Source organism: Vibrio sp. 1CM2L (assembly GCF_023161695.1).
Lineage (GTDB): Bacteria > Pseudomonadota > Gammaproteobacteria > Enterobacterales > Vibrionaceae > Vibrio > Vibrio coralliirubri.
In genome coordinates, this window is sequence record NZ_JALNTT010000008.1 from 1 (window position 1) to 57,671 (window position 57,671).

The 57,671-nt window shown below is 45.6% G+C and carries 47 protein-coding genes and 1 tRNA gene (1 of these 48 running past the window's edge); 30 read left to right on the forward strand and 18 right to left on the reverse strand.

Annotated features, from left to right (window positions below):
- The 7 genes from MSG34_RS20575 (at nucleotide 1) to MSG34_RS20605 (ending at nucleotide 9,090) form a co-directional block, all read left to right on the forward strand.
- A tRNA-Pro gene (locus MSG34_RS20575) sits at nucleotides 1–77 on the forward strand.
- A gap of 950 nt (nucleotides 78–1,027) precedes the next feature.
- Entirely contained in the window at nucleotides 1,028–2,755 is a 1,728-nt protein-coding gene (locus tag MSG34_RS20580) for an ABC transporter ATP-binding protein (protein WP_019826573.1), read from the forward strand.
- Between the two features lie 94 nt (nucleotides 2,756–2,849).
- Entirely contained in the window at nucleotides 2,850–4,403 is a 1,554-nt protein-coding gene (locus MSG34_RS20585) for an ABC transporter substrate-binding protein (protein WP_050633914.1), read from the forward strand.
- A 178-nt stretch (nucleotides 4,404–4,581) separates the two neighbouring features.
- Nucleotides 4,582–5,559 (forward strand): ABC transporter permease, encoded by a 978-nt coding sequence (locus MSG34_RS20590; protein ID WP_048612413.1) that lies wholly within the window; start codon nucleotides 4,582–4,584, stop codon nucleotides 5,557–5,559.
- Nucleotides 5,560–5,561: 2 nt separating this feature from the next.
- The gene (locus MSG34_RS20595) at nucleotides 5,562–6,500 is read left to right on the forward strand and encodes an ABC transporter permease (protein WP_048607511.1); all 939 of its coding nucleotides are present in this window, start codon (nucleotides 5,562–5,564) and stop codon (nucleotides 6,498–6,500) included.
- Between the two features lie 187 nt (nucleotides 6,501–6,687).
- Nucleotides 6,688–7,650, forward strand: coding sequence for an SPOR domain-containing protein (locus MSG34_RS20600; RefSeq protein ID WP_248339214.1), 963 nt, complete (start codon nucleotides 6,688–6,690; stop codon nucleotides 7,648–7,650).
- Between the two features lie 198 nt (nucleotides 7,651–7,848).
- The gene (locus MSG34_RS20605; protein WP_248339217.1) at nucleotides 7,849–9,090 is read left to right on the forward strand and encodes an NADH:ubiquinone reductase (Na(+)-transporting) subunit B; all 1,242 of its coding nucleotides are present in this window, start codon (nucleotides 7,849–7,851) and stop codon (nucleotides 9,088–9,090) included.
- A gap of 92 nt (nucleotides 9,091–9,182) precedes the next feature.
- On the opposite strand, the gene MSG34_RS20610 is transcribed toward MSG34_RS20605, so the two are convergent.
- From MSG34_RS20610 to MSG34_RS20625, 4 genes are all read right to left on the reverse strand, one after another.
- Nucleotides 9,183–9,536 (reverse strand): DUF6482 family protein, encoded by a 354-nt coding sequence (locus MSG34_RS20610; RefSeq protein WP_348983371.1) that lies wholly within the window; start codon nucleotides 9,534–9,536, stop codon nucleotides 9,183–9,185.
- Between the two features lie 41 nt (nucleotides 9,537–9,577).
- Nucleotides 9,578–11,275: a hypothetical protein gene (locus MSG34_RS20615; protein ID WP_248339221.1), complete on the reverse strand. Its 1,698-nt coding sequence runs from the start codon at nucleotides 11,273–11,275 to the stop codon at nucleotides 9,578–9,580.
- Between the two features lie 202 nt (nucleotides 11,276–11,477).
- A complete protein-coding gene (gorA, locus tag MSG34_RS20620; protein WP_048612423.1) occupies nucleotides 11,478–12,833 on the reverse strand; it encodes a glutathione-disulfide reductase in 1,356 nt (451 codons plus the stop codon).
- Between the two features lie 188 nt (nucleotides 12,834–13,021).
- Nucleotides 13,022–13,861: a 23S rRNA (adenine(2030)-N(6))-methyltransferase RlmJ gene (locus MSG34_RS20625; RefSeq protein WP_017065664.1), complete on the reverse strand. Its 840-nt coding sequence runs from the start codon at nucleotides 13,859–13,861 to the stop codon at nucleotides 13,022–13,024.
- A gap of 279 nt (nucleotides 13,862–14,140) precedes the next feature.
- On the opposite strand from MSG34_RS20625, the gene prlC reads away from it, so the two are divergent.
- Nucleotides 14,141–16,183 carry an oligopeptidase A gene (gene prlC / locus MSG34_RS20630; protein WP_248339223.1) on the forward strand — a complete coding sequence of 681 codons (2,043 nt, stop codon included), beginning with the start codon at nucleotides 14,141–14,143 and terminating at the stop codon, nucleotides 16,181–16,183.
- Nucleotides 16,184–16,285: 102 nt separating this feature from the next.
- On the opposite strand, the gene asnC is transcribed toward prlC, so the two are convergent.
- The gene (gene asnC / locus MSG34_RS20635) at nucleotides 16,286–16,750 is read right to left on the reverse strand and encodes a transcriptional regulator AsnC (protein ID WP_008218581.1); all 465 of its coding nucleotides are present in this window, start codon (nucleotides 16,748–16,750) and stop codon (nucleotides 16,286–16,288) included.
- Between the two features lie 126 nt (nucleotides 16,751–16,876).
- Here asnC and MSG34_RS20640 point away from each other — a divergent pair, with 126 nt between their 5' ends.
- From MSG34_RS20640 to MSG34_RS20650, 3 genes are all read left to right on the forward strand, one after another.
- The gene (locus MSG34_RS20640; protein ID WP_248339341.1) at nucleotides 16,877–19,999 is read left to right on the forward strand and encodes an EAL domain-containing protein; all 3,123 of its coding nucleotides are present in this window, start codon (nucleotides 16,877–16,879) and stop codon (nucleotides 19,997–19,999) included.
- A 112-nt stretch (nucleotides 20,000–20,111) separates the two neighbouring features.
- Complete coding sequence (locus tag MSG34_RS20645) at nucleotides 20,112–20,891, forward strand: class I SAM-dependent methyltransferase (protein ID WP_248339225.1); 780 nt, start codon at nucleotides 20,112–20,114, stop codon at nucleotides 20,889–20,891.
- Nucleotides 20,892–21,032: 141 nt separating this feature from the next.
- The gene (locus MSG34_RS20650; RefSeq protein ID WP_248339227.1) at nucleotides 21,033–21,623 is read left to right on the forward strand and encodes a hypothetical protein; all 591 of its coding nucleotides are present in this window, start codon (nucleotides 21,033–21,035) and stop codon (nucleotides 21,621–21,623) included.
- Between the two features lie 112 nt (nucleotides 21,624–21,735).
- Here the strand turns inward: MSG34_RS20650 and MSG34_RS20655 are convergent, their stop codons facing one another.
- The gene (locus MSG34_RS20655; RefSeq protein ID WP_017060148.1) at nucleotides 21,736–22,614 is read right to left on the reverse strand and encodes a carboxylate/amino acid/amine transporter; all 879 of its coding nucleotides are present in this window, start codon (nucleotides 22,612–22,614) and stop codon (nucleotides 21,736–21,738) included.
- Nucleotides 22,615–22,666: 52 nt separating this feature from the next.
- On the reverse strand, nucleotides 22,667–23,101 hold the full coding sequence (gene uspA / locus MSG34_RS20660; protein ID WP_017060149.1) for a universal stress protein UspA: 435 nt from the start codon (nucleotides 23,099–23,101) through the stop codon (nucleotides 22,667–22,669).
- 189 nt (nucleotides 23,102–23,290) lie between these two features.
- Here uspA and ftnA point away from each other — a divergent pair, with 189 nt between their 5' ends.
- From ftnA to MSG34_RS20675, 3 genes are all read left to right on the forward strand, one after another.
- Entirely contained in the window at nucleotides 23,291–23,818 is a 528-nt protein-coding gene (ftnA, locus tag MSG34_RS20665; protein ID WP_017066029.1) for a non-heme ferritin, read from the forward strand.
- Between the two features lie 68 nt (nucleotides 23,819–23,886).
- Nucleotides 23,887–24,210 (forward strand): universal stress protein UspB, encoded by a 324-nt coding sequence (gene uspB / locus MSG34_RS20670; protein WP_009848060.1) that lies wholly within the window; start codon nucleotides 23,887–23,889, stop codon nucleotides 24,208–24,210.
- A 248-nt stretch (nucleotides 24,211–24,458) separates the two neighbouring features.
- Nucleotides 24,459–25,652 (forward strand): NAD(P)/FAD-dependent oxidoreductase, encoded by a 1,194-nt coding sequence (locus MSG34_RS20675; RefSeq protein ID WP_050053166.1) that lies wholly within the window; start codon nucleotides 24,459–24,461, stop codon nucleotides 25,650–25,652.
- 138 nt (nucleotides 25,653–25,790) lie between these two features.
- Here the strand turns inward: MSG34_RS20675 and MSG34_RS20680 are convergent, their stop codons facing one another.
- Nucleotides 25,791–26,684 (reverse strand): DMT family transporter, encoded by an 894-nt coding sequence (locus MSG34_RS20680; RefSeq protein WP_052880273.1) that lies wholly within the window; start codon nucleotides 26,682–26,684, stop codon nucleotides 25,791–25,793.
- 138 nt (nucleotides 26,685–26,822) lie between these two features.
- On the opposite strand from MSG34_RS20680, the gene rmuC reads away from it, so the two are divergent.
- From rmuC to tatC, 7 genes are all read left to right on the forward strand, one after another.
- Nucleotides 26,823–28,355 (forward strand): DNA recombination protein RmuC, encoded by a 1,533-nt coding sequence (gene rmuC, locus MSG34_RS20685; protein WP_248339228.1) that lies wholly within the window; start codon nucleotides 26,823–26,825, stop codon nucleotides 28,353–28,355.
- A 65-nt stretch (nucleotides 28,356–28,420) separates the two neighbouring features.
- Nucleotides 28,421–29,200, forward strand: coding sequence for a bifunctional demethylmenaquinone methyltransferase/2-methoxy-6-polyprenyl-1,4-benzoquinol methylase UbiE (gene ubiE / locus MSG34_RS20690; RefSeq protein ID WP_026012235.1), 780 nt, complete (start codon nucleotides 28,421–28,423; stop codon nucleotides 29,198–29,200).
- Nucleotides 29,201–29,298: 98 nt separating this feature from the next.
- Nucleotides 29,299–29,904 carry an SCP2 domain-containing protein gene (locus MSG34_RS20695; RefSeq protein ID WP_050652702.1) on the forward strand — a complete coding sequence of 202 codons (606 nt, stop codon included), beginning with the start codon at nucleotides 29,299–29,301 and terminating at the stop codon, nucleotides 29,902–29,904.
- Nucleotides 29,901–31,535: a ubiquinone biosynthesis regulatory protein kinase UbiB gene (gene ubiB / locus MSG34_RS20700; protein ID WP_017065813.1), complete on the forward strand. Its 1,635-nt coding sequence runs from the start codon at nucleotides 29,901–29,903 to the stop codon at nucleotides 31,533–31,535. Before MSG34_RS20695 ends, ubiB begins: the two co-directional genes overlap by 4 nt.
- 53 nt (nucleotides 31,536–31,588) lie before the next feature.
- Complete coding sequence (gene tatA / locus MSG34_RS20705) at nucleotides 31,589–31,843, forward strand: Sec-independent protein translocase subunit TatA (protein WP_017060154.1); 255 nt, start codon at nucleotides 31,589–31,591, stop codon at nucleotides 31,841–31,843.
- Between the two features lie 3 nt (nucleotides 31,844–31,846).
- Nucleotides 31,847–32,254, forward strand: a complete 408-nt coding sequence (gene tatB, locus MSG34_RS20710; RefSeq protein ID WP_048612432.1) for a Sec-independent protein translocase protein TatB — start codon at nucleotides 31,847–31,849, stop codon at nucleotides 32,252–32,254.
- 148 nt (nucleotides 32,255–32,402) lie between these two features.
- A complete protein-coding gene (gene tatC / locus MSG34_RS20715; RefSeq protein WP_050644468.1) occupies nucleotides 32,403–33,158 on the forward strand; it encodes a twin-arginine translocase subunit TatC in 756 nt (251 codons plus the stop codon).
- A 288-nt stretch (nucleotides 33,159–33,446) separates the two neighbouring features.
- On the opposite strand, the gene MSG34_RS20720 is transcribed toward tatC, so the two are convergent.
- On the reverse strand, nucleotides 33,447–34,208 hold the full coding sequence (locus MSG34_RS20720; RefSeq protein WP_248339229.1) for a TatD family hydrolase: 762 nt from the start codon (nucleotides 34,206–34,208) through the stop codon (nucleotides 33,447–33,449).
- A 208-nt stretch (nucleotides 34,209–34,416) separates the two neighbouring features.
- On the opposite strand from MSG34_RS20720, the gene hemB reads away from it, so the two are divergent.
- The 3 genes from hemB to polA all read left to right on the forward strand — a co-directional run bounded on the left by hemB (nucleotide 34,417) and on the right by polA (nucleotide 39,449).
- Nucleotides 34,417–35,460 carry a porphobilinogen synthase gene (gene hemB / locus MSG34_RS20725; protein WP_017060158.1) on the forward strand — a complete coding sequence of 348 codons (1,044 nt, stop codon included), beginning with the start codon at nucleotides 34,417–34,419 and terminating at the stop codon, nucleotides 35,458–35,460.
- 76 nt (nucleotides 35,461–35,536) lie between these two features.
- Nucleotides 35,537–35,971 (forward strand): GNAT family N-acetyltransferase, encoded by a 435-nt coding sequence (locus tag MSG34_RS20730; protein ID WP_048617757.1) that lies wholly within the window; start codon nucleotides 35,537–35,539, stop codon nucleotides 35,969–35,971.
- 679 nt (nucleotides 35,972–36,650) lie between these two features.
- The gene (gene polA / locus MSG34_RS20735) at nucleotides 36,651–39,449 is read left to right on the forward strand and encodes a DNA polymerase I (RefSeq protein WP_248339230.1); all 2,799 of its coding nucleotides are present in this window, start codon (nucleotides 36,651–36,653) and stop codon (nucleotides 39,447–39,449) included.
- A gap of 507 nt (nucleotides 39,450–39,956) precedes the next feature.
- Here the strand turns inward: polA and MSG34_RS20740 are convergent.
- Both MSG34_RS20740 and yihA read right to left on the reverse strand, forming a co-directional pair.
- The gene (locus MSG34_RS20740; RefSeq protein WP_248339231.1) at nucleotides 39,957–40,556 is read right to left on the reverse strand and encodes a GTP-binding protein; all 600 of its coding nucleotides are present in this window, start codon (nucleotides 40,554–40,556) and stop codon (nucleotides 39,957–39,959) included.
- 218 nt (nucleotides 40,557–40,774) lie between these two features.
- On the reverse strand, nucleotides 40,775–41,434 hold the full coding sequence (gene yihA, locus MSG34_RS20745; RefSeq protein ID WP_017060162.1) for a ribosome biogenesis GTP-binding protein YihA/YsxC: 660 nt from the start codon (nucleotides 41,432–41,434) through the stop codon (nucleotides 40,775–40,777).
- Between the two features lie 148 nt (nucleotides 41,435–41,582).
- Between yihA and MSG34_RS20750 the strand changes: the two genes are divergently transcribed.
- The 5 genes from MSG34_RS20750 to hemN all read left to right on the forward strand — a co-directional run bounded on the left by MSG34_RS20750 (nucleotide 41,583) and on the right by hemN (nucleotide 46,123).
- A complete protein-coding gene (locus MSG34_RS20750) occupies nucleotides 41,583–42,200 on the forward strand; it encodes a c-type cytochrome (RefSeq protein WP_012602993.1) in 618 nt (205 codons plus the stop codon).
- A gap of 557 nt (nucleotides 42,201–42,757) precedes the next feature.
- Nucleotides 42,758–43,396, forward strand: coding sequence for a class I SAM-dependent methyltransferase (locus MSG34_RS20755; RefSeq protein ID WP_048612436.1), 639 nt, complete (start codon nucleotides 42,758–42,760; stop codon nucleotides 43,394–43,396).
- Nucleotides 43,396–43,953, forward strand: coding sequence for a Der GTPase-activating protein YihI (gene yihI, locus MSG34_RS20760; protein WP_017060163.1), 558 nt, complete (start codon nucleotides 43,396–43,398; stop codon nucleotides 43,951–43,953). Before MSG34_RS20755 ends, yihI begins: the two co-directional genes overlap by 1 nt.
- Nucleotides 43,954–43,959: 6 nt before the next feature.
- On the forward strand, nucleotides 43,960–44,448 hold the full coding sequence (locus MSG34_RS20765; protein ID WP_017060164.1) for a DUF2489 domain-containing protein: 489 nt from the start codon (nucleotides 43,960–43,962) through the stop codon (nucleotides 44,446–44,448).
- Nucleotides 44,449–44,731: 283 nt separating this feature from the next.
- On the forward strand, nucleotides 44,732–46,123 hold the full coding sequence (gene hemN, locus MSG34_RS20770; protein WP_050648426.1) for an oxygen-independent coproporphyrinogen III oxidase: 1,392 nt from the start codon (nucleotides 44,732–44,734) through the stop codon (nucleotides 46,121–46,123).
- Nucleotides 46,124–46,206: 83 nt separating this feature from the next.
- Here hemN and MSG34_RS20775 read toward each other — a convergent pair whose 3' ends face one another.
- The 5 genes from MSG34_RS20775 to glnA form a co-directional block, all read right to left on the reverse strand.
- Nucleotides 46,207–48,789, reverse strand: coding sequence for a GGDEF and EAL domain-containing protein (locus MSG34_RS20775; RefSeq protein WP_248339233.1), 2,583 nt, complete (start codon nucleotides 48,787–48,789; stop codon nucleotides 46,207–46,209).
- Between the two features lie 108 nt (nucleotides 48,790–48,897).
- The gene (glnG, locus tag MSG34_RS20780) at nucleotides 48,898–50,301 is read right to left on the reverse strand and encodes a nitrogen regulation protein NR(I) (protein ID WP_017059224.1); all 1,404 of its coding nucleotides are present in this window, start codon (nucleotides 50,299–50,301) and stop codon (nucleotides 48,898–48,900) included.
- Between the two features lie 119 nt (nucleotides 50,302–50,420).
- The gene (gene glnL, locus MSG34_RS20785; RefSeq protein WP_019826501.1) at nucleotides 50,421–51,497 is read right to left on the reverse strand and encodes a nitrogen regulation protein NR(II); all 1,077 of its coding nucleotides are present in this window, start codon (nucleotides 51,495–51,497) and stop codon (nucleotides 50,421–50,423) included.
- Between the two features lie 168 nt (nucleotides 51,498–51,665).
- Complete coding sequence (locus tag MSG34_RS20790; protein ID WP_248339235.1) at nucleotides 51,666–52,235, reverse strand: DUF4124 domain-containing protein; 570 nt, start codon at nucleotides 52,233–52,235, stop codon at nucleotides 51,666–51,668.
- A gap of 213 nt (nucleotides 52,236–52,448) precedes the next feature.
- On the reverse strand, nucleotides 52,449–53,858 hold the full coding sequence (glnA, locus tag MSG34_RS20795; RefSeq protein WP_017059221.1) for a glutamate--ammonia ligase: 1,410 nt from the start codon (nucleotides 53,856–53,858) through the stop codon (nucleotides 52,449–52,451).
- 562 nt (nucleotides 53,859–54,420) lie between these two features.
- Between glnA and typA the strand changes: the two genes are divergently transcribed.
- Nucleotides 54,421–56,256 (forward strand): translational GTPase TypA, encoded by a 1,836-nt coding sequence (gene typA / locus MSG34_RS20800; protein ID WP_017059220.1) that lies wholly within the window; start codon nucleotides 54,421–54,423, stop codon nucleotides 56,254–56,256.
- Between the two features lie 455 nt (nucleotides 56,257–56,711).
- On the opposite strand, the gene MSG34_RS20805 is transcribed toward typA, so the two are convergent.
- Both MSG34_RS20805 and MSG34_RS20810 read right to left on the reverse strand, forming a co-directional pair.
- Complete coding sequence (locus tag MSG34_RS20805; protein ID WP_248339237.1) at nucleotides 56,712–57,248, reverse strand: AAA family ATPase; 537 nt, start codon at nucleotides 57,246–57,248, stop codon at nucleotides 56,712–56,714.
- Between the two features lie 31 nt (nucleotides 57,249–57,279).
- Nucleotides 57,280–57,671 carry the 3' portion of a DUF2959 domain-containing protein gene (locus tag MSG34_RS20810; protein WP_248339238.1) on the reverse strand. The gene runs 250 nt beyond the window's last position, so only the last 392 of its 642 coding nucleotides appear in the window; the start codon falls outside the window, past its right edge — the gene reads right to left on this strand; the stop codon is at nucleotides 57,280–57,282.

Here is a 57,671-nt window from a genome sequence, read left to right on the forward strand (position 1 = left end):
CGGTGAATAGCGCAGCTTGGTAGCGCATCTGGTTTGGGACCAGAGGGTCGGGGGTTCGAATCCCTCTTCACCGACCACCTTAAGAAGCCCTAGTCGAAAGACTAGGGCTTTTTTACATCTGAAATTTAGATAACTTGAACAGAGTGGGGTTCGCCTGATGTTCAAAGAATGTCTCTTCACCGATCACTTAAGAAGCCTCAGTCGAAAGATTGGGGCTTTTTTACATCTGTCGTTTTAGTTTTTATCGATTTTGAATGCTGAGATCTTACCTGCTTCGGCACCTTGTCTGGTGTCGCCTCTGTATCCCCCTTCTTATATAAGACAGATTCTTATCGATCTGCTTGATTATGGTACTGATACGGAGTTGCTTTCTTTATCAAATGTGTAGATCTATATCTAATTTTATATAAGTGACGCACTCAATAATTAGACATATTAATGGGTTTGGTCTAAAGACTTTTATGAAAAATGAAATCTAACCCTAAATTTGCTCACTAAGGCCTGAATTTGACAGCTTTCTACGCATTTGGTCGTTCAAAAACTCCTCTGATTTATTAGGCCTTTCGTTTATCTGTTTTGTATTTACCAAAATAATACAAATGGTTAAATGTATGGTTAATTAACGTGTATCTGGTTGTTTTATTTGTTCAAATTAACAAAATCAGCGTTTGTTTCTATAGTGTTAATTGTTTTTTAGAATAATTATTTGTTTTTAGTGACTGGTAGTGAGATCTGCTTTGAAGCACGGCTTTAACTCTACAAGTAAGTAGTGGTAAGGAGTTTGTGAGTATTTCTTGCCGATAATATAATGTTGATTTTTCTTACTATATGCTCTTTAGGTGAATAGTTATGTGGTACTTTTGCTTGCTAAGCGTTTAATGTCGACTTTTTATCCTATTTTTGTTGCTTTTCTGTGAATTATTTGCCAAATTGTCAACCGTATAAAATATCAGAACAATATTCTGGTAAGAATGGATTCAATTTTGCAGACAGGGCAGAAAGCTGCCAAAGCAGTAGAGGTCTGGTAATGTCACTTTTAGAAGTAAAAAATCTTCGTATCGAATACCCATCTCGTCATGGAGTTCACGCCGCAGTTAAATCACTTTCGTTCAACATTGAACGTGGTGAGATTGTTGGTGTTGTAGGCGAGTCTGGTGCAGGTAAATCAACAGTAGGTAATGCTGTGATCGATTTGCTGAGCCCTCCAGGCCGCATTGCTAGCGGCGAGGTATTTCTGGACGGCGAAAAAGTCTCTGGTTTATCTCCTGAACAGATGCGTTCTGTTCGCGGCTCAAAGATTGGTTTTATCTTCCAAGATCCAATGACGTCTCTTAACCCTCTATTCACAGTAGAACAGCAGTTAAAAGAGACGATTCATGCCAACATGAAGGTTTCGGATCAAGAAGCCTACCAGCGCTCATTAGACTTGATGAACCAAGTGGGTATCCCACAACCTGAAAACCGTTTAAAGCAGTACCCACACCAGTTCTCTGGCGGTATGCGTCAGCGTGTGGTTATCGCGATCGCATTGGCTGGTGAACCTGACCTTATCATCGCAGATGAACCAACGACGGCACTGGATGTGTCTATTCAAGATCAAATCTTGGGGTTGATTCGCGACCTATGTATCAAGAAGAACGTAGGTTGTATGTTGGTCACGCACGACATGGGCGTGGTATCAAACGTTACCGACCGCGTAGCCGTTATGTATCGTGGTGACTTAGTTGAGTTTGGCCCGACGGCGAAAGTCCTTGGTACTCCTGAACACCCATACACACACAGTCTTATCTCAGCGGTTCCACGTTCAGACCGTAAACTTGATCGTTTCCCTCTTGTGAGCTACATCGAAGAAGCGCACGAGATGGAGCCTCTAGATGTGAAAAACCACTGGTTAGGCCAAAGCCAAGATCACCGTGATTACACTGGCCCATTGTTGAATGTTGAAAACGTGCACTTACGCTTTACCACCAAAGATTCTTTCTTTGAGAGTCGTCGTGAGTACGTTCAAGCATCAAACAACGTGAGCTTTGAAGTGCATGAAGGCGAAACGTTTGGTTTAGTAGGTGAGTCAGGCTCAGGTAAATCAACGATTGCTCGTGTGATTGCTGGCTTGTACGCACCCAACTCAGGCAAGGTAACGTTTGAAGGCGTTGACCTGACTGGGCTTAAATCTGAAAAAGAGCGTCGCCCAATGCGTCGCCAAATGCAGATGGTTTTCCAAAACCCTTACACATCAATGAACCCTCGAATGAAGATATTCGACATCATTGCTGAGCCTATCCGATTCCATAAACTTACGCGTAACGAGAATGAAACTCGTCAGATCGTGAACGATCTACTAGAGCACGTTGGTTTGGGCGTAATGGCCGGGGTTAAGTACCCACACGAATTCTCAGGTGGCCAACGTCAGCGTATTTCTATCGCTCGCGCCTTGGCAACTCGCCCTCGTCTTTTGATTTGTGATGAACCTACGTCGGCACTGGATGTGTCGGTACAGGCTCAGATCCTCAACCTATTAAAAGACTTACAAGACGAGCTAAACCTAACCATGCTGTTCATCAGTCACGATTTACCGGTTATTCGCCAAATGTGTGATCGTGTTGGTGTGATGCAAATGGGAGAGCTATTGGAAGTCGCGCCAACCGAGCAGCTATTCCAATCGCCTCAGCATGAATACAGCAAACACCTAATTTCTTTAATGCCTGAATTTACAGGTTTAAGAGAAGAAAAAGCAGTGGCACAAGCCGCGGTATAAAAATCAGCAGGCTGGAGTTTAGCTTGCTAAAAACAATAAACAGACGCAAATACAACAACTAGGGATCTGGATTCCCGCATGAAGGAGTTATGCAATGAAAACCATGAAAAGCAAATTAGCAGTAGCTTTAATGGCAGCTGGCCTAAGCTTTAGTGCAGCAGCAGCAGATATTACCGTTGGCTACGCAGCTGACCCGGTATCACTTGACCCGCACGAGCAGCTGTCTGGTGGCACACTGCAAATGTCTCACATGGTGTTTGACCCTCTAGTACGCTTCACAAAAGAGATGGATTTTGAAGGCCGCCTAGCATCGAGCTGGGAGCGTGTTGATGAAACGACTTTCCGCTTTAACCTACGTAAAGGTGTGAAATTCCACTCTGGTAACGAACTGACTGCTGATGATGTTGTGTGGACTTTTGAACGTCTACAAGCATCTCCAGACTTTAAGTCTATCTTCACGCCATACGAAAAAATGGTAAAAGTGGATGACTACACAGTTGAGCTTGTTTCTAAAGCGGCTTACCCACTAGTACTACAAACAGCAACGTACATCTTCCCAATGGACAGCAAGTTCTACTCTGGCCAAACAGCAGAAGGTAAAGACAAGTCTGAGCTAGTTAAGCACGGTAACTCGTTCGCTTCGACTAACGTTTCAGGTACTGGTCCATTCATCGTAACGCAGCGTGAGCAAGGCGTTAAAGTAACGTTCGAGCGTTTCAACGATTACTGGGACACAGAAACTGAAGGCAACGTAGACAAGCTAACACTTGTGCCAATCAAAGAAGACGCAACACGTGTTGCAGCACTTCTTTCTGGTGACGTAGATATGATTCACCCAGTAGCACCAAACGATCACAAGCGTGTTAAAAACGCTAAGAATATCGATCTAGTAACGCTACCTGGTACTCGTATTATCACGTTCCAAATGAACCAAAACAGCAACGAAGCTCTTAAAGATGTTCGCGTTCGTCAGGCGATTGTTCACGCAATCAACAACGAAGGTATCGTTAAGAAGATCATGAAAGGCTTCGCAACAGCCGCTGGTCAGCAAAGCCCAACAGGCTACGCGGGTCACAACGAAGACCTAGTTCCTCGTTACGATCTGAAAAAAGCGAAAGAGCTGATGAAAGAAGCGGGCTACGAAGATGGCTTTACGCTAACTATGATGGCACCAAACAACCGTTACGTGAACGATGCGAAAGTAGCGCAAGCGTCTGCGGCAATGCTATCTAAGATTGGTATCAAAGTTGATCTTAAAACTATGCCTAAAGCACAGTACTGGCCTGAATTTGACCTATGTTCAGCAGACATGATGATGATCGGCTGGCACTCAGATACAGAAGATTCAGCTAACTTCAACGAGTTCCTAACTATGACTCGTAACGAAGAAACTGGCCGTGGTCAATACAACTGTTCTGGTTACTCAAACCCAGAAATGGATGCGATTGTAGAAGCTTCTAACACTGAAACTGACCCAGTTAAGCGTGCTGAAATGCTGAAAGGCGTTGAAGCAACACTTTACAACGACGCAGCATTCGTACCGCTACACTGGCAAAGTGAAGCGTGGGGCGCGAAGTCTAACGTAGGTGCAGCAGACGTAGTAAACCCAATGGTTATGCCTTACTTCGGCGACCTAGTTGTAAAATAATCTAGCTTGCTAGAATCGAGAGCCTGAAGCTTTTCAGGCTCTCAAATTATTAAGAAATAGATTTAAGTTTCGGTATTTGGTCTTCCTTCAGTCTGGCTAAATACCTTTTTTAAGACTGAATTTTGTTATCTAGTCGCGGATTTCGATTAGATAGTCATGGATAGATAAGGGGCAAGGAATGGTTACGTTTCTGGTCAAGCGCCTGTTTCAGGCACTGATAGTGATGTTTGTGATCAGTTTGGTGGCGTTTGCCATTCAGGATAACCTGGGCGACCCGTTGCGTGAGTTAGTCGGTCAATCTGTTTCAGAATCGGAGCGTCAAGCGCTGCGTGATGAACTCGGCTTAAATGATCCCTTCATTACAAAATACACTCGCTTTGTGGGCGCAGCTCTACAAGGTGATCTTGGTACTTCATATTTCTTTAAACGCCCTGCTGTGGACGTAATCTTAGATAAATTGGTCGCGACGCTTGAACTTGTGTTTGGCGCTTCTCTGATCATTGTTTGTCTGTCGATTCCACTCGGCGTTTATTCTGCAATACACCCAAAAAGCTTCTTCACTAAGTTGGTGATGGCGGGCAGTAGTATCGGTATCTCGGTACCTGTTTTCTTAACCGCAATCATGCTGATGTATGTGTTCTCTATTGAACTCGGTTGGCTGCCGTCATTCGGACGTGGTGATACCGCAAACTGGTTTGGTTGGGAGTCTGGCTTCTTAACGCTAGATGGCCTTGCTCACTTAGTGCTGCCGAGTATTGCTCTGGCATCTATCATGCTGCCGCTATTCATTCGTCTAGTACGTTCTGAAATGCTCGAGGTTCTTAGCTCTGAATACATTAAGTTTGGTAAAGCAAAAGGCTTAGCGCTGAACAAGATTTACTACCAACACGCTTTGAAGAACACAATGCTACCTGTACTAACGGTAGGTGGTGTTCAAATCGGTACGATGGTGGCATACACCATTCTGACTGAAACTGTATTCCAGTGGCCGGGTACCGGCTTCCTATTCCTTGAAGCGATTAACCGAGTGGATACTCCACTGATTACCGCATACGTTATCTTCGTTGGCCTGATCTTCGTAGTAACGAACACCATTGTTGACCTGCTTTACGGCATCATTAACCCAACAGTGAACATTACAGGGAAAGGAGCATAATCATGGAACACACAACAACAGCTCCATCTCGTTGGGAGCGATTCAAGCAGTCAGACATTCTGTACTACTTCTTACGCGATAAAGTGGCAATGGTGAGCTTCGCTATCTTTGCAGCTTTCCTTGTGATGGCATTAGCGGCACCGATTCTAGCGCCAACAGACCCATATGACGTGACGTCTATCGACATCATGGATTCTGAGTTGCCACCATCTTGGATGGAAGACGGCGAAGAACGCTTCCTACTGGGTACTGATGAGCAAGGCCGTGACATCTTATCTACGATGCTTTACGGCTCGCGTCTGTCACTGACGATCGGTTTCCTAGCGGTAGGTCTTCAGCTGACACTCGGTATCATCATTGGTCTGTCTGCGGGTTACTTTGGTGGTCGTATTGATAGCTTCCTGATGCGTTTTGCCGATGTTCAGCTTTCATTCTCAACCATGATGGTTGCGATCATTGTCTCGGCCATCTTTAAGGCGAGTTTCGGTAGTGACTTCTATGCGCAATATGCCGTTGTCATGCTGGTGGTGATCATCGGTATTGCTGAATGGCCGCAGTATGCTCGTACGATTCGTGCATCGGTATTGGCAGAGAAGAAGAAAGAGTACGTAGAAGCGGCACGTGTGATGGGCTTTAGAGCGCCTCGCATCATGTTCCGTCATATTCTGCCTAACTGTTTATCACCGATTCTGGTTATCTCTACGGTACAGGTGGCAAATGCCATCATGTCAGAAGCGGCACTTTCTTTCCTAGGTTTAGGCCTTCCGGTAGACCAACCGTCACTCGGTGCCCTGATCAGTACTGGTTTTAACTACATTTTCTCAGGAGCATGGTGGATCACAGCATTCCCAGGTGTGCTTTTGGTAACATTGGTTCTAGTTATTAACCTATTAGGCGACTGGTTACGTGACGTGTTTAACCCGAAAATTTATAAAGGGTGATAGCCCGGTTTGATTTTTAGTAAAAAAAGTCACTAAATTAAGAGCCGTAAGCAATTACGGCTCTTTTTTTGCTTAATGGATCTGGAACTTAGTATTATTGACAGTGTCAATAATACTTAAAATGGAATTCATGTTTTATCGACATAGATTCGGTAATAATTAGCCCGCAAGGGTTTAAGTGGTGGTTATGAAATTGACAATGAATGCTGTATGTCGTGCTGTGACGAGAAATTATCGTATGGGGCTTATAGCTGCATCTCTTTTGGTATCGAGCCAAGTGAATGCAGAGTCGGTTCTATGTGATGCAACTCAGGCAAGCACCAATCAATTACCACAGCTAGAGCAATCATGTCCGATCGGTAAGGGCGTGTGGGGCAGTAAAGCACCTAAACGTCATTCAGATAACGAGCTGTTTTGGGTTCAATGTGGCTTGTTGAATAAGCCTTTGTCACTGAACCGAGCAAAACCTCTGTATGAGAAGATCTCGACCAACGTTTGGATGAAGCCGGAAGGCGGAGACTACCGTTGCTTAATCGGACCTTATTCTACCTTCTCTGATGCGAGAAAAGACCTAACTCAGGTACGTAAGGTTGCTGGCTACGGTGAGGCCTTTATTCGCATGGTCGATAAGTCGAAAACCTCATCACAGCCTATCGTTGCAAAAGCGGCAGAACCAAAAGTGATGACGCCCAAGGCTCCTGCAAAAGTAGAAGCTAAGCCTGCACCGAAACCTGTGGCTGCTAAGCAAGCGGCGGCGGTAACGAGTGCTGCTGCTATTCAGGCGCTACCAAGCGGTAATTCGAGCTCAGACAATGATCTAGAGATCGAGATTCGCGTGAAAGCAGACGTTGCGGGTAGCCAATATGCGATTCCTTACCTTCTAGACCATCAACAACAGTTCTACATGGAGCAAGGTAAGCCTTGGAGCCGCCTAGATTACGATAGCGCTGAATTGGTATGTAATCAGGTCAACATGAAGCTGATGAGTGAAAAGCAATGGCAGAGCATCTTGAACTCAAAGGTTATGGAAAAACAGAACTGGCCAATGCATCTCCCTTATTGGGGCGCAGATAAGAAAGGTCTGTTTACCAACGGGAACGTAAACCAATTGAAAGGTTCTTCATTGCTCAACGTGATGTGCGTTAAGTAGCGACGACCGTTGTTATACCAAATAAGCCTCAGCCATTGCTGGGGCTTTGTTGTTTATACACCCTTCTTTTTCAACATCGGTTCGACTTTTAGACACTCGTTCTTCAAGACGAATTTTATTAAAAATCGCTAAAAATTGTTCAAATAGCACGGTTGATGCGTAGAAAACCATAACTCAAGCAATAAGGTGATTGAGATTATGAGTTTAAAAAAACGATTAGAAGACGTGGCTCCACGCTTTGAAGCCGGAGGGAAGTACGAAAAGCTCTACCCAGTGTATGAAGCTTTCGCGACAATATTCTATACACCCGGAAACGTAAATCGCGGCATAACCCATGTCCGTGACAGCATTGATCTAAAGCGCATCATGATTCTGGTGTGGTTAGCGACCTTCCCGGCAATGTTCTGGGGGATGTATAACGTCGGACATCAAAGCGTCCTCGCATTAACCTCCAGCTATCAACTTAACGAACTTGCCTCTGTTATTGAAAGCAGCTGGCGTCTGTCGTGGGCATTTGGTGATGTGCAGTCATTGATGGCAAGTGGCTGGGCAAGTCAGATGTTGCTTGGTGCACTCTATTTTCTACCCGTTTATGCCACGGTGTTTGTGGTAGGTGGCTTCTGGGAGGTACTGTTTGCTGTCGTGCGTAAGCACGAAGTTAATGAAGGCTTCTTTGTTAGCTCGGTGCTGTTTGCACTCATCCTCCCGCCAACCATCCCGCTTTGGCAAGCCGCATTAGGTATCACCTTTGGTATCGTTGTCGCCAAAGAGCTGTTCGGTGGTACAGGGCGAAACTTCTTGAACCCAGCCCTTGCAGGCCGCGCGTTTCTTTATTTCGCGTATCCAGCCAACATGTCGGGTGGGCTTGTGTGGGTTGCCGCTGATGGCTATTCAGGCGCGACACCACTGAGTCAATGGTATGAAGGTGGCAGCACGTCACTCATCAATAACATGACTGGCGAAGCGATCACTTGGATGGATGCTTTTGTCGGTAACATACCGGGCTCGATGGGCGAAGTGTCGTCACTGCTTATCATGTTGACGGGGTTGATTCTGATAGCGATGAAGATAGCTTCTTGGCGCATTGTCGCCGGTGTGATTATTGGTCTCGTTGTGACATCTAGCTTGATGAATTGGATAGGGTCAGAAACCAACTCGATGTTTTCGATGCCGTTCTACTGGCACTTTGTGTTGGGTGGTGTAGCGTTTGGTACCTTCTTCATGGCAACAGACCCGGTATCTGCCGCGTTTACCAATCAGAGTAAATGGGCCTATGGGATTTTGATCGGAGTGATGACGGTCGGTATTCGAGTGCTTAATCCCGCCTACCCAGAGGGCATTATGCTGGCTATCTTGTTCGCCAACCTGTTCGCTCCGCTATTCGACTTTGTAGTGAAAGAGCAGAACATTAAACGAAGACTGAAACGGACATCGCGCTGATCTAAGTGATTAAAAGGGAAAGTGAATGCCATAAGAAAGGCTTGCATTGATGCAAGCCTTTCAATTTTTATCGCGATTGATTTGAGGTTGATTTAACTCCACTTCAAATCAATCTCGAAAGGTTGTGTGCTACCACAGTGTTCACCGCACATCTCGTCGTAAGCACTGTTATGAACCAGCATAGCTGATGCTACACCTTGGTCGCTAAAGTGATCGCGTGCTTGGTTAACACTCAAAAACTTCATAGGATGCTGGTGGTTGTCTTTAATTAACCGCTTTTGCTCTCCAACGACTTGGTAAGCTAAGTAAATCCCGCCTTCAAATGATTCAATTAGTAGATTCATAACAAACTCCATTGCTGTTCTAGATAAGTCTTTGTTTTGGTATCTACGTAAATAGTTGTTTGAAGGTTCATGTAGCTTAGAAATGAAAAAAACCAGGAGCACGGCTTCTGGTTTTTGATTAAGTCATCAAACTAACTCAGTGATTAGTTGATTTTCTGCATGATGCTAACACGACCATCGGTGTTACCTGTGTTATCCATCTTACGACGGATAAGTAGGCCTTCATCCCAGTTGGTGCCCGCAGGTTGGTATTCCCACTTAACGAAATATTCATCGTTTGAGTCACAAGGCGAGCCGGCAACGTAATTGTCGCCCTCTGGGTCACAGAAGCGAACTACAGTGTTCAGTTCTGTTAGTGTCGCTTTAGAAGCTCGGTCTGTTTGACCAAACCACCAGTAATCGATAGCGCCCAACTCTGCGTAGGTCGCATCAAACTGGCCCATATCTTCAGGCGAAGATTGGCCGCCGTTTTCGCTGCCACACTCAGAACCTGATGTCGTTACTTTTGTTGCGCCGAACACCATAGTACTCACTGCAACTTCGCCATTGTCACAGTACTCTTTCGTTTCCCATGTACCAGTGAAATCTACGTAACGTTCAGAATCTTTGGTTGGGATCTCGTAGTAGTAAGCAACACGCTTTGTTTTTCTGTCGACTGAACAGTTTGTAGAACTGCAATCAGTGTTATCTTCTAACTCTTCTTTTTCAGTGATTTCAGTATAAATCTTAGTGACAGGATCGTAGGAGCCAGAAATATTTTGGTTGACCCATGAATGACCACCATCGTCGTTATCGTTGAACTTTTCATCTGCGGTAAAGTGATTGAGTTCGTTAACAGTGGCTACTGAGAATGGACGGAAGTTGCCTACAGTTTCCCAGTCCATTGATTCATCAGCATCTTCTTCACCATCAGGATCAACGAGCAAGTATTTAAAGTTGCCTCCCAAAGCGTAATGAGAAGCAGGGACACCACTACATGTGTTTGGAGCTGTGAAAGTATTACTAGGGTCGCCAGCCAAGCAGTTCAGGTAATCCTGGGCAAAGCCTTCCGTTAACTGAGCGTCATTAGACCCTTTTAAATAAGCTAAACTCGCGGTGTTTACTTGATAGTCCATTTGAACCATGCCACGTGTCGCTTCAAACAAGTCATTTGGTAGAGTTTTATCAGCATGAACAAAAGTGAAATTGCCATCTAAACGCTCTTGGGTTACGTCAATGTAACGAACAAATTGGCCGTTTTTCTCTGCAAATGGGTTTACTGAACCATCACCACGCTTCATTGAGCCAAACGCAGACTGCATATGCGTTAGAGCGTCGCTTTCTGAAGTGATATTTGCAGCTTCTACACCAACCGCTTTTAGGAAATCCGTTACGCTTGTACTATCGTCTAGGCTTAGATCTTTCATCTTCGCTAACGTAGCAGCATCAGGTTCGCGCAGCGCATCTGGAATTGTCAGTACTTCATCAGAAGTGCTACCAAATTGGTTATCCAGAGACTGAAGTAAAATTGCTAGGTTCAGAGAGCGGTCGTATTTACCTGCCGCTTCGAATGGAGTCAGTACATCACGGTTTGATGCTGCACCTACTTTTAAGCCGTTTTCACCACCAATGAAGAAGGTCACTGTGTCGTTAGTTTTAGCGGTAAATTCGCCTTCGCTATTTGTAACACCGCTTAAGCCAGAACTGGTGTTGTAGTAGATACCTTCAACAGCGGCATCGATAAATTTGTTGGTTGTTGTTGATGGTTCTGTCGGTGTAGTGACACCTGAATTAGAACTGTCGCTACCACAACCTGTTAAAGCCACTGCAATCGCCGCTGCGAGAATACTCACTTTTTTCATTACTCGTACATCCTTTATGTAATAGAGCTATTTGTTATTTTTATGCGTGTAATTTTATAGCGCGCGATTGTAGTGTGATCTTTCTTCCAAGTTAAGTGTGTAAAATGCTGTTCGGTTAATAAATATTCAAACCATACGGTAAAAAACACAAAAAGCCGACAGATGTCGGCTTTTTCATAATATTTCTTTGACTTACAAAGGTTTAACGCATGGTTACAAACTCTTCGCTGCCCGTTGGGTGAATCGCCACAACAGAGTCGAAGTCTGCTTTGGTTGCGCCCATCTTCATTGCAACGCCGAAGCCTTGAATCATTTCATCAACAGTGAAACCGATGCCGTGTAGGCCAACTACAGTCTCTTCTTCGCCAGCACATACTAGCTTCATCTTACAAGGTTGACGGTGCTTGGTTACTGCTGTGTACATAGCAGTGAAGCCAGACGTGTATACCTTGATGTTGTCTTTGCCGTATTGCTCTTCAGCTTCTTGAGTCGTTAGACCAATTGTGCCGATAGGTGGGTGGCTGAATACAACAGTAGGCACTAGCTTGTAGTCCATTTTCGCGTTGGTTTGACCGTTGAATAGACGCTCAGAAAGCTGGCGACCTGCTTTAACAGCAACAGGAGTTAGCTCGATACCGCCTTCCATAATGTCGCCAACACAGTAGATGCCAGGCACGTTGGTTGCTTGGAACTCGTCTACTTTGATGTAGCCACGGTCGTTAGTTGCAACGCCAGTTGATGCTAGGTTAATAGCGTCAGTTGCTGGGTGACGACCGATAGCCCAGATTAGGTGGTCAACGTTTTGAGTGTTGCCGTTCTCTAGGTGTAGAGTTAATGTGCCGTCTGCTTCTTTCACTACTTCTTTTGGAACAGAGTGCGTATGCAGTGTTGGGCCTTCCGCTTCCATTACTTCAACCAGTGTCTCGATGATCATTGGGTCGAAGCTGCGAAGTGGTGACTCTTTACGGCAGAATAGATGTGTTTCTGTGCCAAGTGCACTTAGTACGCCTGCGATTTCTACTGCGATGTAGCCTGCGCCGATAACAGCAACACGTTTAGGTTGCTCCATTAGGTCGAAGAAACCGTTTGAATCGATGCCGTATTCAGCGCCTGGGATGTTTGGAATGGTTGGACGACCACCTACTGCGATCAGGATGTGATCTGCGGTGTAGTGTTCACCGTTAACTTCAACAGTTTTCTCGTCAACGAACTTAGCAAAGCCTTTGATTACGTTTACTTTGTTGTTACCAAGAACGCGATCGTAAGATTGGTGGATACGGCCAATGTACGCTTGGCGGTTCTCCACTAATTTGCTCCAGTTGAAGCCTTTTACGTCAACGTCGAAGCCGTAATCTTCAGAGTATAGGTTGATAGCTTCAGCAACTTGAGCGCCGTGCCACATTACCTTTTTAGGAACACAACCAACGTTTACACAAGTACCACCAAGGTCTTGAGCTTCGATAAGTGCAACCTTTGCACCGTGCATTGCTGCGCGGTTTGCTGATGCGATGCCGCCTGAACCGCCGCCGATACAGATGTAATCAAAATGAGTCGCCATTACTTTCTCCATTTATTGAAGGCTGTGGGTACAGTGAGCGCACTGAACACCTACGTCCTATAGATTCTTAAATTGTCTAATTATTATATTGAGGGCAGATCGGTTGAACTCAATCTCCCTGTTTAAAATTTATTCGTGTACGTCACAATCTGCTGAATATTCGTCAGAGCATGACGTTAAGTTCGAGATTACTCGGGTACGATCCACTCTACTTTGAAGTGACCGGTCGCCGGAGCAATTGCTTCCTTCAAGAATGGAAGAATCTCTTTCATTTGGCTTTCTAACTTCCAAGGCGGGTTAATCACGATCATGCCTGATGCTGTCATGCCACGCTCATTGGTGTCTGGTGATACGCCAAGTTCGATTTGTAGAATCTTGTTGATGCCTAAGCCTTCGAGACCTTCGATCATATCTTCGATATCACAGCGGTTTACTACCGGGTACCAAATTGCGTAGATACCAGTTGCCCAGCGCTTGTGGCTTTGAGCGATTGCTGTCACGACATCACGATACTCTTTTGCTAGCTCGTAAGGTGGATCGATCAGTACTAAACCACGACGTTCTTTTGGTGGCAAGCTGCCCTTTAAGCGCTTAAACCCATCTTCTTTGTAGATAGATACCTGACGATCGCGGTGGAACTCTTGCTCAAGCAGAGGGTGATCGGCTGGGTGAAGCTCAGTCAGAACCATGCGGTCTTGGTCACGCAGGTGTGCACGTGCAACACGTGGAGAGCCTGGGTAGTAACGCAGTTTCTCGCCATTATTGAGAATGGAAATAGACTCAAGGTAGCTTTGAATGTCTTCAGGAAGATTTTGCTGTTCCCAAACGCGCGCAATACCTTGTTTGTATTCACCGGTTTTTTCAGACCATTCATGCGTTAAGTCGTAACGACCTACACCAGAGTGAGTGTCATGATAAACAAAAGGCTTATCCTTCTGTTTCAAAGAATTAAGAATAAGGCTCTGTACGATATGCTTTACTACGTCGGCATGGTTACCTGCGTGGAAGCTGTGGCGATAACTTAACAAATTAAACTCTCGTAACACTCTCGAATTAGAGTGTGGTTAGTGTAGGTGGGGTTAATCAGACTATTATAACCCTCAATGGACCATAAATTCTCGAACAATTCAGGAACAGTCGCTAGCAATATGCAGTTAGTTATTGGTTCTACTATTGAAATTTGCCTTGTTGGGCACTATTTAATAACTATTCGCAGGTGATTTTTTAGGGCGAACTTTAGCCTGATGACTGTAAGACGACCTCATTACAAAAAAGACGAAAGTCTCTAAAGCCAAAGGAATGTTTATATGTCTAATCCGCTATTAACCTTCACGGACTTACCTCCGTTTTCACAGATCAAGCCAGAGCACGTAAAGCCTGCAGTTGAGCAAGTGATTGAAGCGTGTCGCAACAAGATAGAACAAGTACTTGAAGGTAATACTTCACCAAGCTGGGACAACCTGGTTGCTCCAATTGAAGAAGTGGATGATCGTTTAGGTCGTATTTGGTCACCTGTAAGCCATATGAACTCTGTCGTGAACAGTGACGAACTGCGTGAAGCGTATGAGAGCTGCTTACCAGTGCTATCTGAATACGGCACTTGGGTTGGCCAACACAAAGGCTTGTTCGAAGCGTATAAAGCGATCAAGGCGAGCGAAGCATTCTCTGCACTGAACCAAGCTCAACAAAAAACCATTACCGACGCACTGCGTGATTTCGAATTGTCAGGCATAGGCTTACCTGCAGATGAACAGCATCGTTACGGCGAGATCAGCAAGCGTCAGTCGGAGCTAGGCTCTCAATTCTCAAATAACGTGCTTGATGCAACCATGGGTTGGAGCAAGCAGATCACAGACGTAGCTGAACTGGCAGGTATGCCTGAATCAGCACTGGCGGCAGCACAAGCGGCGGCTGAGTCTAAAGAGCAACAAGGTTACTTACTGACTTTAGATATCCCATCATACCTACCTGTGATGACGTACTGTGATAACCAAGAACTGCGTAAAGAGCTTTATGAAGCATACGTAACGCGCGCTTCAGATCGAGGTCCAAATGCAGGTAAGTGGGACAACACTGAGATCATCACTGAGCAACTTAAACTGCGCCACGAGATCGCGCGCATGCTTGGTTTCAGTACTTACAGCGAAAAATCACTGTCGACCAAAATGGCAGAAACGCCAGATCAAGTACTTGGCTTCCTAAACGACTTAGCAGTAAAAGCCAAACCACAAGGTGAACGCGAAGTTGAAGAGCTACGCCAGTTTGCAGAGAAAGAGTTTGGTGTTTCTGAACTGAATCTTTGGGACATCGCTTACTACAGCGAGAAACAAAAACAGAAGCTGTTCGAGATCTCTGATGAAGAGCTTCGCCCTTACTTCCCAGAATCTAATGTGGTTTCAGGCCTGTTTGAGGTACTAAAACGTGTGTTTGGTATGTCGGTAACAGAGCGTGAAGGCGTAGACACTTGGCATGAGTCAGTTCGCTTCTTTGATATCTTTGATGCGACTGGAACATTGCGTGGTAGCTTCTACCTAGATCTATACGCACGTGAACACAAACGTGGTGGTGCTTGGATGGATGACTGTCGTGGTCGTCGTATTACTGAATCTGGCGAGCTGCAAACCCCGGTTGCTTACCTAACGTGTAACTTCAACAAACCTGTTGGTGACAAGCCAGCACTGTTTACTCACGATGAAGTAGTGACCTTATTCCACGAATTCGGTCACGGTATCCACCACATGCTGACGCAAGTAGAAGCGGGCGCAGTTGCGGGTATCAACGGTGTGCCTTGGGATGCGGTTGAATTGCCAAGTCAGTTCCTAGAAAACTGGTGTTGGGAAGAAGAAGCGCTGTCGTTCATCTCTGGTCACTTCGAAACGGGTGAAGCGCTACCAAAAGAGATGCTAGAGAAGATGCTAGCGGCGAAGAACTTCCAATCTGCGATGTTTATCCTGCGTCAGCTAGAGCTTGGCTTGTTCGATTTCACGTTACACACAGAGTACGACCCTGAAGTGGGTGCTCGCGTACTAGAAACGCTAGCGGATGTTAAGTCTAAGGTATCGGTACTGCCAAGCCTAGATTGGAACCGTTTCTCACACAGCTTTGGTCACATCTTTGCTGGTGGTTACAGTGCTGGTTACTACAGCTACCTGTGGGCAGAAGTGCTATCGGCAGATGCGTTCTCAGCATTTGAAGAAGAGGGTATATTCAACACTGAAACGGGTAATCGCTTCCTGAACAACATCCTTGAAATGGGTGGCAGTGAAGAGCCAATGGAGCTGTTCAAACGCTTCCGTGGTCGTGAGCCACAAATCGACGCAATGCTGCGCCACGCGGGAATCAACGCATAATCACGGTAACTATCTAGTTTATTGCGAGATAATTGCAAAAAGAGCCTCTAGTTAGAGGCTCTTTTTTTGTCTGTGCGTTATGCCAAGCAAGGCGAATCAATGTTATGGATTCACATTGCGGTTGATAGGGTTCTGCAATGAAATCAGTGTTTCTGTCGACTGAACTTCATCGATCGCTTGCAGCTTATCGATCAATACAAACTGCAGCTCTTCTATCGACTTACACATCAGCTTTACAAAGATATTGTAAGCACCAGTGGTGTAGTACGCCTCAACCACTTCGTCTAAGGCATTCAGCTTAGCTATCGCCGAGTGGTAATCTTTGGCAGCATTAAGATTGATGCCAATAAAACAACACACGTCGTAACCTAGCTTTTTGGTGTTTACCACAACTTCCGTTCGCTCAATAATGTCTGCCGATCTCATCTTTTCGATGCGAACGTGAATCGTTGCAGGGCTGACATCGAACTGCTTTGCCATTTCAGCATAAGGAGTACGTGCATCTTCCATCAAGGTTTTGAGAATGGCACGGTCTAGATCATCTAGACGAGCTGTGGTTGTGGACATGCATAATCCTTAGGTTGAATGAAAAACATACCGGCTTGAGTACACATCATAGCCAAGGGTGATAATATTAGCAGCAACTATAGGGTTAGGGTGAATTCAGTGCGATTTTCGTTATTTTTTATTGTGATGTGTTGGAGTGTTTTTGCTTCAGCTCAGGCAAAAGATGTGTTGGTCATTCACTCTTATCATCAAGGCTTTTTCTGGACAGATGATTTCCATAAAGGATTATCCGATGAGCTCGATCGTGATGGGTTGTCGTATCGTGTCGTTTACCTTGATAGCAAACGTACTCAAAACCCTGAATACCTTGAGCGTGTCTACCAGCTTTATCACACCAAGTTGATGCATGAAGAATTCGCTGCAGTTGTGGTGAGTGATAATAACGCGCTCAATCTAATGAAGCGTCTCGCGCCCGATCTCAAAGATACGCCAGTCATCTTTGGCGGCATCAACAATTTCTCCCCTCAAATGATTGAAGGCTTAAATGCTACTGGCATTACCGAAGACATAGACTTGGTTGGCAACATCGAGCTGATCAAGCGCCTTCAAGCGACCGTAAAAAAGATCTACATTGTTACCGATCATTCAGTCACGGGTGAGGCCATTCGTTCTCAAATCGATCTGTTCATCAAAACCCATCCGGATTTTTCTGACCTCGTTGAGCACTATGTGCCGGATTCTTACCAAGAGTTAATGGCCTTTTCTCAACGTGCTGACCTAGGCAAGAGCTTGCTGTTTTGGGCGTACTACCGCGATGCACAAGGTCGAGTGAGTAGCGATGAGGATTGGCGACAACTGAATATCAAGACCCAAATGCCACTGTACATGGTGCACGATCTCGGGCTAGGTTTTGGTGCGATTGGTGGTGTGATTCAAAGTGGTGAAACGCAAGGTCGAGACACGGGACGCGTGCTGTTGAGTGTGCTGAAAAACCCTAAGGCACCATTGCCATTGGTGGTTGCTGGCGCGCCAGAAATCAAACTTGATTACCAACAGATTTCAAGATGGGATCTGGGTGCAGAGAATGAAGCCTCGGTGACCTTCCTCAATAAGCCGAAGTCATTTCTAGTGCGCTACCGCGATGAAATTCGCACCATAGGTTTGCTGTTTTTGGTGATGTCGTGTGTCATCGCGACCTTGGTGTATTACCTCAATCGCCTTAAAAAAAGTGAACGTGCCAGCCGAAAAAGTCAGCTGCTGCTTGAGTCGATATTCGACCAAAGCCTGCAGTTCATGGGGATCATTGATAAGGGTGGTGTGCTGCTGTCGAGTAACAGCAAGCTACATGAGCTGCTTTATAACCAAGGCTATAAACTGGGAACGCCGCTGCAACAACACCAACATTGGGAAAGCTCTGCGCGAGAAGTTCTAGCCGACTATTTCATTGCAAAAAGTGAGCACCCAGCCTTACGATTTGAAGCCGAGGTGTGGTGTCGAGATCGCGGTGCGATGGTGTTGGATATTTCATTGAAGCCGATGCCGGGCAGTGAAGACGAAGACATTCAGTTTCTCTTTGAGGCGCGCGACGTGACGTCACGTAAGCTTGCTGAGAATAAGCTGTTCCAACGTGAAGCAAACTTGAAGCTGTATTACGACAAACAGCCGGTGATGATGATTACGCTCGATGGCAATAATCGCATTCAACAAGTGAACCAGTTTGCCGAAGAGCTTTTGGGTTACCCACTCGATCAGTTGTTGGGTCATCGCCCTAGAGAGTTCTATGTTGATGAGAACGCGATGATTCCTCGCCATATCTTGCTGCAACCTCAGCATAAGATTCGTGGTGTATGGCGTCGTGATATTGAATATCGCCATGCCGACGGCAGCAAGATCTGGATTCGTGAAAATATCCGCCCGTTGGTCGAGTCTGATCAGCTGTTGATTGTTGGGGAAGACATCACCGAGACGCACGAGCTCTCAGAAAAGCTAGAGTATCAGGCTCGCTATGACCTGCTGACTGACACCTTTAACCGTAACCACTTTGAGCAAGAGCTGCAAAAAGCGCTGAAAGAGGTTGAGAGTCACATGCGAACTCACGCGATGTTGTTCTTAGATTTGGATCAGCTGAAAGTGCTGAACGATACCGCAGGACATGAAGCGGGTGATGCTGCGATCTTGTTTAGCGCTAAGTTGCTAGAAGACGTGCTGCCTTACAATGCGGTATTAGCGCGAATGGGTGGTGATGAGTTTGCAGTATTAATGAAAGACTGTACTGAGCGAGACGCGGTTAATGTGTGTCGCAGTATTATCTCGATGATGAGTGAGAATCCATTCTTGTGGGATGATATTCGACTCAACCTGACGTGCTCTATCGGTATTCGATTGATTGACCATACAGCAGCTTCACCGCAGATGGTGCACGCTCAGGCGGATGCAGCTTGTCATGCCGCTAAAGAAGAAGGTCGCAATCGCTATCACCTTTACCACCAAGATGATGAAGACCTGCGTCGTCGTCATCTAGAGATGGAGTGCGTCAACCTCGTGCATGAGGCCTTGGCTAATGATCGCTTAGAGCTGTTTGCGCAGCGTATTCTTGGCCTAGATGAAGACAGCGATAAAATGCACTTTGAAATCTTGGTGCGCATCAAGAACATCCAAGGGGAATACATCTCCCCAGGGATTTTCATGCCAGCCTCAGAGCGTTATAACATCGCGCATTTGATTGATCGCCAAGTTGTCAGTCAAACCTTGGGTTGGTTGGAGCAACGCCCTGAGGTTATTGAGGAACTCGGGATGTGTTCAATCAACCTCTCCGGTCACTCGATGGGGAATCGTGAGTTTGTCGAATTTTTGATAGATAGCCTGAGCGATTCATCGATACCGTGTCATAAGATTTGTTTAGAGATCACCGAAACGGCTGCGATGAGTAACATGAAGCAGGCGATCAAGTTCTTCACTCGAATCAAAGAGCTTGGCTGCATGATTGCACTGGATGATTTTGGCTCAGGGTTATCGTCATTTGGTTATCTGAAAAAACTGCCCGTCGATATTGTGAAGATCGATGGCCTGTTTGTGCGTGATATTGATGTCAATGAGATGGACCATGTGATGGTTCGCTCGATCAATGATCTCGCTAAGCAGATGGGTAAGCACACCGTGGCTGAGTTCGTTGAAAATACCCAGATCATCGACAAGCTGATTGAGTTGGGTGTGAACTACGCGCAGGGCTACATCATAGGCCGACCTAAACCACTCGCAGAGCTCGTTGAAGAGTTAAGACAAGAACGAGAGACAGAGCCATTGGTTTAGGTAAGCTGACTTTAGCTGGGAATACTTTTCACCGCTAATATGTATTGTTGAGGCAATCAGGTAAACTGGTTGCCTCTTTTGTTTTGAATACTACTGTCTGTTGGAGACGACCTTGCAACTACAACTGATTTGCGAAGATGCTACCCAAATCGATCATTTGAATGACTTAGCGACCCGCTGGAACTTATCTCATGATGAAAGCAGTGATTTTGCTTTGGTACTGACCAGTGAGCGACTTGAGCTACGTAAAGTCGATGAGCCTAAGCTTGGCGCTATCTTTGTTGATTTAGTGGGAGGCGCTGTCGGGCACCGACGTAAGTTTGGTGGTGGTAAAGGTCAGGCGATTGCCAAAGCAGCTGGTTTAAACAAAGGCGCAACGCCAACTATTCTTGATGGTACTGCAGGCTTAGGGCGCGATGCGTTTGTGTTGGCTTCTCTAGGTTGTAAGGTGCAAATGGTCGAGCGTCACCCAGTTGTGGCCGCACTGCTTGATGATGGCTTGCAGCGAGCGCAACAAGACCCAGACATCGGTGGTTGGGTAAGCGAACGTATGAAGTTGATTCACGCATCCAGTCACGATGCTTTAGACAAGCTCAGTAATGATCCTGATTTCGAACAGCCAGACGTGGTGTACCTTGACCCAATGTACCCACACCCAGATAACAAAAAGAAATCGGCTTTGGTCAAAAAAGAGATGCGCGTATTCCAATCTTTGGTGGGTGCCGATCTGGATGCTGATGGTCTATTTGAGCCGGCGATGAAATTGGCATCGAAGCGAGTTGTGGTTAAAAGACCGGATTACGCAGCTTGGTTAGACGAGCAAAAACCGAGCATGGCGATCGAAACCAAAAAGAACCGTTTTGACGTCTATGTGAAAGCATCAATGACTTAGCGGAAGCATCAATAACTTAGCTACACGCTAAGAAAATTTCCCGTCATAAATACGATAAATTGCCATTTAACACTTGCGATAGTCGCGTTACGGATGTATATCTAACTAAGAATCATTATTATTCTTAGCTGGAGTTGTAGTATGGCTAAACGCTTTTGTAAGTTAAACCGTCGAGATATCACTGAACACTTGGGCGAGATCCACAGCTTGGTGACTGAACCTAAGTTCGTGTGTCGTTCTTGCGCGCGTTCTTCGGCGGATCAAGCGAATCTATGCAAACCAACCGCAATTCCACCTCTTGGTTGTCAAAACAAACCCGTTGAAGAGAAAGTCGCATGCGGCCTGCTAGCGGAAACATTACCTGCACCAGAACTATCGCTTGCGGAAATCAACGAGACAATTGAACCGAGCGTACAAATGTTCGATCCTGCCGCCGCTGATATTGCCCCTGAGCTTGCAAAAAAAGAAGCCGCGCAGAAGAAAGCCAAGCTGAAAAAACTGATGGCGAAGGCGAACGGTGATGAGAAAGCTGAACTCAAACAAGCGAAGAAAGCAGCTAAGAAACAAGAAAAGTACAATAAGAAACTGGCGAAGATGATTAAGAAGCAACAAAAGCTGTTTAAGAAAAGCCAGAAGCTGGAAAGTGAATTGGAACGAATCAACCTACAACTTGATGATGTGGCCTTCACTGAAACCAAGACTCAGGTAGTGAGCCACAATCACATCCACTGAAGTTGATTTGAATGGTTTATTGCTAGAGCGATGATTTAAAAAGAGCGACCTAAGGTCGCTCTTTTGCTTTTTGGGGTTATCCGAGCTGACTCATGCAGCTCGTTCAAATCAGCTAAGCGTTGCTTGCGGATCTTGCTACGCGCTTCTTCACCCAGGTTTCATTGACGAATAGAGAGAATAAGATAACGGCGCCACCAATAGACAAGCGAACCAAATCGACATCTCTGTTCCAAATCAGGATATTCACCACCAGGCCCGCAGGAACCAAGGCATTGTTCATCACTGCCAGCGCGCCAGCATTCACCATGCACGCGCCTTTATTCCACATAAAGTAACCCAGCCCCGAAGCAATCAAGCCAAGGTAGATCAGGATTCCCCATTGAAGTGTGGTGGTGGGTAGTTTCTCTGGATTGCCCAGTAGCATGAAAGCCACTGACGCGACACATAGCGCTCCTAAGTAGAAGTAACCAAATACGGTTCGCTGAGGTAACTCGGTTGATTCCTTCTCCATCACCACCTTGTAGCCCACCTGACCGATAGCAAAGCACAGGTTCGCGCCTTGCACGACGAGGAAGCCAACTAAAAAGTTTTCGTTGATGCCTGCGAATTTAATGAATACCGCGCCCAATACCGCAATTGCCGCCGTTACTAAGTACCACGGAGAGAATTGCCCTTTGAGAAAGTCATAAATCAGCGTGACGTAAATTGGCGTGAAAACGGTAAACAAAAGGACTTCAGGAACGGATAGCAGTAAGAAAGATTGATAGTAGAAGCAGTACATCAGGCCAAGCTGGATACCACCAATTGCCATCAATTTAGCGATCAGCTTACGCGATACGCCGCGAAACTTTAGGAAAGGAAGAAATACGACGCCAGCAAGGGCAACACGCATCAGAACAGAGAACCAAGAATCAACCTGACCCGCAAGGTAAACGCCGATCAGGCTAAAGGAGAAGGCCCATAGGAGGGTAACACCAGCTAAATAGCTCATAGTAAAACTTCGTTAATAAGATATGAGCTGTATGTTACCTAACCTTAAATCATTAGTCTTCTGAATCTCTTAGAGGCACGACCAGCATATCAACCGGAGAGGCGTTGATCAGTTGGCGTGTTGAAGAGAGCAGCTTGCTCCAAAAGTCTTGATGGTGGCCACAAACCACGAGATCAACATTGAACTCATTGATGGTGTCACACAGCTCATGACTCAAATCACCACTGCCTACTAAGGTATGGGTGATCGGGTATTGGGCGTGTTCCGCAAAATTTTGCAGCTGAATACGAGATGCTTCCATCGCGTTGTGCTGGGTTTCGGCCATGTTGATATCAATCAGGCCAGTGTAGAGCTCTGCGTAGTTAATATCGATATGGATAAAAGAGACTTTGGCTTCCAATGGCTTTGCCAATGCTACCGCTTTATCCACAATTAATTTGCTGTCTTCTGATAAATCGACCGCGACCAAAATATGTTTGTAACTCATATCGCTACCTCCTTTATTCATTGTCTGTTTAAAGATTAGCACTATGCGATGGCTTTTTTTGCTGAAGTGATCTCATATCCACTGTCTTGCGTAATGACACGTCGAAATATTGGTTAACTAATGGCCTGCGAGATATTCATTAAATAGTGATATAGTAGAGAAAATTGAGGATGTAATTAGGAGTCTTAAATGCTGTCAAAAACTATGGTTGAGCAACTGAATGATCAAATTAACCTAGAATTTTTCTCATCCAATCTATACTTACAAATGAGTGCTTGGTGTGAAGACAAAGGATTTGAAGGTGCAGCAGAGTTTCTGCGTGTTCATGCAGTAGAAGAAATGGAACATATGCAGCGTCTTTTCACTTACGTAAGCGAAACAGGTGCAATGCCAATTCTGGGTGCAATTGAAGCACCAAAACACGAATTCGAAAGCCTTGGCGCAGTGTTCCGTGAAACTTATGAACATGAGCAGATGATTACTGAAAAGATCAACAAACTGGCTCACGTTGCTTTCAGCACACAAGACTACTCAACCTTTAACTTCTTGCAATGGTACGTTGCAGAGCAACACGAAGAAGAGAAGTTGTTTAAAGGTGTATTGGATAAGCTAGAACTTGTTGGTGAAGACGGTAAAGCACTGTTCTTTATTGATAAAGACCTAGCGCAATTGGCAAAAGATGGTTCATCTTCAATTATGGAAGCTCCTGCCGTTTAGGTAGTACGAGAAAGACACTGATTATCTTTTTCTTTTGAGTTTTCTTATGAAGATGTAGGGAGGAAAGGATGATCAGCGGCGACACTATTCTATTTGCACTAATGGTTGTGACTTGCGTGAACTGGGCGCGTTATTTTACTGCGCTAAGAACGCTCATTTATATTATGCGAGAAGCGCATCCTCTACTTTATCAACAAGTAGACGGAGGCGGTTTTTTCACAACCCATGGCAATATGACCAAACAGGTTCGCCTGTTCAGTTACATCAAAAGCAAAGAGTATCACCATCATCATGACGAAGTTTTTACTTCGAAGTGCGATCGTGTAAGACAGTTATTCATACTCTCTTCTGCTCTGCTAGGTGTAACCTTGCTGTCTTCTTTCATCGTCTGAGTTTTTAGTACGTGTGAAGTAGAGCTTAGGTTTTGGTGTGAAGCTTGGTTGTTGGTTCGCTAAGCCAAGTAGTGGTTTTGCTGCTGTCTGCAAACTGTACAATTGAACATCAATTGCAAAGTTTAAAATTGCCGCTAAAATAGCGAGCAATTAGTAAGGATGTGCTGTTTATGCACATCCTTTTTTATTGATGGCATTTCGAGAACAGGGTGTACTCGGGCTGCAAAAGTGAAGAAAAGCAGAACCACATGAGTGAAAAATTTGATGTAATCGTAATTGGTGCGGGCGCCGCAGGCTTAATGTGTGCTGCGGAAGCTGGTAAACGCGGCCGACGAGTGCTGGTGGTTGATCATGCAAAGAAACCAGGCAGAAAAATTTTAATCTCAGGTGGCGGTCGTTGTAACTTCACTAACTATGATGTTTCAGCCAACAACTTCCTGTGTAACAACCCTCACTTCGTGAAGTCAGCTTTATCTCAATACACCAACTGGGATTTTATCTCGATGGTCAGCAAGTACGGTATTGAGTTCGAAGAACGCGATCACGGCCAGTTGTTCTGTGTAAATGACCACACCGCAAAAGACATTGTGAGCATGCTGCTTGACGAGTGTAAGCAGGCGAAAGTTGAACAGCGCTACCGTTGTGATGTTCACTCAATCGAAAAAACAGACGCTGGCTTTAAGATGCACCTTAATACCGACGAAGTTGAGTGTGACTCACTGGTTGTAGCGACAGGTGGTTTGTCGATGCCTAAGCTAGGCGCAACGCCATTTGGCTACAAGATTGCCGAGCAATTTGGTTTGTCTGTGATGCCAACTACCGCAGGTTTAGTGCCATTCACTCTGCACAAAGAAGATAAAGAAGCTTTCGCAGAGCTTTCTGGTATCGCAATTCCTGCCGAGATCACCGCGCAAGACGGAACCTTGTTCAAAGAAGCACTGCTGTTTACCCACCGCGGCCTATCGGGTCCTTCAGTTCTGCAAATTTCTTCGTTCTGGAAAGCGGGTCAGTCGGTTTCGATTAATCTAGTACCTGAAGTCGATGTAGCTGAGCTGCTGGCTAACTCTCGCGAGAAGCACCCAAATCAGAGCCTGAAAAATACCTTGGCGAAAGCACTGCCGAAGCGTTTTGTGGAAGTGTTGATTGACCGTAAAGAGCTTGAAGACAAGCCGCTAAAGCAGTTCAATGAAAAACAGCTGAACGACATCGTAGAGCATCTAGAAAACTGGAAAATCGCGCCAAACGGCACCGAAGGCTACCGAACGGCCGAAGTAACTCTAGGCGGTGTGGACACCAATCACCTATCGTCAAAAACCATGGAATGTAAGAGTGTCTCTGGCCTCTACTTCATCGGTGAAGTAATGGACGTTACTGGCTGGCTTGGTGGTTATAACTTCCAATGGTGTTGGAGTTCTGGCTTTGCTGCAGGCCAGTGGGTTTAAGCTTAACCATAGATTTTAAATGACATAAAAATGGCGAGTCATACGACTCGCCATTTTTGTATCACACATTGTGTTCTAGCTCTAGATTCGACTTTATCGATAGCTTTTCGTGCTCAATCGAATCATTTAGCTCTTATTTTACGCAGCTTTGTTTTTTGAAAACTTGATCTGTTGAATCACCAAGCCAGCAATGATCAGTACCAAGCCAAACAGCGTTGCAGGGTGAATCTCTTCACCTATGATGGTTGAAAGTAGCATCAGTGAGATAAACGGTGAGGCAAAAATCAGGTTGCTGATACGCGCCGTATTGTTGGTTAACTTGAGTGCTGATAACCACAATACAAAGGTAATGCCCATCTCAAATAGTCCAACGTAAGTCACCGCTATCCAACCCTTCGCCGTAATTTGGCTAAAGCTTTCACCCTCAAAAATGGTTAAACCGATCGCGAATGGTAATGCCACTAAGAAACCAAGCAGTACGCCAACCACTGGATCAGCCTTGTTTTTTGTGTTGAGAATCCAATATCCCGCCCAAAGCAGAGTAGAAAGCAGCGCCAGTGCCACACCGAGTGGACTGTCGAATTGCATGCCTAATACATCGCCTTTAGTCGCAATAACTACCACACCCGCATAGCTGAAGGTACAAGCAATCCAATCTTGTTTGCGAATCTTTTGCCCCAGAAAAACCGCCGCCATTAAGGTTAGCGTGATAGCCCAGCTGTAGTTGATGGCTTGAGCTTGAGAAGCGGGCAGCAGGTCGTAGGCTTTGAATAGAATCAGGTAATAGGCCAGTGGGTTGACTAAGCCGAGTAGTAGGTAATACCAAGGGTTTGAAAGAAACGTAGTACTCAGTTGAGAAAGCTTGCCTTGAAAGGCGCAGACTGCGATCAGCGCAATCGACGACACAATGCTAGCAATGGTCAGCATTTGAATAGGTGAAAACTCAGCAAGGGTCAGCTTAAAAGCAGTAGCGACCGTTGACCACAGCAGTACTGCGGAAAGGCCAAAGCCCAAGGCACGACGTTCGTTCATGGCAACTCATTCTAATTTGATGGGACAGAATACGGAGCGCCTAGTCTATCTGTCGAATTTTAATACGGCAAACTGGACATTTATCCAGTATCAAAATACCATTTAATGAGTTATTTCCAATTAGGCTAAATCATTATCATGCAATGGATTATCGAACATCAGGCAACGCTTATTGCTGCAATTTCTGGCGCGCTCGTCAGCGGTGGTGTGGTGGGTTGGTGGATTAAACAGAAGCTCTCTTTTCAGCAGCGATTGCTCGAGCAGCAGCTAGAGTCCGATCGTTTGTTGCATGAATCTCAGCAAGCTCAGCTCAAAGCATCACTCGCAGAGGCGCAACAAGAACTCAATGAGTTAGATGATGAGCGAGACAAAGCGGCATTCGAGCTCAAGCAGGCGCACGGTAAGGTGATGGCTGCGATGGAAAAGCTGCGCTACTTTGAGGCTGTGAAGCAAGAGCGCCAGCAGTACGCTGATGAGATCAATGTGCTTAAAGATCATAAGTCTGAATTAGAAGCCGAGCTGCGCGAGCAAGAAGCAAGGCATGACCAAGAAAACCTCGCCAATAGCGAAAAGCTGCAACTACTAGAACAAGCCGAATCTCGACTTAAGCAGCAGTTTGAACTGTTAGCGAACCAATTGTTTGAAACCAAAACCGCCAAGGTCGATCAGCAGAATAAGCAGAGCTTAGAAGGTTTGTTGTCTCCACTAAGAGAGCAGTTGGAAGGCTTCAAGAAACAAGTGAACGACAGCTTCAGCCAAGAGGCCAAAGAGCGTCATACTTTGGTGCATGAGCTTAAGAACCTACAACGCCTTAATGAGAGTATGACGCGTGAAGCGGTGAACCTGACTCAAGCGTTAAAGGGTGACAACAAACAACAAGGTAACTGGGGCGAGGTGGTACTGGCACGGGTGCTGGCTGAATCAGGGCTGCGCGAAGGTCATGAATACCAAACGCAAGTGAACCTGCAAAACGATGCGGGCAAGCGTTATCAACCGGATGTGATTGTGCATCTGCCACAAGACAAGCAGGTGGTGGTGGATTCGAAAATGGCGCTGGTGGCATTTGAACGCTACTTCAATGCCGAAACCGATCAGCAACGCGATGCTGCACTACGCGATCACTTGGTGTCACTGCGAGCGCACATCAAAGGCTTAAGTCAGAAAGATTATCATCAGCTCAAAGGTATACAGAGCCTGGATTACGTATTGATGTTTATCCCGGTTGAGCCAGCATTCCAAGTGGCGATTCAGGCTGATCCTAGCTTGGTGAAAGATGCGATGGAGCAAAACATCATCTTGGTCAGCCCGACCACTCTGCTGGTGGCACTGCGTACCATTGATAACCTGTGGCGCAACGACAGACAGAACCAGAACGCCCAAGTTATCGCGGAACGTGCGAGCAAGCTTTACGACAAGCTGCGCCTGTTTGTTGATGATATGGAAGGCCTTGGCAGCTCACTTGATAGAGCAAACCAAAGCTACCAAGGGGCGATGAATAAGCTAGTGACAGGGCGTGGCAATGTGATTCGTCAGGCAGAAAGCTTCAAGCAATTGGGTGTTGAAGTGAAGAAACTGATCTCGATTGGTCTGGCTGAAATGGCGCAAAATGAGGCTTTTTCAGAAAATGCCTCCTTAGTAGAAAGACAACCTGCTGAGGATAAAGTAAACTAATCGGCCGCAGCGCCTCTAAATACAAAGAGCGCTGTCGATGAGAACTTACCATGGTAGATAACAGCATTATGGACACAAGCGTGCAGACAAATTCAGCAGTAGAGTCAGAAACCACACACTTTGGTTTCGAAACAGTCGCAAAAGACGAAAAAGTCGCGAAAGTAGCAGAGGTATTTCACTCTGTAGCCGCTAAATACGACATCATGAATGACTTAATGTCGGGTGGTGTTCACCGCTTGTGGAAGCGATTCACGATTGATTGCAGTGGCGTTCGCCCGGGTCAACGTATCCTAGACCTTGGTGGTGGTACCGGTGACCTGACTGCGAAGTTCTCGCGTATCGTTGGTGAAAAAGGCCACGTGGTTCTTGCCGATATCAACAACTCAATGCTGAATGTTGGCCGTGATAAGCTGCGTGATAGCGGTATTGTTGGCAACGTACATTACGTTCAAGCAAACGCTGAAGAGCTGCCTTTCCCAGACAACTACTTCGATTGCATTACCATTAGCTTCTGTCTGCGTAATGTCACCGATAAAGACCAAGCGCTACGTTCAATGTACCGCGTGCTTAAGCCGGGTGGTCGTCTGTTGGTTCTTGAGTTTTCTAAGCCAGTACTTGAGCCACTATCAAAGGTTTACGATGCCTACTCTTTCCACCTGTTGCCAAAAATGGGTGAGCTGATTGCTAACGATGCAGACAGCTATCGTTACCTTGCAGAATCTATCCGCATGCACCCTAACCAAGAAACCTTGGAAGGCATGATGCAGGAAGCGGGTTTCGAGAATACTAAATACTTCAACCTAACGGGCGGCATTGTTGCGCTGCACCGCGGTTACAAGTTCTAGTCGAACTTGGTAGCAGGCTCTTAGGGCGTGCTAAACAATAAGAATAAAGACAGAACGGATAGGTTAAGGCTTATCCGTTTTCAAAGGTAAGGACAGTCATGCCATTTGATCCATTGGTAACCGCGGTTATTGAAACCTCTTTAAATACTTTCGTGAACGATGATCCAGCCTTGGTTCGTCGTTTGTCTCGTTTAAAGGGGCAGATCATTCAAGTTAATTTGAAAGAGTTGAATAAAACACTCACTTTCGTTTTCAGCCAACAAATCGATGTGTTGTCGGAATACGAAGGGCAGCCTGATTGTTACCTATCTTTGAACCTATCGGTGTTACCTGAACTGCGTGAACAATCGAACATCACCAAGCTGATCAAGCAAGATAAGCTGATCTTAGAGGGTGATATTCAACTGGCTCAGAAATTTGCTCAGCTGATGACAGACTGCAAGCCTGATTTGGAAGAGTGGTTATCGCGCGTAACGGGTGATGTGGTTGCGCATACCTTGGTGCAAGGCGTTAAAAACGTCGGTGGCTTTGTAGCAAAACAGGCGACTAAGCATCAAAACCATGTAGCTCAAGTTCTGACTGAAGAGTGGAAGATCGCACCGGCACCGTTAGAAGTCGCGCACTTTTGCGACCAAGTTGATGACGTAAAAAGCTCTGCTGCTCGTCTTGAAGCTAAGTTGAACGTTCTGTTGGAGAAAGCATGACCCCAGCAGAACTGAAACGTCTTTATCATATTATTAAGGTACAGTTGGAATACGGCCTTGATGAGTTGATGCCGGAACACCAACTGACTAAAGCCCCTTTGTTGGCGCGAAAGTCACTGTTTTGGCTCAAGAACAAGCATCAAGATAAAGAGTTGGGTCATCGCTTGCGCCTTGCGTTGCAAGAACTTGGCCCAGTGTGGATCAAGTTTGGGCAGATGATGTCGACACGTCGTGATCTGTTCCCTCCTCATATCGCCGATCAGTTGGCGTTGTTGCAAGACCAAGTTGCGCCGTTTGATGGTCAACTGGCTAAGCAAGATATGGAAAAGGCGCTCGGTGGCAGTTTAGATAACTGGTTTACCGACTTTGATATCGAGCCGCTGGCTTCTGCTTCTATTGCTCAGGTGCATACCGCAAAGCTTAAAGAGAGCGGTCGCGAGATTGTTCTGAAGGTAATTCGACCTGATATTCGCCCGGTGATTGATGCAGATCTAAAACTGATGCACCGAATGGCGCGTATAGTCGCTAAGTCGCTTCCTGAAGCACGTCGTTTGAAACCCGTTGAAGTGGTTCACGAGTACGAGAAAACGTTACTTGATGAACTCGACCTGCGCCGCGAGGCAGCTAATGCCATTCAACTACGACGTAATTTTGAAGGCAGTGAAGAACTGTATGTTCCAGAGGTTATCCCTGATCTAAGCAGCGAAACCCTGATGGTGTCAGAGCGTATCTACGGTATTCAAGTCTCCGATATTGAGACGCTAGAAGCCAACGGCACCAACATGAAATTGCTCGCGGAACGCGGTGTGACGGTATTCTTCACCCAAGTATTCCGAGACAGCTTTTTCCATGCAGACATGCACCCGGGCAACGTATTCGTTAACCCAGAGAATCCAGATAACCCTCAGTGGATTGGTTTGGATTGTGGCATTGTCGGCACGCTCAACAGCGAAGATAAGCGCTATTTAGCAGAGAACTTGTTGGCTTTCTTCAATCGAGATTACCGTAAAGTTGCCGAGCTACACGTTGATTCGGGGTGGGTGCCACACGACACCAACGTCAATGATTTTGAGTTCGCGATCCGTATGGTGTGTGAGCCAATTTTTGCAAAACCACTTGGCGAGATCTCATTTGGCCATGTGTTGCTAAACTTATTTAATACAGCAAGACGTTTCAACATGGAGGTTCAGCCTCAGTTGGTACTTCTACAGAAGACCTTGTTGTATGTGGAAGGCCTAGGTCGTCAGTTGTATCCGCAACTTGATTTGTGGGCAACCGCCAAGCCTTTCCTTGAAACCTGGATGATGAATCAGGTGGGGCCGCAGGCTGTGATCAACGCAGTAAAAGAGCGCGCGCCATTCTGGGCAGAAAAACTGCCAGAGCTGCCAGAGCTACTTTATGACAGCTTGCGCCAAGGTAAAGCGATGAACCACAGAATGGATCAGCTTTATCAAGGCTACCGAGATAGTAAGCGTCAGCAAGCAACTGGAAAGTTTTTGTTTGGCGTTGGAGCCACTTTAGTCGTATGCTCCGCAATATTAGTTTCAAGCCCTTATGAGCAGCTATCTATGGGCTGTGGCATCGCAGGTGTCACATTTTGGTTGCTTAGTTGGCGAGCTTACCGTCGTTAGACAGTAGACTCTCTTAATATTTTTATGTGTAGACAGACCCGAGGACAATGACAATGGGTGGTATCAGTATTTGGCAACTTCTAATCATTGCTGTAATTGTAATTTTGCTATTCGGAACAAAGAAACTGCGCGGTATGGGTGGTGACTTAGGTTCAGCGGTTAAAGGCTTCAAAAAAGCGATGAGCGATGAAGACAAGCCTGCAGATAAGAAAGATGCAGACTTCGAACCAAAGAATATTGAACAGCAGAAGACAGAAGCTCACGCTGAAACAACTGCTGAAACAAAGAAAGACAAAGAGCAGGCGTAAATCGTGTTTGATATCGGTTTTTGGGAACTGGTATTAATATCTGTCGTTGGGTTAGTGGTTTTAGGGCCTGAGCGTTTGCCCGTGGCGATTCGCAGTATTTCCAAGTTTGTTGGACAAGCGAAAAGCATGGCAAATAGTGTGAAAGATGAACTTTCTCATGAGCTTAAGGTGCAAGAGCTGCAAGAAAACCTACGCAAGGCGGAAAAAATGGGAATGGAAGATTTATCTCCAGACCTTAAAGCGTCAGTCGATGAACTCAAGCAGGCCGCTGCTGAGGTTCAACGTCCGTATGCTAAGCCTGAGTCTGATAAGCCAAGTGAGACTAAACCTAGTGTCACGGAAACTGTGGAATCTGAAACCATTCAGGTCAACAGCGAAGCTTCAGCACCGTCAGATAAGAAAGCCGAATAGTCTCGCAAGGAGGAGTCGCCGGATACTTGAGTCGCTAGATGTTTAAGTCGATAGCTATTCAAGTAATTAACTATTCAAGTGGATACCAATTCAACTGGATAGATACACGCGCGGCTCCTTTTCGATCTTCCTGTTTAAGAGGTTTGACATGTCTTCGACTGAGCAGACACAGCCTTTAATTAGCCACCTTCTAGAACTACGTAATCGCCTACTACGTGCGATTGTCGCGGTGCTAGTGATATTTGTCGGGCTAATTTATTTTGCTAATGATATTTATGAATTCGTATCAGCGCCTTTGGTAGATCGTCTACCTGAAGGGGCGACGATGATCGCAACCGATGTTGCATCGCCATTTTTCACACCGCTGAAATTAACCTTGATCGCGTCTATATTCCTCGCGGTTCCGTTTATTTTGTATCAGGTGTGGGCTTTTGTTGCTCCGGGTTTATACAAGCATGAAAAACGCTTGATCATGCCGCTATTGGCTTCAAGTTCATTGCTGTTTTACTGTGGTGTGGCGTTCGCTTACTTTATTGTATTCCCATTGGTATTTGGCTTTTTTACGGCCATATCATTAGGGGGAGTAGAGTTCGCAACCGACATCTCAAGCTATCTTGATTTTGTACTCGCGCTGTTCTTTGCTTTTGGTATTGCCTTTGAAGTGCCTGTAGCGATTATCTTGTTGTGTTGGACGGGTGCAACAACGCCTCAATCTCTGTCTGAAAAGCGTCCTTACATTGTTGTGGGTGCTTTCATCATAGGTATGATGCTGACACCACCAGATATGATCTCGCAAACGCTGTTGGCGATTCCAATGTGTATTTTGTTTGAGATTGGTCTGTTCTTCGCACGTTTTTATACGCGTAAGCCAGATACGGATGAAGAGGAAGAAGCTGAATCTTGATTCGGAATGCTTCAGTAAAAATCACATAATAAAAAAGCGGCCTAGGGCCGCTTTTTTATTATGTCTGTTTATCGAATCTTTAACTGATAGCCACAGTTCTGACATATATAGAGCTCTTTGATGCCCAAAATTTTATGCCATAGGGTTCGATGTTGACGTTGTAAGTGTTGTGAATGGTCACACATAATCAACTACCTCCATATGCAGGTGGTTGATACTATACATGTCACTTAGCTTTCTCAAATAAATTCAGGAAAAATCCGTAATAATTACTTATTAATAGATTTATCATAATTTAAACAATGCCTTAGCATTTGTGGTGGTTATGTTTTCGACTTCTTTAAGGGTAATTCCGCGCAATTCAGCGATTCGTTTTGCTACTAATTCTGTGTAGGCTGGTTCATTGCGTTTACCGCGATTCGGTGTTGGTGCCAAGTATGGGCAATCTGTCTCTAGAATGACGTAATCCATATCGAGATGTGGGATCACCTTGTCCATCCCTGAATTCTTAAAGGTCGAAACGCCGCCTAAACCTAAATGAAAGCCTAGCTCGTTGATCGCTTGAGCTTCCTCTAAGCTGCTACCAAAGCAGTGGAATACCCCGCGTAAGCTGCCATCTTGTTCTTTACGAAGTAGGGCAAGTGTCTCTTCAATGGAATCACGAGTGTGGATCACCACGGGTAGATCAAGCTCTTTTGCCCACTGCAGTTGAGTCACAAACGCCATCTCTTGTTCAGCCTTGAAGGTTTTATCCCAGTACAAGTCGATACCAATCTCACCCACGGCGATAAAGTCATGCTTATCAAACCAAGCTCGAATGGTTTTGAGGGTTTGTTCGATATTCGCATCCACATAACAAGGGTGTAAGCCCATCATTGAACGGCACACATCAGGAAACTGTGCTTCCGTCGCTAACATTGGTTCGATAGATTCTAAATCGATGTTCGGCAATAGAATGGTATCAATCCCTTGAGCCAGTGCGCGCTGCACGACTTGTTCGCGGTCTTCATCGAATTCACTAGCGTAAATATGAGCATGGGTGTCGATCATTGTTTTGTCCTGAAAGCGGTCTTTACTGAGTTGTCATGAGTATACGGCAGTGTGAGGAGAAGGTCATTTTTTGCCATTTATCCCTGTTTTTGAGTGGGTTTCATATTTTACTGCTAGCGTCCTGAGCCATCAGTGATATGCTTTTGCCTGTATTTAGCACTTTTCATATCTAAGTATTTCGGTGCTTAGACTAGGCAAGGAGAATCTAGTGTCTGTTTCAATTCAAGGTCAATTCCCAGGTCGCCGTATGCGCCGTATGCGTAAGCACGACTTTAGCCGTCGCCTAATGGCAGAAAATCAATTGTCTGTGGATGATCTAATCTACCCAATGTTTATCCTGATGGGTAAAGACCGCCGCGAGCCTGTCGAGTCAATGCCAGGTGTTGAACGCTTGTCGATCGATTACATGCTCGAGGAAGCAGATTACCTGTCAAAGCTGGGTGTTCCTGCGATTGCTCTATTTCCAGTCGTGAACCAAGATGCTAAAAGTTTGTGCGCAGCTGAAGCTCATAACTCCGAAGGTTTGGTGCAGCGCGCTGTACGTTTACTAAAAGAGCATGTGCCAAACATTGGCGTTATTACTGACGTAGCACTAGACCCGTTCACCACTCACGGCCAAGACGGCATCATCGATGAAGATGGTTACGTGATGAATGACGAGACGACTGAAGTCTTGATCAAGCAAGCATTATCACACGCTGAAGCAGGTGCTGACGTGGTTGCACCGTCAGATATGATGGATGGTCGCATTGGTAAGATCCGTGAAGCGTTAGAAGAAGCGGGTCATATTCATACCCAGATTATGGCGTACTCTGCGAAATACGCATCGTGCTACTACGGTCCATTCCGCGATGCCGTCGGCAGTGCGTCGAACCTGAAAGGTGGTAACAAGAAGAACTACCAGATGGATCCTGCGAACAGTGATGAAGCGATTCACGAAGTTGCGATGGATCTTAATGAAGGTGCCGACATGGTGATGGTTAAGCCTGGCATGCCTTACCTAGATATCGTGCGCCGTGTGAAGCATGAACTTCAAGCGCCGACATTTGCCTACCAAGTGTCTGGTGAGTATGCGATGCACAAAGCAGCGATTCAAAACGGTTGGCTGAAAGAGCGTGAAACCGTCATGGAATCACTGCTGTGCTTTAAGCGCGCTGGTGCTGATGGCATTCTTACTTACTTCGCTAAAGATGTGGCTGAGTGGCTTGCAGAAGACAATGCACAAGCCGCAGAGCACTTAAAAGAAAAGTAATCGTGTAGAGTTCACTTAAGTGATCAGTAAAGGGTTGGCCATTGTGCCAGCCCTTTCGTTTATAAGGATGAATAAGATGTCAGTTGTTGTACGTGAAGGTTCGTTAGAAGAAGTGGTGTCTGTGGTCGAGCAGATCTCTGAGTTCGCTAAAAAAGAGAGCGTCGCTTCTCTTTCAGAGCGGCTGGCAGGAAAAAAGAATCTTATTTTAGTGGCTGAAGAAGCTGACGTGCTGCTCGGTTTTAAGATCGGCTATGAATTGGATCAAGATACTTTTTACAGCTGGTTTGGTGGCGTGTCACCGCTCGCGAGGAACAAAGGCGTTGCACAGGCGCAATTAGACGCTCAGGAACAGTGGGCGAAAGAGCAGGGCTACAGACAGTTAAAGGTTAAGTCTCGTAACCAGTTCCCTGCAATGTTGCGCCTGTTATTGAGAAACGGTTACCTAATCGAAAAATTTGAAGAAAAAGAAGACATTAATGACCACAGAATCCATTTTTTGAAGCAAATTTAAGCACTTCTGTTAACGGCTTATAAATTAAATGAGATTTATTATCATTTAAGTGTTGACTATTAAATGAGAATCATTATTATTAACTTCGTCTTAGGGAATGAGGAAATGTTCACAAGGATGTTAAGTACTCAAGTATCTACTTGGTTACCCAACAGAATTCTCGCGAACTTGTACTAAGTTCTTTTTGACACGACATTGCTCACATTGCTTCCAGTGTAATTTATAGCTTTTAGGTAAAGCTGTGGTATTCAATTTGAATGGCTTTACCGGTTTTTGCTAGGCGACATCTTCGGGTGTCGCTTTTTTTATACCTACCATTTCAACAAGATGCATATTTAGTGGCACGTATTTTTATGAATAAAACGCCATCAGCATTCTTTTCCACAACGCAAGATCGAGAAAAGATCGTTGATCATCTGTTCGATCTGTAAAATTATTCTTTATTTTCAAGTGTTTATTGGTGTTTTTTGAGTTGTTCACCGTAGTTCTCAACAGGGTGGATAAATAATATAAACAGAGTTATCCACAGAACGCTTGCGTCTAAGAACAAAAAATAACAACAAATCGATTATAACGAACACAACCGAGTGAACGGATACAGATCGACAACGTGGAATCCAACCAACAGACGTGGCATTCTTAACAGATAATTTCTGTACTTACTGGATACACAAACATTATGGCTCGTATTCCTGATAATCCATTGATTCTGATCGATGGCTCTTCTTACCTATATCGCGCGTTCCATGCTTACCCTGGCACAATGAGCAATGGTGATATCCCAACTAACGCTGTTTACGGTGTAGTTAACATGCTGCGCAGCATGATGCGTCAATTTGCTTCTGATCGTATTGCGGTAATTTTTGATGCGAAAGGAAAGACGTTCCGTGATGACATGTACCCAGAGTACAAGGCAAATCGTCCACCTATGCCTGATGATCTTCGTTGCCAGATTGAGCCTTTGCACAATGTGATTCGTGCAATGGGTTTGCCACTTATCTCTATTCCCGGCGTTGAAGCGGATGACGTGATCGGTACGCTTGCTTCTCAAGCTTCTGCGATGGGTATGCCTGTGCTTATTAGTACTGGCGATAAAGATATGGCCCAGCTTGTCGATGACAACGTTACTCTGATCAACACCATGACCAACGTGGTAATGGATCGTGAAGGCGTGATTGAGAAGTTTGGCATTCCGCCAGAGCTGATCATCGACTACCTTGCGCTGATGGGTGATAAAGTCGATAACATCCCTGGTGTTCCGGGTGTCGGTGACAAGACAGCGACCGCTCTGCTGCAAGGCATTGGTAGCATCGAAAAGCTGTATCAAAACCTTGATGATATTGCCGCTCTTGGCTTCCGTGGTTCAAAAACTATGGCTAAGAAGCTGATTGATAATAAAGACAACGCTGAGATGTCTTACGAGCTTGCAACGATCAAGCTGGACGTCGAGTTAGAAGAGACACCTGAGTCGCTTGTAAAAGCACAACCAAACACGGATGAGCTGATTAAGCTATACGGTCAACTGGTCTTCAAGTCTTGGTTGAACGAGCTACTTGAAGGTGGCAGTGGTGTGGTTAAGGCGGATGAAAAGTCGGGCGCAGTGCGCAGCAATACGGCATCAACCACTTCTACCGTAGAAATGAACACCTCTGCCGTGACGATTGATCGCAGCAACTACGAAACCATCCTCGATGAAGCGTCATTCAATGTTTGGCTAGAGAAACTGAAAGCGGCTGAAGTATTTGCTTTCGATACTGAGACCGACAGCCTAGATTACATGGTGGCGAACCTCGTTGGCCTGTCATTCGCGACTGAAGAAGGCGTTGCCGCTTACGTACCGGTTGCCCATGATTACCTAGATGCACCGCAGCAGTTGGATCGTGATTGGGTACTTGAACAGCTTAAGCCGATTCTTGAAGATGATGCACAAGCGAAAGTCGGTCAGAACCTGAAGTACGATATGAGTGTGCTAGCGCGCTACGGTATCGAGATGAAAGGCATCAAACACGACACCATGTTGGCGTCTTACGTTTTCAATAGCGTAGGTGGCAAGCATGATATGGACAGCCTAGCGCTGCGTTTCCTACAGCACAGCTGCATCTCATTTGAGCAAATCGCAGGTAAAGGTAAGAAACAGCTTACTTTCAACCAGATTGAGTTGGGTGAAGCGTCTCCATACGCAGCAGAAGATGCTGACGTGACACTACGTCTTCATAACCGTTTGATGGAAAACATTGAACAAGATGAAAAGCTAAAAGCCATCTATGAAGAAATCGAAGTACCCCTGATCCCTGTAATGTCTCGCATTGAACGTACCGGCGTATTCATCGATGACATGTTGCTGGGCGCTCAATCGCAAGAGATTGCGGTTCGTCTGGATGAGCTAGAACAGAAAGCCTACGAGATTGCTGAGCAAGAGTTCAACATGAACTCGCCAAAACAGCTGCAAGCGATCCTGTTTGAGAAAATGGGTCTGCCTGTTATCAAGAAAACGCCATCAGGTGCACCTTCAACCAACGAAGAAGTGCTGCAAGAGCTGGCTCTTGATTACCCACTACCTAAGCTGATCATTGAGTATCGTGGTCTTGCGAAACTGAAGTCGACGTACACAGATAAACTGCCGAAGATGATCAACGCTGAAACGGGTCGTGTTCACACGTCTTATCACCAAGCGGTGACAGCAACGGGTCGTTTGTCTTCGACGGATCCAAACCTACAGAACATCCCAATTCGTAATGAAGAAGGCCGTCGTATCCGCCAAGCATTCGTTGCACAACATGGCTGGAAGATTCTAGCGGTCGATTACTCTCAAATTGAATTGCGTATCATGGCGCACCTTTCAGGTGATAAAGCGCTTCTGGAAGCATTCCAACAAGGCAAAGATATCCACGCGGCAACGGCGGCTGAGATCATTGGTGTTGATATTGAGAGTGTGACCACTGAACAGCGTCGTCGTGCTAAAGCCGTTAACTTCGGCCTTATCTACGGTATGAGTGCCTTTGGCTTGGCTAAGCAACTGGGTATCCCTCGTGGTGAAGCACAGCACTACATGGATACTTACTTCGAGCGTTACCCTGGCGTAATGCAGTATATGGAAGACACGCGCAGTGCAGCTTCAGAGCAAGGCTTCGTTGAAACCATTTACGGCCGTCGTCTGCACCTTCCTGAGATTCAATCTCGTAATGGCATGCGTCGTAAGGCTGCTGAACGCGCGGCGATCAACGCGCCAATGCAAGGCACAGCAGCTGACATCATTAAGAAAGCGATGTTGTTGGTAGATGAGTGGATTCAAGCGGAAGGCGATGGTCGTGTGAAACTGCTTATGCAGGTACACGATGAATTGGTGTTTGAAGTGGAAGAGTCATCTTTAGCCGAAATTGAAAGTAAAGTACAAGAATTGATGGAATCTGCTGCAGAGCTAGAAGTGCCGCTCGTCGCGGAAGCTGGCCACGGTGACAACTGGGATCAAGCCCACTAATCAGTTTTTGACCTTAATTAGCAAATTAGTATGAGCCAGTGCACAAACACTGGCTTTTTTTTGTCTCAAATAAAGTTAAGTCGCAATAAGAATTTAGGTGTTTTAATAAAACATTCATGAAAAAAAACTACAAAAGTTGTTTTCATTTCTGAGCAATTGTTGTACATTAAATCTCGTAGGGTACAGAGGTAAGATGTTCTATCTTTCAGACCTTTTGTTTCACGTTATTGGATTAGGCTGATTCAGCCGCCCCAGTCAGTATTTGACTGGGGCGTTTTTTCTTGTGCGAAAGAAAAATATTTCCCCCCTGCAATTCCCCCGTAAAACCTCTCATTTTTAGTGCCTTTTATTACACTTTCTCAAACACAGTGATAAACCCCTGATTTGCCTGAGATCTGGAATTCGATCAGCTTTTGGTAATTTAAATCCGTCTCTAAGTCGATTGTTTTATCAATTGAAATAACTTTTATTTTACAAGTTATCGATAAAGGATTGATGGCTCACGCCTTATTTATCAGTGTATTGAGTCGGTGAATGCTCAATGTAATCCATGATTTGCTGTTGTTTCTCGGTGCTGTATTTTAGTGCTTCGGCGGTGACCTGGATGGATTGCGCCATCGAAGAGATATTGTTGGTCGCTTTTACCAAGGTTTGCTGCATGGGTTTCAGGATAAGCAGATAGATAGCGGTCAAAGCGATAATAATGACGGCGATAACGGCCGCCAGCGCAATGATGATCTTGGTCTGAATATCATCCAACAGCATTTGACTGGTTTGTTTAAAGGCAAGTCGAGATTGGTCTAAGGCTTGTGGCAGTTGATTGAGGGATGTCTTGGTGGAGCTCGCAAGCTTATTGATGCTTTCAACGGTTTGATTGAGGGCTTGTTGCTGGTCGTCGCTTAGATTGGGGTTGTTGACTATCGCCTGCAAAGATTGCGATATCACCTCAAGAGACTCACTCGCATCTTGGGCGTACTTTTCCATGCCATCTAGGTCTAAGGTCATATCGACATTGATCAGTGGGGCTTGTTCTTGTTCTGCTTCAGAGGCAAATCCTGTCAGTGAGACCAACATAAGTGCAATGATGGCCAATGGTGTTTTCCACATGAGTATTCCTTTCTCATTGTTCTGATTATTTAGATGTGTCTTTTAGTATGGTTCACTTCTATTGGTTTTAGTGGGTAAATCCGCTCTTTGACACTAAAAACTTAGGCTTAACTCACTAATTTTTTGGCAAAAAAATACCCCACCTATATAAGGAGGGGCATTGATAAGGCAAAATCACGTGTTGTCAGTGCTCTAACCTATAGCGATAAGTAGGGGGACTACTCTGAGTCGTTGTGCTCTTCGTCCGCTAACTCATCAATGATTTGATCAGCAAGCGCTGGAGCAAACCACTCATCCATCTTGGCACGCAGTTGGTCAACGCCGATGCCCTTCATTGAAGAGAAGACATCAACCGCAACATCACCACCGAAAGATTTTGCATCGTTACGGATTTTCAGTAGCTGTGCTTTACGCGCACCACTTTTCAGTTTGTCTGCTTTTGTTAACAAAACCTGCACTGGGATACGGCTATCGATAGCCCAGTAGATCATTTGTTGGTCAAGGTCTTTCATTGGGTGACGGATATCCATCAATACCACTAAACCTTTCAGGCTTTCACGTCGTTGTAGGTATTCACCTAGCGACTTCTGCCATTTTTTCTTCATCTCAAGTGGTACTTGAGCAAAGCCATATCCAGGTAAATCGACGATATGACAACCGTCTGTTACCTTAAATAGGTTGATTAGCTGAGTTCGACCGGGTGTTTTACTGGTTTTCGCCAAGCTTTTTTGGTTTGTAACGCGATTTAGCGCGCTAGATTTACCAGCATTGGAGCGTCCTGCAAACGCAATTTCGATCCCTTCGTCTTCTGGTAAATGACGAATATCAGGTGCACTGGTAATGAAATGCGTGTTTTGATAATGAATTTTTACGCTCACTGTTAACTCCATCTCGACTTTGTGTAGTCGATTGATTACTTTTTTGTGAATTTGTGTAAAATAACCGTGCTCGGCATAAGGTCGCCTATTGTACCATGAGTGGCAACATAGAGTGGTACTGGAAGCTTGATAATTATAATGGAATGTCATGAAGAAATTAGCGCTAATTTTGAGTCTTTTAGCCAGCTGCTCAGTATGGGCTCAAGGTAGTATTGAAGCTGGTAAAGCCAAATCACAAACATGTGTTGCCTGCCACGGTGCTGACGGCAACAGTCTGATCACTCAGTACCCTAAGCTGGCCGGTCAACATGAGAAGTATCTAGAGAAGCAGTTAAAAGAGCTTAAGCTAGGTATGACAAGTGGTGGTAAGCAAGGTCGTTACGAACCTGTAATGGGTGCAATGGCGATGCCTTTATCTGAAGAAGATATGGCTGACCTAGCGGCATACTACGCCTCTCTACCTATCTCTAGTAACTCTACTCCTGAAAATGTAGTAGATGAAGGTAAGGTTCTTTACACAGCGGGTAACGCAGAACGCGGCGTAACGGCGTGTATTGCTTGTCACGGCCCACGTGGTAATGGTACCGAACTTTCTGGTTTCCCTAAGATTTCAGGTCAGCACGCAGATTACATCAAGGCTCAACTTGAAAAATTCCGTGATGGTGACCGTAATAACGACATGAATGCGATGATGCGTGATGTAGCTAAAAAGTTAACAGACGCTGATATTGATACCTTATCGAAGTACGTTGGTGGTTTACACTAATTTGTCGGTTTCTTGCTCTTAGCCAGAGTAAAGGAATGTACGTTCGAGCGAGATTGAAGAGACGCCCCGATCAGTAATGGTCGGGGCGTTTTCTTTTGTATTGGTTTTATTAATGCATTTTGTGTTTATGTCTGATTTATCAATGTGTGATCGATTTGTGTACAAAAGTGTGAAGTCGCACTCTTGTAGTCTTTTTGTAACACGGTAAAGTAACCGCCATCAGCTAGGAGCTGACTTAGATATGGATGATCATCTAGTCTAACGGTATAGACAGAAAAGGATCAGGCTAGGACAGCCCAGCAACAAGGTGTTAGAAAAGGATAGCCAAAACTCATCAGGACGATGAACAACAAACAAATTTGGCATGGAAAGCACCAATAACAAATGGAGATTTGTGTACCAAGTTGAGTATGCAAATTTTGGCCGATATAGGCAGATTTAGAGAGCGATAGGTTTTCCTATCGCTTTTTTTATTGATTTGATGAAAAAACACCCAATACCTCTCCACTATAAACTCAGTTTCTGGTATGTTTCGCATCCCTGTTTAAGGATGTGCTATGTATACTTGTCCCTTATGCCATCACCAAGGCGTGAATCACTATTTTGAAGACAAACGCAGAGCCTATCTGCAGTGTCAGCAATGTGAACTGGTATTTGTTAAACCTGAACAAAGGTTAGAAGCAAAAGAAGAAAAAGCACACTATGATCTCCATGAGAACGATCCTAGTGATGCAGGCTATCGCCGCTTTTTATCTCGCATCGCGGATCCACTAACAGACAAAATTTCATCTAACTCACAAGGGTTGGATTTTGGTTGTGGCCCAGGCCCTACGCTATCTATTATGTTAGAAGAAGCCGGACACACCATGGAGTTGTACGATATCTATTACCACCCAGATACCTCTGTGTTGGAAAAAACGTATGACTTTATGACTGCCACGGAGGTGATAGAGCATCTTTATCACCCAGACAAAGTGTGGCAGCAATGGTTGAATTTAGTTAAACCCAAGGGCTGGATTGGTCTTATGACTAAACTAGTAATAGACGTAGACGCGTTTGCTGGTTGGCACTACAAGAATGACCCGACACATGTCGTCTTCTTTAGTCGTCAAACATTCCAGTTTTTGGCAGAGCGGGATAAGCTCGAACTAGAATTTTTTGGAAATGATGTAATTTTACTGAGGAAAGTGCAGTAATGGGTCGTAGTAAGAAATCAAGAAAGCCGGGAGCACTTGGCGCTCCGGAACCTATGGTTACTCGTAACCGTAGTGAATCTGATGTTGAAGGTCGTGAACGTAAGCGTGTTAAAAAGCGTAAAGGCCTTAAGTCTGGCAGCCGTCACTCAGATGGTAGCGAAGCAAAACAGCGTAAAGCTGCACAAGCTCGTGACCCTCGTTTAGGCAGCAAGAAAAAAATTCCGCTGATCGTTGAACCAGCGAAGAAGCCGACTAAACAAGAGCGCAAGCTATCTAACGAACAAGAGTTAGAGATGCTTGAGAATGATGCTCAACTGAACACACTGCTAGACCGTATCGAAAATGGTGAAAACCTAGGTGCTGGTCTACAGAAGTTTGTTGATGAGAAACTTGATCGTATCGAACACCTAATGGGCCGCTTAGGTCTACTAGAGCCAGAAGACGATGAAGAAGAGATCTTCGAAGAAGCACCAGTTGCCTCTAAGAAGAAAGCGAGCTCTGACGAAGACTTGCTATCTCAATTCGAAGATTTCGATTTAGACAGCTTTAAAGGTTAATAGCCAATGAACGTAACCTTATTAGCAATTGCTGGTGGAATTATCATTCTCGGCTTGGGCTCTTACGCAGGTTACCTTCTACTTCAAGTGAAGAAGCAGACGGAGTTGCAAAAGCAGCATCAAGCACTAGCCATTGAAAAACGTAACGCGACGATTTACGAAAACGTAAATACTTTGTGTTTAGCGGGCATTCAAGGGCAATGTGACTTACCTGAGATCAGTATCCGAGTGTGTATCATTATGGATAATGTTCAGGGTGATGAGCGTGTCGATTTTGATTCTGAGTATCCTGCTCTTTCTGAGCTGTACCATATCGTAAAAGATATGGCTCGCGGAGAGGCAAGACAGGAACTGACGAAGAAAGAACGCATGCAGCAGAATCTCACGCGCCATAAGGCAGAGACTCGCTTGAATGATGCGGTCATTGAAGATCTGAAAAGGTTGCAAGAGAAGGTTAAACCTCTCAACAACCAAATCAACATTCAGATGATCTAGTCGCTAAGACTTTTAAAATAGAGGCTTGTTTAATACAGGGTGTTCTTAAGACACCTTATCTTTAGAGATAGTGTTAAATGAGCCTTCTTACCTTTTGCGTCTCGTTAATCCCGACGCTTTGTTAGTGATCAAGCTAGCAGTTCTGAGTTTTTGTCTAAAAAATTGATTTTGTCTTGGAACGACCTTACAGGTCGTGTGGCAAAATAACCCGTCTATATTTTAATGTATGTAAAATGATTTGAGAGACCTTAGGTTCTCGCGGATCTAAATTGGAAATACCGCTATGTCGAGCAAGCCAGTAACAACGAATCAGCAAATCGTTTGGGATCAAGAGATCTTAAACAAGTACAACTATTCGGGACCTCGTTACACCTCATACCCAACTGCGTTGGAGTTTCATGAAGCGTTTACCGTCGCTGATTACGACATGGCGTGTACTCAATATCCTGAGCGTCCACTCTCTCTTTACGTGCATATCCCGTTCTGCCACAAGCTTTGTTACTACTGTGGTTGTAATAAAGTCATTACTCGTCACTCGCATAAAGCGGATGAGTACCTTGATGTGATTGAACATGAAATCCGCCAACGCGCCTCTTTATTGAATGGCCGTGAAGTGACGCAATTGCACTTCGGTGGTGGTACGCCAACGTTCTTGACCAAGACACAAATCACTCGCTTGATGATGATTCTGCGTGATGAGTTTAACTTCACCGCTGACGCTGAAATCAGCATTGAAGTTGACCCGCGTGAGATTGAGCTAGACGTACTCGACCACCTGCGTAACGAAGGCTTTAACCGCCTGAGTATTGGTGTTCAAGACTTCAATAAAGAAGTACAGAAGCTAGTTAACCGTGAGCAAGATGAAGAGTTCATCATTGCGATGGTTCAGCGTGCCAAAGAATTAGGCTTCCGCTCAACTAACCTTGATTTGATTTACGGCCTACCAAAGCAGACTCAAGCTTTGTTCGCTGAAACATTGAAGCAAGTGCTAGAGATGAAACCAGGTCGTTTATCGGTATTTAACTACGCACACATGCCTCAGCTGTTTGCTGCGCAGCGTAAGATTAAAGATGAAGACTTACCTGAAGCGAAAGAAAAAATGGCTATCTTGCAAGATACCATCGAGACGCTAACGGGGGCGGGTTACCAGTTCATCGGTATGGACCACTTTGCTCTGCCTGAAGACGAGCTAGCAGTAGCACAACGTGAAGGTATTCTGCATCGTAACTTCCAAGGCTACACCACCCAAGGTGAAGCGGACCTAATTGGTTTTGGTGTTTCTGCTATCTCTATGGTCGGTGATGCTTACGCACAAAACCAAAAAGAGCTGAAGAAGTACTACGCTCAGGTGAATGACCTGCGCCATGCACTTTGGAAAGGCGTGGCACTAGACAGTGACGACCTTCTACGTCGCGAAGTGATCAAGCAGCTTATCTGTAACTTTAAGCTTGATAAAACGATGATCGAATCTGAGTTCTCGGTTAACTTTAATCGCTACTTCAAAGAAGATTTAGAGCTTCTACAAACCTTCATCAACGATGATTTGGTTGAAGTCGATGACAAAGAAATCCGCGTTACTCTGCGTGGCCGCTTGCTGATCCGTAACATCTGTATGTGTTTTGATAAATACTTACGTGCAAAGGCTCGCCAGCAGCAATTCTCTCGCGTTATCTAATCGCTCGATAGAGAATAGAACAATAAAAAATGCCAGCATCATGCTGGCATTTTTGTATCTGACTCATTCGATTTCTGCCTGCCTTAGGTGAGGCTCTCAGTGGTATTTTGTTTGATCTTGGCACTTTGACTGGTGTTGTTGAGGTCGGTAGGCCATTGGTCAAACGGAACTGGGCGACTGTATAAGAAGCCTTGAGCCAGCGGGCACTGCAGTTGCTTGAGAAGTTCAGCCTGTTGCTGCGTTTCAACGCCTTCTGCCACCAAGCTTACTTTGAAACCTTTAGTGATGTTAACGATGGCCGCGACGATGGAGCTGTCGAGGTTCTCTTTGTTGAGCTTGCTAACGAAGCTTCGATCGATCTTCAGGCAATCAAATGGCAACTTTTGTAGATAGGCTAGGGAAGAGTAGCCAGTACCAAAATCATCAATTGCGATTGAGACCCCTAACGCTTTGAGCGTCAGCATGTTATCGATGATGGTCGGATCGTTGTCGACGATGCGTGATTCGGTGATCTCTAGTGTCAGGTTGCTTGCTGGCAGCTTGGTGTCTCTTAGCGTGCCCTTAACCTGTTCGACAAAGCCACTTTCGCTTAGCTGATCGACTGATAGATTGACGTGAATCGAGAAGTCTTTGCTCCACTTTCCTGACTCAATCGCAATGGCTGTATCTCGACACGACTTATGCAGAATTTGTTTTCCGATATCGTAAATGAGCCCGCTCTCTTCCGCGAGAGGAATGAACTCGAGTGGCGAGATCACCCCTTCATCGGTTATCCAGCGAGCTAAAGCTTCCGCACCTATGGTCGAGCCAGATTCTAGATCAATAATAGGCTGATAAAACGGTTCGAACTGTTGAAGCTCAATCGCTCGGTTCATCCGCGCTAACATCTTGGTGCGATGTCTCGATGCTTTGCCCATCTCCGGGCTGTAAATGCTGACACTGGTTTTGTCTTGTTTTGCGTTGCTCAATGCAATGCTGCTATTGCGTAGCAGGAGTGTAATGTCGTAGAGATTCGAGACATTCACTATCCCCATCGATACCTTGATCACCACGCTTTCTGATTCCATTGAAAATGGGGAAGCGAAGGTTTGAAGTAAGCGGTTAGTCAGCAGCTGAACATCATCGCTTTGCGTTACGTTTGGTGCGTAAATGGCAAACTCATCACCACCAGTGCGAGCCAATAGATATTCGGATGGCAGTGTGCCTCTTAAACGAGCGGCCGCAATGATAAGCAGCTGGTCACCATTGTAATGACCTAGGCTGTCATTGATGTCTCGGAAGCGATCAATACCAATCAAATACAGCGTGCCTTCTTCGTTGTCAGGGTGTTTCTTGGCCGCATCAATAAAGCCTTCACGACTGTATAGCTTGGTTAAGGAGTCATAGGTAAGCTGAGACTGCAATGCGTGAAACGAGGCCTTTAAGTTGTTGGCCATTTCATTGAATGACTCCACCAACATGCTGGTTTCATAGATATGCCCCGTCTTTGGCATGCTCGTGTCCCAATCGCCCTTGGCAAGGCGTTTTGCTGCATCCGCTGTCGAGGTGATGGGTTGGGTTACGCGATTAAAGGCAACTAATCCTGCAATGACCCCAAGGCAACTCAGTGCTAGCCCGAGCAACCAACTGTTTCTTTGATTTTCTGGTAATTCACCGAGCAGATTGCTTTCAGGAATCGACACTCCAATAAACCACGTGAGGCCGTGTTCATCTTCGTAAGGGGTGATTTGGTTGAAGTAGCGTTCGTTGTCTAGGCTAAAGCTAAAGCGCTGCTCGCCCAAATTATCGATTAGGTGGAATTGGTCTACGTAACTGGCGCTTTCACGTATTACGGGGTTAGCACTCTCTGTTGCCAGTAAGCGTTGGCCTTTGTTGGTTTTTCCTGTGCCCCATGAAACGACACTGCCTCCACCTGAGTGCGCGACCAAGCGTTGCTGCTTATCGATGATGTAAACAGAGGCATCTGTTCTATCTTTGAGCTTTCTGAGAAACGCATTGAAGGTATTGATCTTGATGTCGCTGACGACGACGGCTTTGAATTCGTTATCATCATAGATAGGCGCGAGAGCCGATAAGGTGATTTCTTGGCGTTCGTCAGCATTGGCATAAATTGGTGACCACAACGGTTTTTTCTGTGTCGCAACGGGTGTGTACCAAGGACGGATTCTTGGGTCGTAACCTGAAATTACCGATCGAATGTCTTCACTAATCTTGCTGCCACGGTAAATGACCAACTGATCATTGGTGCGTTTGTCTTGCACCATCAAGGTGTAGCCTTTGTTGGCTTCTTTGCGGAAACCGACGTAGTTACCATCTTCAGAGCCAAAGCCGATCACATCGAGTTGAGGTACAGCCGTGTAATGGTCTGAAAACGTATAAAAAATATAGTCTTGAACCTTGCTGAGATTACCTGCTTGATAAAGGTGGTGGTAGCCGATGTTATGGCTGAGCGAGAGGTTCGCGTGAAATGGCTTTTCTAAAAAATTAGACAGGCTTTGATGAACATTGTCAGTCAGTGATGTTAGTTGGCGTGCACTAACATCACTCACCATCTCTTTGTAGCTTAGCTTTTGAGTGAAAACCATTACGCCCATAGTGAACAGAAAAATCATCACGAATGGCAGAACCACCGCGGTTCTCAAGGTAATTTGTGTTTTCAAAGACATCTTTAGCTACAACTTTGGTGAATAGTGTACTGTAATTGTACCGACACTATTCAAACCAAGCGACACTTTTTTGGTTAAAAAGTAGCTGCATCGAGAGTCATATAAGGTCTAGTACAGTTCTTTGAGTTTACGAGTTAGGGTGTTTCTTCCCCATCCCAAAACCTTAGCTGCATCCTGTTTATGACCATTAGTATGGTGGAGCGCAGCCTCTAGCAGTATACGTTCAAACTCTGGCAGAGCATAAGTCAGCAGCTCTTTTTCTCCTGAATCAAGCGCACACTTTGCCCAATTAGCGAGCAGTTGTTGCCAGTTATCTCCAGTTCCTGAGGTTGTCACCACCTTTTCTTCCAACAGCTCTGGTGGCAGGTCTGAAGGGAGAATTTCGCTGCCGCTCGCCATCACGGTGAGCCAACGACAAATGTTTTCAAGCTGACGCACGTTACCCGGCCAATTGAGCTGGTTGAGCTTCAAAATGGTCTCAGGATGCAGTGTCTTCACTTCAACACCGAGCTCTTCGGCGGCGGATGCTAGGAAGTGATGAGTCAGCTTTTCGATGTCTTGTTTACGTTCGCGAAGTGCCGGGATATGGATTCGGATAACGTTGAGTCGGTGGAAAAGGTCTTCACGGAAGTCGCCTTCATGTACCAAGCGCTCAAGATCTTGGTGGGTTGCGGCAACGATACGAACGTCAACCTTAACCGCAGAGTGTCCACCCACACGATAAAATTGGCCATCAGAAAGTACACGTAGCAAGCGAGTCTGAATATCGAGTGGCATGTCGCCGATCTCATCAAGAAACAGGGTGCCGCCGTTGGCTTGTTCGAAGCGTCCTTGGCGAACGCTGTTAGCACCGGTAAAGGCGCCTTTTTCGTGGCCAAACAGTTCAGACTCGATCAGATCTTTGGGGATTGCTGCCATGTTCAAGGCAATGAAGGGCTTCTTAGCTCTTGGGCTGTGACGATGCAGAGCGTGAGCGACCAATTCTTTACCGGTACCCGATTCACCATTGATCAGCACGGATATGGATGAGCGAGACAAACGACCAATCGCTCGGAAAACTTCCTGCATTGCCGGTGCTTCACCGATGATTTCTGGTGCGTTGGTGTCTTCAGCAACTTCACTGGCTTGCTCGCGCTTCTGTTCTTGGCTGTGTGCGATTGCTCGCTCTACTAGAGTCAGTGTCTCATCAATATCGAACGGCTTTGGTAGATATTCAAAGGCGCCCTTTTGATAAGCATTCACCGCCGCATCAAGGTCTGAGTGCGCGGTCATAATGATCACGGGCAGGTCGGGAGAGCGCTGGTGAACTTGGTGTAACAGCTCAATTCCGTCAATGCCAGGCATGCGAATATCGGACACCAATACGTCCGGTGTCTCGCGCTCAAGCGCAAGCAACACGCTCTCAGCATCAGCAAATGTTTCACACTTAATATCCGCAGATGAAAGTGTTTTCTCTACTACCCAGCGGATAGAGCTGTCGTCATCGACGACCCAAACGTATCCCTTACTCATAATTCAATTCCTTTGCAGCCAAATCTATTGTGATAATCATTGTTGTTTTTATGATGTCTTAATCTTTGTGTTACTGAGTTAAGCCTTTCATCTCGCTGTCCAATCGCGAGATTTGTGACCTAAATCGGTAGGTAAATCGTGAATGTGGTGTTGCCCGGCCAGCTTTCAACATCAATTTTCCCATTGTGTTGATCGATCAGGTTTTGAGAAATCGATAGCCCCAGCCCTGTTCCACCTTCTCGTCCGCTGACCATTGGGTAAAACAGGGTGTCTTTTAAATCATCGGGGATGCCCGGACCGTTATCGCTGATCTCAATACGAGCCGCGAGTTTGTGTCGTTGCCCGTGAATATTTGCTTGATGCACCGTTCTGGTGCGAATGGTGATTTTTCCAGAATCCTGAGTCTTTAGAATCTGCGCTGCATTGCTCACGATATTGAGCATCGCTTGTTCAACCTGTGCCGAATCCATCAAGATGTCCGGTAGGCTAGGGTCGTAATCCCTTTCGATGGCGAGCGTTGAACCCGATTCGAGCTCTACGAGCTGCCTAACTTTCTCAAGTATCTGATGAAGGTTCTCTTCTGATTTAGTTCCCGGCTTCTGAGGGCCAAGCAGACGGTCGACTAATGCTCTTAAGCGGTCGGCTTGCTCAATAATGATCTGTGTATATTCATTAAGAGACTGATCAGGAAGCATTTTCCCAAGTAACTGCGCCGCACCTCTTAAGCCACCTAGTGGATTTTTGATCTCATGCGCTAATCCGCGTACCAGCAGCTTAGCCGCTTGTTGTTGTGCATGTTGGTTGAGCTCTTGGCTAAGGCGTCTTTGCTGGTCTATCTTGCGCATCTCAACCAATAACAGCGTCTCTCGCTGCCAAGATATTGGGCTAACCGTGACTTCAAGCATCAGTGGGCGGTTATCAACAACGAAGGTAACGTCACTGTCGGTAATGCTCTGGCCACTTTGTAGCGGTTGCGTCAGAAGCGCCAAATCAAGTGAAGCGTGCTGGATAAGTTGGCTCAGTGGATGATCAACGATGCGTCGTGCGCTCTGTGAAAAGAGCTGCTCAGCCGCCGGATTGGCGTATCGGACATACAACTGCTCATCGAGCATCAATGTCGAAGTCACCATATTGTCGAGAATGGCGCTGGAAAGATGATGTGTATCTATGCTGTCGCTTTTGGCTGATCGATTCACTATTTCGTCCTTGAACTGGTGTTTTTCTCACTGCACCAAATTGGTGCGTAGCTAAGTTCAAGTATGGCGCATATCAAACAGAAGCTAAAGATAATTCATTAGAGTCGCTGAAAGCTGCTTCGATTAGGTGAAAAGTAGAGGTTATTTGGCCTCTTTTAACACATTGGCCTACTTGAGCGTCGCTCGATGTAAATACACGGTGACTGGACTAGTAGATGCAATAAGCTTGCCGCTTCTATGTGCTTGAATTGCAATGGTGTGAGTACCTCGATCGATACCTTTTAATTCCCAAATAGGTTGGGTCTGTGGGGCGCCATATCGACGGCCATCGAGCATCAATTGTAATTGCTCCCCGATACCAAGTTTTCGGTTGAGCTCTATCTGAATCGGGATTAAGCCGCGGTTGTTGCGAATGGTTTGATCATGAACTGGAGTCAGCATGGTGAGGGCTAATTGAGTGGGAACCTCACGCTCTGTGGCTTCTGCTTCTGCCTGAGTTTTAGCTGGCGTTGCCGTTTTAGTTGTAGAGGAAGCCGCGACGTCAACCGGAGTTGAGGCCTCAAATTTAGGGGCGGGTGCTGAAGCTTGCACATCTGGCAGGCGAAGAGCCTCGGCATCTTGAGCGCTAGGGTTATCACTAAAGTGGAGCACGCCATCTTCATCTACCCAGGTATACACCGTTTGAGCAGAGCACGAGAGCGCGACTGTTAACCCGATCAGGAACAGTATTTTTTTCATATCTTTAGCCTCTTTTCACCGCTAGGTGATTCACGTTTGGCGTTGGTTTTATTGTCTTTAGCGCGACAGCCTCTGAGGGCTTTTGTCTAAGGTATGGTACGAGGAAGCAGGGGGAGGGAGAATATAAAAAAGGCCCGCCTGCGAGGCGAGCCTAATATTTAGTCAGCGATTCTTACAAGGTTGCAGTAAGAAGTAGCTTATCTCTACAGGAGATTAAACTGAGTAGTACAGTTCAAACTCAAGTGGGTGTGTAGCCATGTTCACGCGTTGTACGTCGTCAGATTTCAGAGTGATGTAAGAATCGATGAAATCGTCAGAGAATACGCCGCCAGCTGTTAGGAACTCACGGTCTTCGCTAAGCGCTGCTAGAGCTTCTTGTAGAGATTCTGCAACTGTTGGGATTTCAGCTGCTTCTTCTGCAGGAAGGTCGTATAGATCTTTATCCATAGCTTCGCCTGGGTGAATCTTGTTCTTGATGCCGTCAAGGCCAGCCATAAGCATTGCTGAGTAGCATAGGTATGGGTTAGCTGCTGGGTCACCAAAACGTAGCTCGATACGACGTGCTTTAGGGCTTGGTACTACTGGGATACGGATAGAAGCAGAACGGTTACGTGCTGAGTAAGCAAGCATTACAGGTGCTTCGAAACCAGGTACAAGACGCTTGTACGAGTTAGTTGATGGGTTAGCAAACGCGTTGATTGCACGAGCGTGCTTGATTACACCACCGATGTAGTAAAGAGCCATTTCAGATAGGCCGCCGTACTTATCACCAGCAAACAGGTTAACGCCGTCTTTTGCTAGAGATTGGTGAACGTGCATACCAGAACCGTTGTCACCAACTAGTGGCTTAGGCATGAATGTCGCTGTTTTGCCAAATGCGTGAGCAACGTTGTGTACAACGTACTTGTAGATTTGAGTTTCATCAGCTTTCGCTGTTAGCGTGTTGAAGCGAGTTGCGATTTCGTTTTGACCCGCAGTTGCTACTTCGTGGTGGTGAGCTTCAACAACTAGGCCCATCTCTTCCATTACTAGACACATTGCTGAACGGATGTCTTGAGATGAATCTACTGGAGCTACTGGGAAGTAACCGCCTTTAACGCCAGGACGGTGACCTTTGTTACCGCCTTCGAAGTCAGAACCTGTGTTCCAAGCTGCTTCTACGTCATCGATCTTGAAGAAAGAACCAGACATGTCGTTTGAGAACTTAACGTCGTCAAATAGGAAGAACTCTGGCTCTGGACCAACTAGAACTGTGTCTGCGATACCTGTAGAACGTAGGTACTCTTCAGAACGTTTAGCGATAGAGCGTGGGTCACGGTCGTAGCCTTGCATTGTTGCAGGCTCTAGGATGTCACAACGGATGTTTAGCGTTGCGTCTTCTGTGAATGGGTCCAGTACAGCAGATGCTGCGTCTGGCATCATTACCATGTCAGATTCGTTAATGCCTTTCCAACCAGCTACTGAAGAGCCGTCAAACATTTTGCCTTCTTCGAAGAAGTCTGCATCAACTTGGTGAGAAGGAATAGAGATATGCTGCTCTTTACCTTTTGTATCAGTAAAACGTAAGTCGATAAATTTAACTTCGTTCTCTTGGATCAGGGATAGTACATTTTCTACTGACATCTTGGATAACCTCCAGTGTTATTAATTCGGTATTAGCTCGATTCGGTTGAAACTAGCATTGATTAATGTCTATAAGTGCATTAATCGATGCTGATTTATCTATTGCCAAAAACGTGCCAAAAAAATTATTCCATTAATTTCAATGATTTACTTGTTTTGCGATTTTGCTTAATCTGGTTTTTGCACCAAAATGATCTCTAGTTGCACCTTGTTGGTGCAATCGTTTGTCTGTGCACCAATATGAGACATAAGCGAGCACCATTCAGCAATGAATTGCCTAAGTTGTCAATCCACTTTTGTTATTTTGCGGGAGATTTGGCTCGCCACTCGCAGGTGATACTTTTTTAGAGTCCTACGAATTTGGCTGCTCAACACTGTACTGAATCAAAGTTAAGCGGATATGAATCGCTAATAAAGAAAAAAGCCTTGGTTCAGATCACATATTTCTGGGTTTTTGTCTAGAATCTGGTATATTATTGACCGTTTTTTAAATCAAGCTAGCGGTTATTATCCAAACTTTTGAGATAAGTGACGGCTACTTTTATGAGTGAATCGAGAATCCATGTCTACTCCACAGATTGATAAGTTAAGAAATATCGCGATCATCGCGCACGTTGACCACGGTAAAACGACTTTGGTTGATAAACTGCTACAACAGTCAGGCACTCTTGAGTCTCGTGGTGAAGCTGAAGAGCGTGTCATGGATTCGAATGACATCGAAAAAGAGCGTGGCATTACCATTCTTGCTAAGAACACAGCAATCAACTGGAATGATTACCGCATCAACATCGTAGATACTCCGGGACACGCGGACTTCGGTGGTGAAGTTGAGCGTATCATGTCTATGGTTGACTCTGTTCTGCTTATCGTTGACGCAGTTGACGGCCCAATGCCTCAAACTCGTTTCGTAACGCAAAAAGCATTCGCACACGGTCTTAAGCCAATCGTTGTAATCAACAAGATTGACCGCCCAGGCGCTCGTCCTGATTGGGTTATGGATCAAGTATTCGACCTTTTCGACAACCTAGGTGCTACTGATGAGCAACTAGACTTCACAGTTGTTTACGCCTCAGCTCTAAACGGTTGGGCAACAATGACTGAAGGCGAAACTGGCGAGAACATGGAACCATTGTTCCAAGCTGTTGTTGATACAGTAGACGCGCCTGCAGTTGACCTTGACGGTCCACTACAAATGCAAATTTCGCAACTTGATTACAGCTCTTACGTAGGTGTTATCGGTGTTGCTCGTGTTACTCGTGGTTCTGTTAAGCCAAACCAACAAGTAACTATCGTCAATGCAGAAGGCAAAAAACGTAACGGTAAAGTAGGTACAGTTCTTGGTTACCTAGGTCTTGACCGTCACGAAGTTGAGCAAGCTAACGCTGGCGACATCATTGCAATCACTGGTCTTGGTGAGCTGAAAATTTCAGACACTATCTGTGACGTAAACAATGTTGAAGCAATGACTCCGCTTTCTGTTGATGAACCAACAGTAACAATGACGTTCCAAGTAAACACTTCTCCGTTCGCGGGTAAAGAAGGTAAGTTCGTTACTTCACGTAACATCCTTGAGCGTCTAGAGAAAGAACTAGTACACAACGTTGCACTACGTGTTGAAGAAACTGATAACCCAGATCGTTTCCGTGTTTCAGGTCGTGGTGAACTTCACCTATCTATCCTGATCGAAAACATGCGTCGTGAAGGTTTCGAGCTAGCTGTATCTCGTCCAGAAGTTATCATCAAGAAAGACGAAGATGGCAACCTAACTGAACCGTTTGAAACTGTGACTATCGACGTGCTTGAAGAGCACCAAGGTGGCATCATGGAAAACATCGGTCTACGTAAAGGTGAGCTAACTGATATGTCTCCAGATGGCAAAGGCCGTGTTCGCATGGACTTCATGATGCCTTCTCGTGGTCTTATCGGTTTCCAAACTGAGTTCCTAACTCTAACGTCTGGTTCTGGTCTTCTTTACCACTCATTTGATCACTACGGTCCTCACAAAGGCGGCGTAATCGGTCAACGTAACAACGGTGTTCTAATCTCGAACGCAACTGGTAAAGCTCTGACTTACGCACTGTTCAACCTACAAGAACGTGGTCGTCTATTTGCTGAGCACGCGGATGAAGTATACGAAGGTCAAATCATCGGTATTCATAACCGTTCAAACGACCTAACAGTAAACTGTCTGAAAGGTAAGCAGCTAACGAACGTTCGTGCATCTGGTACTGATGAAGCACAGGTTCTTTCGCCACCTATCCGTCACACTCTAGAGCAAGCTCTTGAGTTCATCGACGAAGACGAACTAGTAGAAGTAACGCCAGTAAGCATTCGTATCCGTAAGAAGCTTCTTACTGAAAACGAACGTAAGCGTGCAGCACGTCCAGCTAAGGCTTAATTGCCAGCTGACTAGCTTCTAGCTGACAAGTAATAAAGAAAGCCCCGAGTAGCCTAGCTGCTCGGGGCTTTTGTTTTTTAGTTTGTTTAGATTCGAGTAAACGAGATGCGGGATAAGAAGAGCGTGTTTAGATTGGATATAGCCAGATACTAAGAGGGTGAGATCTTCGATATCTGTTCTCTTTCATCCATTTCTACTCATCGAATCGTCATTCCAGAATCGAGGGATGAGATATCTGGAACCTTTCTTTTACGGCATCCAAGAGATTCCCTATCACGCTCGTTCCTCACTGTAGGGAATGACGGTGGTCTGTTTAGATTCGAGTAAACGGGATGCGTGATACGAAGAGCGTATTCGATATCTATTTAGCGAATCGTCATTCCAGAATTGAGGAACGAAATATCTGGAATCTCTCTTAGATATACACTGGCAGCAGGCAAGATATGCTCACTAAGTTAGAGCGTAGCTTTGATTGCTAGCTGACTTTCAACGAATTGCACTCGTTCTGCTACCGACATAAATGGCACTTCAACCACCTCATAGCCAAGCTCTTGGTAGACTCTTACCAAAGCGTGGTGAATCTCTAACGCTTCCTCAAACGGATAAGGTCTCACATCATCTTGTACATAAATTGAAGCTTCGGGGCGACAGAACAAGGCTTGTGAGTGATAGCCTTGGCTTGCTTCTCGGTAGGTCGCATCTATCTCTAGACTAGCCTGAGTTAAGTAACCGCAGATATCTGGAATGGCACGATCGAGAAAGGCAATGGGATGCTGACTGGCTTGGTCTTTTTGTTCGCTCATGACGGTTAAACATAGGCGTGCAAAGCCCGGAAGGTCTAACCAAGGTAAGATACCGTTCTCAAGTTGGCTCTGCTGTTCGATTAACTCGCGAGAGGACTCTGCGAAGGTGGGGTAACCCGCATCACCCAAGGCATTGATCAGTGTGGTTTTTCCGGCGCCAGGGCCGCCAGTAATAATGATTGGGTTCATACGAGCTTATCTTTATTTGTGCCTACGGGCGTTATTTCTGGTTTAGTTGAGCAAGGAACTTATCCGATTCGGCGATCGCAGCATTCATCTGTTCTATTGCGTAGGCGATGTCTTTTTCTAAGCTCATAAACTCGCCCTGCAACGAACCAACGGCACTCGCATTGAGGTTATGCTTCAAGTAAAGCGTGTTGTCGCGAAGGGTATTGAGCACAGGGTCCATTTTCTTCTCGGCGCGCTTCATTGCTGACAGCATCGTTTGGTAAGACGATTTCGTTTCACGAAGTTTTTGCTCACTCGAGCGGCGCAGTGAATCACTGGTGTAGAGATCTAATTCACTCTGCCACTCTTCAAACAGCGCACCCGACACATCTTCAATCGCAGCAATGCGATCACTGACATTTTGCGCGGCTTTCTCGCTGTCTT

Bases quoted from the DNA above. Each gene is read 5' to 3' on its own strand.
- MSG34_RS20680 (WP_052880273.1), bottom strand. From the start codon at position 26,684: ATGAACGAACGTCGTGCCTTGGGCTTTGGCCTTTCCGCAGTACTGCTG.
- MSG34_RS20650 (WP_248339227.1), top strand. From the start codon at position 21,033: ATGGCTAAACGCTTTTGTAAGTTAAACCGTCGAGATATCACTGAACAC.
- MSG34_RS20775 (WP_248339233.1), bottom strand. From the start codon at position 48,789: ATGTCTTTGAAAACACAAATTACCTTGAGAACCGCGGTGGTTCTGCCA.
- MSG34_RS20765 (WP_017060164.1), top strand. From the start codon at position 43,960: ATGAACGTAACCTTATTAGCAATTGCTGGTGGAATTATCATTCTCGGC.
- rmuC (WP_248339228.1), top strand. From the start codon at position 26,823: ATGCAATGGATTATCGAACATCAGGCAACGCTTATTGCTGCAATTTCT.
- ftnA (WP_017066029.1), top strand. From the start codon at position 23,291: ATGCTGTCAAAAACTATGGTTGAGCAACTGAATGATCAAATTAACCTA.
- hemN (WP_050648426.1), top strand. From the start codon at position 44,732: ATGTCGAGCAAGCCAGTAACAACGAATCAGCAAATCGTTTGGGATCAA.
- MSG34_RS20730 (WP_048617757.1), top strand. From the start codon at position 35,537: ATGTCAGTTGTTGTACGTGAAGGTTCGTTAGAAGAAGTGGTGTCTGTG.
- MSG34_RS20580 (WP_019826573.1), top strand. From the start codon at position 1,028: ATGTCACTTTTAGAAGTAAAAAATCTTCGTATCGAATACCCATCTCGT.
- MSG34_RS20600 (WP_248339214.1), top strand. From the start codon at position 6,688: ATGAAATTGACAATGAATGCTGTATGTCGTGCTGTGACGAGAAATTAT.
- MSG34_RS20605 (WP_248339217.1), top strand. From the start codon at position 7,849: ATGAGTTTAAAAAAACGATTAGAAGACGTGGCTCCACGCTTTGAAGCC.
- MSG34_RS20655 (WP_017060148.1), bottom strand. From the start codon at position 22,614: ATGAGCTATTTAGCTGGTGTTACCCTCCTATGGGCCTTCTCCTTTAGC.
- glnG (WP_017059224.1), bottom strand. From the start codon at position 50,301: ATGAGTAAGGGATACGTTTGGGTCGTCGATGACGACAGCTCTATCCGC.
- MSG34_RS20740 (WP_248339231.1), bottom strand. From the start codon at position 40,556: ATGTGGAAAACACCATTGGCCATCATTGCACTTATGTTGGTCTCACTG.
- ubiB (WP_017065813.1), top strand. From the start codon at position 29,901: ATGACCCCAGCAGAACTGAAACGTCTTTATCATATTATTAAGGTACAG.
- tatC (WP_050644468.1), top strand. From the start codon at position 32,403: ATGTCTTCGACTGAGCAGACACAGCCTTTAATTAGCCACCTTCTAGAA.
- polA (WP_248339230.1), top strand. From the start codon at position 36,651: ATGGCTCGTATTCCTGATAATCCATTGATTCTGATCGATGGCTCTTCT.
- MSG34_RS20675 (WP_050053166.1), top strand. From the start codon at position 24,459: ATGAGTGAAAAATTTGATGTAATCGTAATTGGTGCGGGCGCCGCAGGC.
- MSG34_RS20720 (WP_248339229.1), bottom strand. From the start codon at position 34,208: ATGATCGACACCCATGCTCATATTTACGCTAGTGAATTCGATGAAGAC.
- MSG34_RS20755 (WP_048612436.1), top strand. From the start codon at position 42,758: ATGTATACTTGTCCCTTATGCCATCACCAAGGCGTGAATCACTATTTT.
- tatA (WP_017060154.1), top strand. From the start codon at position 31,589: ATGGGTGGTATCAGTATTTGGCAACTTCTAATCATTGCTGTAATTGTA.
- MSG34_RS20640 (WP_248339341.1), top strand. From the start codon at position 16,877: ATGTGTTGGAGTGTTTTTGCTTCAGCTCAGGCAAAAGATGTGTTGGTC.
- yihI (WP_017060163.1), top strand. From the start codon at position 43,396: ATGGGTCGTAGTAAGAAATCAAGAAAGCCGGGAGCACTTGGCGCTCCG.
- uspB (WP_009848060.1), top strand. From the start codon at position 23,887: ATGATCAGCGGCGACACTATTCTATTTGCACTAATGGTTGTGACTTGC.
- prlC (WP_248339223.1), top strand. From the start codon at position 14,141: ATGTCTAATCCGCTATTAACCTTCACGGACTTACCTCCGTTTTCACAG.
- MSG34_RS20750 (WP_012602993.1), top strand. From the start codon at position 41,583: ATGAAGAAATTAGCGCTAATTTTGAGTCTTTTAGCCAGCTGCTCAGTA.
- glnA (WP_017059221.1), bottom strand. From the start codon at position 53,858: ATGTCAGTAGAAAATGTACTATCCCTGATCCAAGAGAACGAAGTTAAA.
- MSG34_RS20595 (WP_048607511.1), top strand. From the start codon at position 5,562: ATGGAACACACAACAACAGCTCCATCTCGTTGGGAGCGATTCAAGCAG.
- MSG34_RS20585 (WP_050633914.1), top strand. From the start codon at position 2,850: ATGAAAACCATGAAAAGCAAATTAGCAGTAGCTTTAATGGCAGCTGGC.
- MSG34_RS20790 (WP_248339235.1), bottom strand. From the start codon at position 52,235: ATGAAAAAAATACTGTTCCTGATCGGGTTAACAGTCGCGCTCTCGTGC.
- uspA (WP_017060149.1), bottom strand. From the start codon at position 23,101: ATGAGTTACAAACATATTTTGGTCGCGGTCGATTTATCAGAAGACAGC.
- typA (WP_017059220.1), top strand. From the start codon at position 54,421: ATGTCTACTCCACAGATTGATAAGTTAAGAAATATCGCGATCATCGCG.
- MSG34_RS20590 (WP_048612413.1), top strand. From the start codon at position 4,582: ATGGTTACGTTTCTGGTCAAGCGCCTGTTTCAGGCACTGATAGTGATG.
- MSG34_RS20695 (WP_050652702.1), top strand. From the start codon at position 29,299: ATGCCATTTGATCCATTGGTAACCGCGGTTATTGAAACCTCTTTAAAT.
- MSG34_RS20805 (WP_248339237.1), bottom strand. From the start codon at position 57,248: ATGAACCCAATCATTATTACTGGCGGCCCTGGCGCCGGAAAAACCACA.
- gorA (WP_048612423.1), bottom strand. From the start codon at position 12,833: ATGGCGACTCATTTTGATTACATCTGTATCGGCGGCGGTTCAGGCGGC.
- asnC (WP_008218581.1), bottom strand. From the start codon at position 16,750: ATGTCCACAACCACAGCTCGTCTAGATGATCTAGACCGTGCCATTCTC.
- MSG34_RS20615 (WP_248339221.1), bottom strand. From the start codon at position 11,275: ATGAAAAAAGTGAGTATTCTCGCAGCGGCGATTGCAGTGGCTTTAACA.